The organism is Neisseria viridiae (genome assembly GCF_962747995.1).
Lineage (GTDB): Bacteria > Pseudomonadota > Gammaproteobacteria > Burkholderiales > Neisseriaceae > Neisseria > Neisseria viridiae.
On the sequence record NZ_CAUJAJ010000006.1, the window covers coordinates 1 to 57671 of the forward strand.

50 protein-coding genes, 3 pseudogenes and 1 riboswitch (1 of these 54 running past the window's edge) are annotated in these 57671 nt (G+C 55.1%); of the genes and pseudogenes, 28 read left to right on the plus strand and 25 right to left on the minus strand.

Annotated features, from left to right (window positions below):
- The first annotated feature begins 273 nt into the window (after positions 1-273).
- Positions 274-396, plus strand: a complete 123-nt coding sequence (locus tag Q9J79_RS05070; RefSeq protein ID WP_301911242.1) for a hypothetical protein — start codon at positions 274-276, stop codon at positions 394-396.
- On the opposite strand, the gene murI is transcribed toward Q9J79_RS05070, so the two are convergent.
- Positions 393-1205, minus strand: coding sequence for a glutamate racemase (murI, locus tag Q9J79_RS05075; protein ID WP_301911243.1), 813 nt, complete (start codon positions 1203-1205; stop codon positions 393-395). The two genes, Q9J79_RS05070 and murI, sit on opposite strands and share 4 nt — an antisense overlap.
- Before the next feature lie 190 nt (positions 1206-1395).
- Here murI and tsaE point away from each other — a divergent pair, with 190 nt between their 5' ends.
- Both tsaE and Q9J79_RS05085 read left to right on the plus strand, forming a co-directional pair.
- A complete protein-coding gene (tsaE, locus tag Q9J79_RS05080; protein ID WP_096100618.1) occupies positions 1396-1857 on the plus strand; it encodes a tRNA (adenosine(37)-N6)-threonylcarbamoyltransferase complex ATPase subunit type 1 TsaE in 462 nt (153 codons plus the stop codon).
- Positions 1854-3104, plus strand: coding sequence for an N-acetylmuramoyl-L-alanine amidase (locus tag Q9J79_RS05085; protein WP_301911244.1), 1251 nt, complete (start codon positions 1854-1856; stop codon positions 3102-3104). Before tsaE ends, Q9J79_RS05085 begins: the two co-directional genes overlap by 4 nt.
- Positions 3105-3161: 57 nt before the next feature.
- Here Q9J79_RS05085 and Q9J79_RS05090 read toward each other — a convergent pair whose 3' ends face one another.
- The 8 genes from Q9J79_RS05090 to Q9J79_RS05125 form a co-directional block, all read right to left on the minus strand.
- Entirely contained in the window at positions 3162-4304 is a 1143-nt protein-coding gene (locus Q9J79_RS05090) for a THUMP domain-containing class I SAM-dependent RNA methyltransferase (RefSeq protein ID WP_301911245.1), read from the minus strand.
- A gap of 48 nt (positions 4305-4352) precedes the next feature.
- Positions 4353-4775, minus strand: coding sequence for a hypothetical protein (locus Q9J79_RS05095; RefSeq protein WP_301911246.1), 423 nt, complete (start codon positions 4773-4775; stop codon positions 4353-4355).
- Positions 4768-5577: an NUDIX domain-containing protein gene (locus tag Q9J79_RS05100; RefSeq protein ID WP_301911247.1), complete on the minus strand. Its 810-nt coding sequence runs from the start codon at positions 5575-5577 to the stop codon at positions 4768-4770. The genes Q9J79_RS05095 and Q9J79_RS05100 overlap by 8 nt, the downstream gene beginning before the upstream one ends.
- Before the next feature lie 68 nt (positions 5578-5645).
- Complete coding sequence (acpS, locus tag Q9J79_RS05105) at positions 5646-6023, minus strand: holo-ACP synthase (protein ID WP_301911248.1); 378 nt, start codon at positions 6021-6023, stop codon at positions 5646-5648.
- Positions 6024-6072: 49 nt separating this feature from the next.
- On the minus strand, positions 6073-6801 hold the full coding sequence (gene pdxJ, locus Q9J79_RS05110; protein ID WP_301911249.1) for a pyridoxine 5'-phosphate synthase: 729 nt from the start codon (positions 6799-6801) through the stop codon (positions 6073-6075).
- Positions 6802-6861: 60 nt separating this feature from the next.
- Positions 6862-7602 carry a DNA repair protein RecO gene (gene recO / locus Q9J79_RS05115; protein WP_301911252.1) on the minus strand — a complete coding sequence of 247 codons (741 nt, stop codon included), beginning with the start codon at positions 7600-7602 and terminating at the stop codon, positions 6862-6864.
- A 33-nt stretch (positions 7603-7635) separates the two neighbouring features.
- Complete coding sequence (gene pheA, locus Q9J79_RS05120) at positions 7636-8763, minus strand: prephenate dehydratase (protein ID WP_301911250.1); 1128 nt, start codon at positions 8761-8763, stop codon at positions 7636-7638.
- Positions 8764-8801: 38 nt separating this feature from the next.
- Entirely contained in the window at positions 8802-10034 is a 1233-nt protein-coding gene (locus Q9J79_RS05125; protein WP_301911251.1) for a multidrug effflux MFS transporter, read from the minus strand.
- Positions 10035-10500: 466 nt separating this feature from the next.
- Between Q9J79_RS05125 and Q9J79_RS05130 the strand changes: the two genes are divergently transcribed.
- Positions 10501-11019 carry an opacity family porin gene (locus Q9J79_RS05130; protein WP_036470459.1) on the plus strand — a complete coding sequence of 173 codons (519 nt, stop codon included), beginning with the start codon at positions 10501-10503 and terminating at the stop codon, positions 11017-11019.
- A gap of 381 nt (positions 11020-11400) precedes the next feature.
- On the opposite strand, the gene Q9J79_RS05135 is transcribed toward Q9J79_RS05130, so the two are convergent.
- The gene (locus Q9J79_RS05135; RefSeq protein WP_301911683.1) at positions 11401-12255 is read right to left on the minus strand and encodes a DMT family transporter; all 855 of its coding nucleotides are present in this window, start codon (positions 12253-12255) and stop codon (positions 11401-11403) included.
- A gap of 98 nt (positions 12256-12353) precedes the next feature.
- On the minus strand, positions 12354-13166 hold the full coding sequence (locus tag Q9J79_RS05140; protein ID WP_301911685.1) for a carbon-nitrogen hydrolase family protein: 813 nt from the start codon (positions 13164-13166) through the stop codon (positions 12354-12356).
- A gap of 83 nt (positions 13167-13249) precedes the next feature.
- Here Q9J79_RS05140 and Q9J79_RS05145 point away from each other — a divergent pair, with 83 nt between their 5' ends.
- Positions 13250-14122, plus strand: coding sequence for a prephenate dehydrogenase (locus Q9J79_RS05145; RefSeq protein WP_301911687.1), 873 nt, complete (start codon positions 13250-13252; stop codon positions 14120-14122).
- A 63-nt stretch (positions 14123-14185) separates the two neighbouring features.
- Here Q9J79_RS05145 and Q9J79_RS05150 read toward each other — a convergent pair whose 3' ends face one another.
- Both Q9J79_RS05150 and Q9J79_RS05155 read right to left on the minus strand, forming a co-directional pair.
- Positions 14186-15343: an NnrS family protein gene (locus Q9J79_RS05150; protein ID WP_301911688.1), complete on the minus strand. Its 1158-nt coding sequence runs from the start codon at positions 15341-15343 to the stop codon at positions 14186-14188.
- A 28-nt stretch (positions 15344-15371) separates the two neighbouring features.
- Positions 15372-15761: a hemerythrin domain-containing protein gene (locus Q9J79_RS05155; protein ID WP_301911689.1), complete on the minus strand. Its 390-nt coding sequence runs from the start codon at positions 15759-15761 to the stop codon at positions 15372-15374.
- A gap of 173 nt (positions 15762-15934) precedes the next feature.
- On the opposite strand from Q9J79_RS05155, the gene Q9J79_RS05160 reads away from it, so the two are divergent.
- A complete protein-coding gene (locus Q9J79_RS05160; RefSeq protein WP_118996999.1) occupies positions 15935-16381 on the plus strand; it encodes an Rrf2 family transcriptional regulator in 447 nt (148 codons plus the stop codon).
- Between the two features lie 91 nt (positions 16382-16472).
- Here the strand turns inward: Q9J79_RS05160 and metK are convergent, their stop codons facing one another.
- Positions 16473-17642, minus strand: coding sequence for a methionine adenosyltransferase (gene metK, locus Q9J79_RS05165; RefSeq protein ID WP_301911691.1), 1170 nt, complete (start codon positions 17640-17642; stop codon positions 16473-16475).
- A 174-nt stretch (positions 17643-17816) separates the two neighbouring features.
- Positions 17817-17925, minus strand: a riboswitch (SAM-I-IV-variant riboswitch).
- Positions 17926-18022: 97 nt separating this feature from the next.
- Between metK and Q9J79_RS05170 the strand changes: the two genes are divergently transcribed.
- Positions 18023-18874, plus strand: a complete 852-nt coding sequence (locus Q9J79_RS05170; protein WP_439652297.1) for a lysophospholipid acyltransferase family protein — start codon at positions 18023-18025, stop codon at positions 18872-18874.
- Positions 18875-18917: 43 nt separating this feature from the next.
- On the opposite strand, the gene tsaD is transcribed toward Q9J79_RS05170, so the two are convergent.
- The 4 genes from tsaD to Q9J79_RS05190 all read right to left on the minus strand — a co-directional run bounded on the left by tsaD (position 18918) and on the right by Q9J79_RS05190 (position 24132).
- Positions 18918-19982, minus strand: a complete 1065-nt coding sequence (gene tsaD, locus Q9J79_RS05175; RefSeq protein WP_301911695.1) for a tRNA (adenosine(37)-N6)-threonylcarbamoyltransferase complex transferase subunit TsaD — start codon at positions 19980-19982, stop codon at positions 18918-18920.
- A 117-nt stretch (positions 19983-20099) separates the two neighbouring features.
- On the minus strand, positions 20100-21287 hold the full coding sequence (gene ccsB / locus Q9J79_RS05180) for a c-type cytochrome biogenesis protein CcsB (protein WP_301911696.1): 1188 nt from the start codon (positions 21285-21287) through the stop codon (positions 20100-20102).
- Positions 21280-23232 carry a cytochrome c biogenesis protein ResB gene (locus Q9J79_RS05185; RefSeq protein ID WP_301911751.1) on the minus strand — a complete coding sequence of 651 codons (1953 nt, stop codon included), beginning with the start codon at positions 23230-23232 and terminating at the stop codon, positions 21280-21282. The genes ccsB and Q9J79_RS05185 overlap by 8 nt, the downstream gene beginning before the upstream one ends.
- A gap of 276 nt (positions 23233-23508) precedes the next feature.
- Positions 23509-24132 (minus strand): c-type cytochrome, encoded by a 624-nt coding sequence (locus Q9J79_RS05190; RefSeq protein ID WP_107819770.1) that lies wholly within the window; start codon positions 24130-24132, stop codon positions 23509-23511.
- A 205-nt stretch (positions 24133-24337) separates the two neighbouring features.
- Here Q9J79_RS05190 and yihA point away from each other — a divergent pair, with 205 nt between their 5' ends.
- Positions 24338-24967, plus strand: a complete 630-nt coding sequence (gene yihA, locus Q9J79_RS05195) for a ribosome biogenesis GTP-binding protein YihA/YsxC (protein WP_301667542.1) — start codon at positions 24338-24340, stop codon at positions 24965-24967.
- Between the two features lie 119 nt (positions 24968-25086).
- Here the strand turns inward: yihA and Q9J79_RS05200 are convergent, their stop codons facing one another.
- Positions 25087-27483, minus strand: a complete 2397-nt coding sequence (locus tag Q9J79_RS05200; protein WP_301911697.1) for a penicillin-binding protein 1A — start codon at positions 27481-27483, stop codon at positions 25087-25089.
- Positions 27484-27633: 150 nt separating this feature from the next.
- Between Q9J79_RS05200 and pilM the strand changes: the two genes are divergently transcribed.
- The 16 genes from pilM to Q9J79_RS05280 all read left to right on the plus strand — a co-directional run bounded on the left by pilM (position 27634) and on the right by Q9J79_RS05280 (position 45264).
- Complete coding sequence (gene pilM / locus Q9J79_RS05205) at positions 27634-28749, plus strand: type IV pilus biogenesis protein PilM (protein ID WP_301911698.1); 1116 nt, start codon at positions 27634-27636, stop codon at positions 28747-28749.
- A 2-nt stretch (positions 28750-28751) separates the two neighbouring features.
- Positions 28752-29351 carry a PilN domain-containing protein gene (locus Q9J79_RS05210; protein WP_301911699.1) on the plus strand — a complete coding sequence of 200 codons (600 nt, stop codon included), beginning with the start codon at positions 28752-28754 and terminating at the stop codon, positions 29349-29351.
- Positions 29352-30014, plus strand: a complete 663-nt coding sequence (locus tag Q9J79_RS05215) for a type IV pilus inner membrane component PilO (protein WP_301911700.1) — start codon at positions 29352-29354, stop codon at positions 30012-30014.
- A 17-nt stretch (positions 30015-30031) separates the two neighbouring features.
- Positions 30032-30577: a pilus assembly protein PilP gene (locus tag Q9J79_RS05220; protein ID WP_107819764.1), complete on the plus strand. Its 546-nt coding sequence runs from the start codon at positions 30032-30034 to the stop codon at positions 30575-30577.
- Positions 30578-30594: 17 nt separating this feature from the next.
- Positions 30595-32772, plus strand: coding sequence for a type IV pilus secretin PilQ (locus tag Q9J79_RS05225; RefSeq protein ID WP_301911702.1), 2178 nt, complete (start codon positions 30595-30597; stop codon positions 32770-32772).
- 147 nt (positions 32773-32919) lie between these two features.
- A complete protein-coding gene (locus Q9J79_RS05230) occupies positions 32920-33432 on the plus strand; it encodes a shikimate kinase (RefSeq protein ID WP_301911703.1) in 513 nt (170 codons plus the stop codon).
- A 10-nt stretch (positions 33433-33442) separates the two neighbouring features.
- Entirely contained in the window at positions 33443-34522 is a 1080-nt protein-coding gene (aroB, locus tag Q9J79_RS05235) for a 3-dehydroquinate synthase (RefSeq protein ID WP_301911705.1), read from the plus strand.
- A 626-nt stretch (positions 34523-35148) separates the two neighbouring features.
- Positions 35149-35991: a class II glutamine amidotransferase gene (locus Q9J79_RS05240; RefSeq protein WP_301667534.1), complete on the plus strand. Its 843-nt coding sequence runs from the start codon at positions 35149-35151 to the stop codon at positions 35989-35991.
- Between the two features lie 28 nt (positions 35992-36019).
- Entirely contained in the window at positions 36020-36484 is a 465-nt protein-coding gene (locus Q9J79_RS05245; protein ID WP_301911706.1) for a transcriptional regulator NrdR, read from the plus strand.
- A gap of 32 nt (positions 36485-36516) precedes the next feature.
- Positions 36517-37626: a bifunctional diaminohydroxyphosphoribosylaminopyrimidine deaminase/5-amino-6-(5-phosphoribosylamino)uracil reductase RibD gene (gene ribD / locus Q9J79_RS05250; protein ID WP_301911707.1), complete on the plus strand. Its 1110-nt coding sequence runs from the start codon at positions 36517-36519 to the stop codon at positions 37624-37626.
- A 194-nt stretch (positions 37627-37820) separates the two neighbouring features.
- Positions 37821-39242, plus strand: a complete 1422-nt coding sequence (locus Q9J79_RS05255) for a lipopolysaccharide biosynthesis protein (protein WP_304685301.1) — start codon at positions 37821-37823, stop codon at positions 39240-39242.
- 31 nt (positions 39243-39273) lie between these two features.
- A complete protein-coding gene (locus Q9J79_RS05260; protein ID WP_275068931.1) occupies positions 39274-39417 on the plus strand; it encodes a hypothetical protein in 144 nt (47 codons plus the stop codon).
- Positions 39410-40651 (plus strand): NeuD/PglB/VioB family sugar acetyltransferase, encoded by a 1242-nt coding sequence (locus Q9J79_RS05265; protein WP_301911709.1) that lies wholly within the window; start codon positions 39410-39412, stop codon positions 40649-40651. The genes Q9J79_RS05260 and Q9J79_RS05265 overlap by 8 nt, the downstream gene beginning before the upstream one ends.
- Positions 40652-40782: 131 nt before the next feature.
- A complete protein-coding gene (locus Q9J79_RS05270; RefSeq protein ID WP_301911710.1) occupies positions 40783-41958 on the plus strand; it encodes a DegT/DnrJ/EryC1/StrS family aminotransferase in 1176 nt (391 codons plus the stop codon).
- A gap of 47 nt (positions 41959-42005) precedes the next feature.
- Positions 42006-43916, plus strand: a complete 1911-nt coding sequence (locus tag Q9J79_RS05275) for a polysaccharide biosynthesis protein (protein ID WP_301911711.1) — start codon at positions 42006-42008, stop codon at positions 43914-43916.
- Between the two features lie 55 nt (positions 43917-43971).
- Entirely contained in the window at positions 43972-45264 is a 1293-nt protein-coding gene (locus Q9J79_RS05280; protein WP_301673798.1) for a valine--pyruvate transaminase, read from the plus strand.
- Between the two features lie 51 nt (positions 45265-45315).
- On the opposite strand, the gene Q9J79_RS05285 is transcribed toward Q9J79_RS05280, so the two are convergent.
- From Q9J79_RS05285 to Q9J79_RS05295, 3 genes and pseudogenes are all read right to left on the minus strand, one after another.
- Positions 45316-46152 (minus strand): PHP domain-containing protein, encoded by an 837-nt coding sequence (locus Q9J79_RS05285; RefSeq protein ID WP_301673791.1) that lies wholly within the window; start codon positions 46150-46152, stop codon positions 45316-45318.
- A gap of 444 nt (positions 46153-46596) precedes the next feature.
- Entirely contained in the window at positions 46597-46800 is a 204-nt protein-coding gene (locus tag Q9J79_RS05290) for an oxidoreductase-like domain-containing protein (RefSeq protein ID WP_301673790.1), read from the minus strand.
- Positions 46778-47092 (minus strand): annotated as a pseudogene (locus tag Q9J79_RS05295) (RNA-binding S4 domain-containing protein). The gene Q9J79_RS05290 and the pseudogene Q9J79_RS05295 overlap by 23 nt, the downstream one beginning before the upstream one ends.
- 8 nt (positions 47093-47100) lie before the next feature.
- Here Q9J79_RS05295 and Q9J79_RS05300 point away from each other — a divergent pair.
- From Q9J79_RS05300 to dnaE, 3 genes and pseudogenes are all read left to right on the plus strand, one after another.
- Positions 47101-47370 (plus strand): annotated as a pseudogene (locus Q9J79_RS05300) (TonB-dependent receptor domain-containing protein); the annotation flags it as partial.
- Between the two features lie 98 nt (positions 47371-47468).
- Positions 47469-49172, plus strand: a pseudogene (locus Q9J79_RS05305) (ABC transporter ATP-binding protein/permease).
- Positions 49173-49389: 217 nt separating this feature from the next.
- Entirely contained in the window at positions 49390-52824 is a 3435-nt protein-coding gene (dnaE, locus tag Q9J79_RS05310) for a DNA polymerase III subunit alpha (protein WP_301911712.1), read from the plus strand.
- A 206-nt stretch (positions 52825-53030) separates the two neighbouring features.
- Here dnaE and Q9J79_RS05315 read toward each other — a convergent pair whose 3' ends face one another.
- Entirely contained in the window at positions 53031-53963 is a 933-nt protein-coding gene (locus Q9J79_RS05315; protein ID WP_301911713.1) for an alpha/beta hydrolase, read from the minus strand.
- 69 nt (positions 53964-54032) lie between these two features.
- Positions 54033-56189, minus strand: a complete 2157-nt coding sequence (locus Q9J79_RS05320; RefSeq protein ID WP_301911714.1) for a TonB-dependent siderophore receptor — start codon at positions 56187-56189, stop codon at positions 54033-54035.
- Positions 56190-56348: 159 nt separating this feature from the next.
- Here Q9J79_RS05320 and Q9J79_RS05325 point away from each other — a divergent pair, with 159 nt between their 5' ends.
- Complete coding sequence (locus Q9J79_RS05325) at positions 56349-57008, plus strand: HAD-IA family hydrolase (protein ID WP_301911715.1); 660 nt, start codon at positions 56349-56351, stop codon at positions 57006-57008.
- An 86-nt stretch (positions 57009-57094) separates the two neighbouring features.
- On the opposite strand, the gene ispH is transcribed toward Q9J79_RS05325, so the two are convergent.
- Positions 57095-57671 carry the 3' portion of a 4-hydroxy-3-methylbut-2-enyl diphosphate reductase gene (gene ispH, locus Q9J79_RS05330; RefSeq protein ID WP_301911716.1) on the minus strand. The gene runs 392 nt beyond the window's last position, so only the last 577 of its 969 coding nucleotides appear in the window; its start codon lies off the right edge, out of view; it ends in the stop codon at positions 57095-57097.

Sequence of the window (57671 nt, forward strand, 5' to 3'; positions counted from 1 at the left end):
TTGAAACGAAAACAGCCGAAAACCTGTGTTGGGGTTTCGGCTGTCGGGAGGGAAAGGAATTTTGTAAAGGTCCCAGTACAAATAGTACGGCAAGGCGAGGCAACGCCGTACTGGTTTAAATTTAATCCACTATAGAACGCAGGGTTGGAGCAAGCGTTTTATCCGATAAGTTTCCGCACCGACAGGTCTGGATTCCCGCCTGCGCGGGAATGACGGGTTTCAGGATTACGGTATTGTCGGGAATGATGGGAAACGGTGGGAATTGTGTAAAAAATGCCGTCTGAAGCCTTTCAGACGGCATTTGCGGCATTCGGACATTTAAAAATCCCATCATTCCCGCGCAGGAGGGAATCCGAATACATCCGCACAGAAACCTGCATCCCGTCATCATTTTAACCCAAAGACACCATTTCAATCTGCTCCATCGTCCTACCCAGAAAATGCTCGCCGATGGTTCTGAATTTCAAAGGAATATCGCTGACGTAAAAACGGTAGTCGGGATTGTTGTTGTCGGTATTGAGCAACCCTTCCTGTGCAAGGACGCGTGCGGTTTCTTCGGCAGTCGTAATCGCGGAATCGACCAGCGCGACATTGTGCGCCTCCCTGCCGATTAAGGGCTTGAGCAAGGGAAAGTGCGTGCAGCCCAACACCAGCGTATCGATGCCGTCTGCAAGCAATGGTTTGAGGTATTCGCATACGGTCAGGCGGGTAACTTCGTGTTCCAACCAGCCTTCCTCCACCAAGGGGACAAGCAGCGGCGCGGCCTGCGTGCGGACGAGCGTGTCGGGGTTGTCCCTGTGGATGGCGCGCGCATAGGCGTTGCTGTTGACTGTGGTGTTGGTGGCGATGATGCCGATTTTGTTGTTGCGCGTGGTTGCCAGCGCGGCTTTCGCGCCGGCGGAAATCACGTCCAAAACGGGCATATTGCCGGTTTTTTGACGGATTTTCTGTCCCGCAACCGCCGCAATCGTGTTGCACGCGATAACCATCGCCTTAACATCGTGTTCCAATAAAAAATCGACAATCTGCATCGAGAAATTTTCGATGGTCGCCTTAGATTTCGTCCCGTAAGGCACGCGCGCCGTATCGCCGAAATAAATGATGTTCTCCATCGGCAGCCGCTCCATCAGTGCGCGCACATTGGTCAAACCGCCGATTCCCGAGTCAAAAACGCCGATAGGTCGCTGCCTGCCGATATTTTCCATCCTTTTTCCAATCCGTCCTAAACATACAATCCGCGTATTGTACACGCGCCGCTTTTTCTTGACAGCCGTTTCCGTCTGAAAGCAGGATGCGGATTTGGCTGTTATAATGTACGGCAATGCCGCCGCCGGGCGCACGGTTTGCCGACCGCCTGCCCCTCCGATCCGCCACATAAAAAGTTGTAAAGCCCCTATGTCTGACTTTCCCCCCGTTTCCCGATTCCTTGCCGACGAAGCCGCCACACTCGATTTAGGCGCGGCGTGGTCTTCCCGTTTAAACGCACCGCTGGTCATTTATCTCGAAGGGGATTTGGGTGCGGGCAAAACCACGCTGACACGCGGCATCCTGCGCGGATTGGGTCATCAGGGCGCAGTCAAAAGCCCGACCTACGCCATCGTCGAATCTTATCCGCTGGAACGCTTCACTTTGCACCATTTCGACCTCTACCGCTTCTCGTTCCCCGAAGAATGGGAAGACGCGGGGCTTGACGAACTGTTTGCCGCAAACAGCGTCTGCCTGATCGAATGGCCGCAACAGGGCGGGGAATTTACGCCGCCTGCCGACATCACCGCAACATTGACACACGACGGCGGCGGCAGAAAATGCCTGTTGACCGCCCATACCGAACGAGGAAGCGAAAGCCTGCCGCTATGACCAAACTGACACGAAGACAAATCATCCGCCGTACCGCCGGCACACTGTTCGCCCTGACCCCTATCGCATCTGCCGTTGCCAAAACCGTGCGCGCCCCGCAGTTTACCGCCGCACGGATATGGCCGTCCCACACCTACACCCGCCTGACGCTGGAAAGCACCGCCGCGCTCAAATACCAGCACTTCGCGCTCGACAACCCGGGCAGGCTGGTAGTCGACATACAAAACGCGAACATCAATACCGTATTGCACGGACTTTCCCAAAAAGTGGCGGCGGACGACCCCTTTATCCGCAGCATACGCGCGGGTCAGAACACGCCGACCACCGTCCGCCTCGTCATCGATTTGAAACAGCCCACCCACGCACAAGTCTTTTCCCTCTCTCCTGTCAGCGGCTTTAAGAACCGCCTCGTTATCGACCTCTATCCGCACGGAATGGATCCCGACGATCCGATGATGGCACTGCTTAACGGCAGCCTGAACAAAACCCTGCGCGGCTCTCCCGAAGCCGACCTCGCCCAAAACACCACGCCCCAACCCGGGCGCGGCAGAAACGGGCGCAGGCCCGTCATTATGATCGACCCCGGACACGGCGGCGAAGACCCCGGTGCCGTCAGCTCGGGCGGTTTGCAGGAAAAACACGTCGTCCTCTCCATCGCCCGCGAAACCAAAAAACAATTGGAAGCCTTGGGTTACAACGTCTTTATGACGCGCAACGAAGATGTGTTCATCCCCTTGGGCGTGCGTGTCGCCAAAGGACGAGCACGGCGGGCGGACGTATTCGTCTCCATCCACGCCGACGCTTTCACCAGCCCCTCCGCGCGCGGAACGGGGGTTTATATGCTGAACACCAAAGGCGCGACCAGCTCTGCCGCCAAATTCTTGGAACAAACCCAAAATAATGCCGACGCGGTCGGCGGCGTACCGACCAGCGGCAACCGCAACGTCGATACCGCCCTGCTCGATATGACCCAAACTGCCACGCTACGCGACAGCCGCAAACTCGGCAAACTGGTGCTTGAAGAATTGGGCAGGCTCAACCACTTGCACAAAGGCAGGGTGGACGAAGCCAATTTCGCCGTATTGCGCGCACCCGATATGCCGTCTATCTTGGTCGAAACCGCCTTCCTGTCCAACCCTGCCGAAGAGAAGCTGCTGGGCAGCGAATCCTTCCGCAGGCAGTGCGCCCAATCCATTGCCTCAGGTGTCCAACGCTACATCAACACTTCCGTATTGAAGCGGGGTTGATTCCGAAAAATAAATGCCGTCTGAACATTTTTCAGACGGCATTTTTGTACACTTTCCTCAACGGTTCGATCCCTGCACCATATCAATCAGAAACAGGCGGCAGTCGATGTTGCCGTTATAAAGCGGGATTTTCCGCTTGGGCGACAGGCGCATGAATTTGGGCATTTCCCTGTCGCCGGTAAACATGCCGACCCGCCAGCCTGCGTAATGTTTCTTCAACCACGTCCCCAGTTGCGGATACAGTGCCTGCAAAGCGTGGACTTCCTCAAGGCGCACGCCGTAGGGCGGATTGGACACCATAATGCCGTTTTCGCCGTTCGGACGGACGGATTGCGCGTCGGCAACGCTGAAGGAAACGATGTCGTCCGCTCCGGCACTGCGTGCGTTGTCCAATGCCGTCTGAACGATGCGGCGGTCGCTGTCGCTGCCTGCAATCGGGGCGCGGACGGGGCGGGTTTGCGCTTCAGCGCGGCGGCGCAAATCCGACCACAGCGTTTTATCGAAATTTTGCAGTTTCTCAAAACCGAAACGGCGCATCATGCCCGCTGCGCGGCGGGCGGCAATCCAAGCTGCCTCGACGGCAATCGTGCCGCTGCCGCAAAACGGATCCTGAAACGGCTGCGTGCCGTCGTAACCTGCCAAGAGCAGCAGTCCGGCGGCAAGGTTTTCGCGCAGCGGCGCTTCGCCCGTATCGAGACGGTAGCCGCGTTTGAACAGGGCTTCGCCCGAAGTGTCGATGAAGATTTCGACATTGCGTTCGTCCAAAAAGGTGTGGATGCGGACATCGGGCGCGGCTTTGTCCACGCTCGGACGTGCGTCGTAAATGTCGCGGAAAGCGTCGCAGACGGCATCTTTGACGGTCAAACCGACAAATTGGAGGCTTTTGACGTTGGCACGCTTTGCCTCGACTTTGACTTTGAACGTCTGCTGCAAGGTAAACCAGTTGAACCAGTTGATGTTTTTGGCAAGTTTGTAGATGTCGCGCTCGGTTCGGTATGTGCCTTTGGTCAGACGCAGCAGGATACGGCTGGCGGTGCGCGAGTGCAGGTTGGCGGCGTAAACCTGTTCCAAACCGCCCCGGCAGGAAACGCCGCCGTCAAACGCTTGGACATCGGTACAGCCGAGGCTTCCGAGTTCTTGAGATAAAACGGTTTCCAAGCCGCGCGGGCAGGTGGCGAAAAGTGTATATAAAGTATTCATAGCGTGTCCTTTCCGGACGGATGTTCCGGCAATGGCGGATTGAAAGGTTTATTCGGCGGTAAATGCCGTCTGAAATGTCCGGCTGCCGATTGTAATGTCCGCCGTAAAATCGCGCCTGCCTTCGACACAGACGGGCAGGCGGATGCGTACTGCCTGCCAAGTCCCCGACGGTTGCCGCTCGAACATATAGCGGTTGAACCCCATATCCATATTTTTCATACTGAAGCTGATGCTGACCTGTTCCGTGCCGATGGGCGCGTGTTCGATATAAATATCAAACGGTTTTTTGGTTGAAACGGCGGCGGCGCGGACGCGGCTTCCGTCCGGCAGCGTGCAACCTTCGGTCAAATCGCATTGCGCCGCCACAGCTTGAGGCTGCTGCGCCTGCCACCATTGCAACAAAACGAGCTTGAAGGCGGCAAAGACAATCAGCAGCAGTGCGGCAAGCAGCAATTTGCGGTTTTTAGCCATTTCCGTCCCCCATTTTTTCATCGGCCAACACGGCGTGTGCGCCCGCCGCCAGCCATTGCCCGCCGCAATGCGATGCCGTCTGAACGTCGGCGGCAACGACCAGCGGCACGGATACGCCGTGCTTCAACACTTCGTCCACCGCTGCGGCTTGTGCGGCATTACCGACCCACCACACGACCACATCCGCGCCCTTTTCCTGCGCCTGCCGCCATTGTTCGCGGGTCTGCACCATTATCCACACGCTGCCGGCGTGTTCGGGCCTGTCCTGCCATTGCGCCGCCTCCATCAAAACGTTCGCACCGCTTCCCTCTGCCGAACCCAAAGGCAGGACGCGGTACGCGCCCATACTGTTTTCACCGTGCAAACCCGTTTTCAGGCTGCCGTACAAACGGCGCGGGACGGACAGCGAACGCAAAAGCGCGCCGTTGGCAGGCAGCATGGGGGCAACGGTAAAATCGCCCGCCTTCTGCCAAGACCATTCCTGCCCTTCGCGCGATTGCGGTCTGCCCGTCCATTGATCGGGGTTTACCCATAGGAATTTCAGGCAGACGCGGGCGTGTTCGTAGGAATGGATTTTAGTCAGCCAAGGCGTGGCGGCGAGGATGCGGATGCCGAGTTCTTCTTCAAACTCGCGTTGCAGGGCTTGGAAGTCGGTTTCGCCCGCCTCGACCTTGCCGCCGGCAAATTCCCAATATCCGGCATAGGGCTTGCCTTCGGGGCGCGAGCTGAGCAGGTAGTTGCCGTCTGAATCGAGCAGGATGCCGGCAACGACGCGGATAAGGGGGCGGGTGTCTTGGATCATGGCGGGTGTCGGAGTGCAAATGAGGGGCGGGCAATGCCGTCAACGGGTTTGCCGCATTTCAGACGGCATTATTTTTCGGCAACGGCAAACGCCAACACGGTATCGCCTTCGTCCGCCATACTCAGGCTGACGCGGCTGATGCCTTGTTCCTCCAGCCATTCGGACAGGGCGGGGGCATAGAAAAATTCGGGTTTGCCCAATGCGTCGTGCCCGATGCCGATGTTGCGGAAGGAAACCGCACCGCGTATGCCCGTACCGACGGCTTTGGCAAAGGCTTCTTTGGCGGCAAAGCGTTTGGCAAGGTAGTTGACGGGTTTGCCCGCCTGAGGGAATTCAAGCAGCTCTTCCGGAGTAAGGATGCGCTCGGCAAACGCCTGTCCGAACTTTTTGCTCAGGCGGACGATGCGTTTGAGGGAAACAATATCTGTGCCTATGCCGTAAATCATATTTGCGCTCCTTTGTCGTGAAATGCCGTCTGAAACGGTTTGCCTACCCTTACGGCAGCATTCTTGCACGGAACATGGTTTCTTTCATCTGGCGCACGGCCTCGGGCAATCCGAGGAAAAGTGCCTGCGAAATCAGCGAATGTCCGATGTTCAGCTCGCGGATGGCGAGGATTTGGGCGATGGGGGTAACGTTGTGTATGGTCAGTCCGTGTCCGGCGTTAACGACCAAGCCCAAATCGCCGGCGAAATGCGCGCCGTTTTGGATGCGCTCGAACTGCCTGATTTGTTCGGCGTGGCTGCGCGCGTCGGCATACGCGCCTGTGTGCAGCTCGATAACGGGCGCGCCGACATCACGGGCGGCTTGGATTTGCTCGTTGTCGGCATCGATAAAGAGCGAGACTCGGATGCCTGCGTCGGTCAGGATTTTGGTGAACTCGGCAATTTTTTCCTGTTGCGCCAATACGTCCAAACCGCCTTCGGTCGTGATTTCCTGCCGTTTTTCCGGCACGATGCACACGTCTTCCGGCATCACTTTAAGCGCGTTTTCGAGCATTTCTTCGGTCAACGCCATTTCAAGGTTCAGGCGCGTGCGGATAGCGTTTTTGACGGCGAACACATCCGCGTCTTTGATGTGGCGGCGGTCTTCGCGCAGGTGCATGGTAATCAAATCCGCACCGTGCGTTTCGGCAACCAGTGCCGCTTCCACGGGGCTGGGATAAGTCGTGCCGCGCGCGTTGCGGACGGTGGCGATGTGATCGATGTTGACACCTAAAAGCATGATGTTTCCTTTCCTCTTCGATTTTTTATTTTGCAGCATACCGGTACGCTGCGTCGGCACCTATGTTGCACGACGGTCAAACTGCCGTATCTGTTCCAAAACCTGCCTCGACTTCACCCCTTCAGGAAGCAGGCTGCCTGTCAGCAGCCGTGTGATTTTCAGGGCATCCTGAAGGCTTTGCGCACTGCCGAAACTGCCCGTCTGCAAATCAATCAGGCTCTGCCCGTCGGCAATAATGACGGTTTCAGACGGCAAAACACATTCCCTGCCTACAGGCATGACTGCTTCTTCCGGTCTGATACAGTATCTGGCGGATGACTGGATTTCCCTGCCCTCTCCGTCCGTATGCAAATCTGGGGCAACACCCAAGGCATTGAGCAGCTTCCACTCGAAGCGGCGCAAATCGGCAATGTGGTTGGCTTCACGGCACACCGCCTCCATCACTTTTGCCAACGCGTCGTACAGTTCGGGCATCGGGTCTTCGCGCGCGGTCAGTTTCAACACCAGCTCGTTCACATACAGACCGCTGAACAACGCCCTGCCCTGCGGCTGCCGCCATCCGCCCATCCATTCGGCGCGGTGCAGGGTTTTGAGTTCCTGACTGCCGTACCACGACGCGCTGACGGGCACGAAGGGAACCATTACGCCGCGCAATTCGCTCTGACGCTTGCGCGCGCTCCGCGCCAGCAAAGCCACACGCCCGTAACGGCGGCTGAATGCTTCAACCCGCAGGCTGCTTTCGCGCCAGGGCGAGGAAGCCAACAGGAAGACGGGTTCGTGGTTGACCCGGTATTCGGACATCATGCTTGAAATGCCGTCTGAACGCTGCCGCAACTACAAAACGGCGGTCGGGTACGAACCGATGACTTTGACAAACGAAGCGCGTTCGCCCAAGCGTTCCAATGCCGTCTGAATCTGCGCGTCTTGGCGGTGTCCTTCGATGTCGATGAAGAACAGGTATTCCCACAAAACGGATTTGCTCGGACGGCTTTCAAATTTGGTCATAGAAATGCCCGACTCGGTCAAAGGTTGCAGCAATGCCGCCACTGCGCCGGCGCGGTTGGGCGCGGAAACGGCCAGCGAGGTTTTGTCGCTGCCGCTTGCACCGGTTTCGTGATGTCCCATCACCAGAAAGCGCGTGGTGTTGTTCGGCTCGTCTTCGATGCACTCGGCAACTATATCGAGTCCGTAAATTTCCGCCGCCGTGCGTCCGGCGATGGCGGCAACCGTACCGTCGTCCGATTCGGCAACCAGCCTTGCGGCTTCGGCATTGCTGGACACGGCAATCCGTTCGGCGTTGGGCAGATGCCTGCCCAACCAGTCGTTGCATTGCGCCAATGCCTGCGCGTGGGAAAAGACTTTGGCGATGCCCTCGGTGCTGCCGTTGTTTTTACGCAAAAGGTTGTGGTGGATGCGTAAAACGACTTCGCCGCACGCCTGCAACGCGGTAACGGCAAGCAAATCCAACGTGCGCCCGACCGAGCCTTCGGTCGAGTTTTCCACGGGGGCGACCAAATAGTCTGCCTGACGGGTTTCGACCTGCTTGAAGCAGTTGTCTATGGTCGGACACGCCATTGTATGCGCGGCGTGTCCGAAATGTTTGATTGCCGCCTGTTGGGTAAACGTGCCCTGCGGCCCCAAATAGGCGATGGTCAGCGGACGTTCGACGGCGAGGCACTCGCTCATCACTTCCCGAAACAGGCGTGCTACCGATTCGTCGGGCAGCGGGCCTTTGTTCAAATCCTGAATGCGGCGCAACACGGCGACTTCGCGTTCGGGACGGTATACCGCGCCCGTGCCTTTCAGTTCGCCGATGGCGTGGGCGTGTTGCGCGCGTTCGTTGAGCAGGCGCAGGATTTCCGCATCGATGCTGTCGATGGCGTTGCGGTGAGGTATGAGGAGTTCGTCGATAGTTTGGGACATAATTTCGCCTGAACAGTAATTTATCGTGCATTCTAACATCAAATGCCGTCTGAAACGGTTTCAGACGGCATTTTCCGTTAAAGGTATTCGCTTTGCCCGTTTTCTTTCCACGCTCGGTGCGAGCAGAGCCACAAAAGCGCAATGCCACAAGAGGTGGACGCGGTCATCGTTGCCGCCATCACGGTTGCCGAACCGTTGTGCAAGAAGGTCGCCGCCATGCCCACGCCCGCGCCGATTAAGGACTGGAACACGCCCAACACGGCGTTTGCGCTGCCGCCCTCTTCTTTGAAATAGGACATGAAACACGCCTGCGTGTTCGCACCGACCAAGCCCTGTGTGCCGACGGAAAACATGACGCACGCCACCAAGAGCCAGAACGGCGGCAACCCGAAAAACAGCACGGCGGCGAGTTGGGACAGGTTGGCGGCAAACTGGATGACAATCCCCCACAGCAGGATGCTTTGCGGATGCGCGCCGGTTTTGAGCCGCCACGCGGTAACGCGGTTGAAAAACATCATCGTGATGATGTTGAGTGCAAACGCCCAAGCGTATTGATGCGGCGTAACGCGGTAAAGCTGCTGGTACACGAAGGACGATTCGGTCAGAAAGGCAAACATCGAACCGAAGCTGAATGCCTGAAAAAACAGATAACCCATCGCGGCACGGGTTTTCAAAACACGTTTGAACCGCCCCGCCACCAGCCCGAACACGTCCCGTCCGATTTTGCCGCCGACGGCAGGTTTGGGCAGGAAATGTTGCACCAAACCGAGCAGCACCAGTGAATATGCCGCCAGAAAAACAAAAATCGCCTGCCAGCCGCCCAAGCCCTGCAACAGTGCGCCGACCATGGGTGCGACCAGCGGCACAACCATCAGAATGATGCCGATAAGGGCAAACATCTGCGCGGCTTTCCGCCCTGAATAATAATCGCGCACCATTGCGCCGACGATGACCACAGTCATGCCTGCGCCGAACGCCTGTACCGCACGCAGGTTAAGGAGCTGTTCGGCACTTGAGGCAAATACGATGGCGGCAACGGCAAGGCAATATACAATCAAACCGGTCAGGGCGACGGGTTTGCGCCCTTTGATGTCGGACACCGCGCCGCCGACCACCTGCCCGAACGCCGTGCCAAACATAAACAAACTCAGGCTCTGTTCGATACGGTGGACATCCGCACCCAGCGACTGCGCCATTTCGGGAATCGCGGGCAGGTAGGCATCGATGGAAAACGGCATCAGCGCGACCAGCATCGCCATCAAAACCGCCATCAGTTTTTCGTTCATCTCAGGATAATGGGCAGAAGGCATAAATTCTCGTCCGATTCGCAAACAAACCGCCCGGCGGCGGAAAACACAATACGCGGAAACGGAAAATTTTAACACACCGGCACAAACAGGCGGCAACAAAAGCCACGGGCAAAACCGGACAGGCAGGAACGATATAGTGGATTAACAAAAACCGGTACTGCGTTGCCTCGCCTTAGCTCAAAGAGAACGATTCTCTAAGGTGCTGAAGCACCAAGTGAATCGGTTCCGTACTATTTGTACTGTCTGCGGCTTCGTCGCCTTGTCCTGATTTTTGTTAATCTACTATAAAAAAGCCGGAGGCGGACAAAGATTTGAAAAATATTGTATAATGGAATGGGATTCCCTAACGGATTCCCTAACGGATTCCCTAACGGATTCCCTAACGGATTCCCTAACGGATTCCCTAACGGATTCCCTAACGGATTCCGATATTCAAAAAATTTTGAACATTTTTAGGAATCAAGAAATGAAAAAACTCCTTACTGCATTAACCGTGCTTGCCCTTCCCGCTGCCGCATTTGCCGCCGACAACCAACCGGGCGTTTATGTACAGGGCGATGCGGGTCTTGCCTCCATCCACGCCGATGGCGAAACATTCAACAATTTCCTCCCGCGCGTTTCCGTCGGCTTCGATGCCGGCGATATGCGTATTGCCGCAGACTACTACCGCGTCCGCGACAAAATTGACGACGCTACCGCCACACTCCAAGGCGCAGGCGTTGCCGTCATCAAAGACTTCAACACCAATTCCATCGTCAAACCTTATGTCGGCGCGCGTTTGGGACTGAACCGATTGACCGTAAAAGATGAAGACGGAAAATACAGTAAAACAAAAGCAAGCATCGGCGCATTGGGCGGTGTCGGCTTTGAAGTCGCTCCCAACGTTACTTTGGATTTGGGCTACCGCTTCAATTATTTGGGCAAACTTGACGATACAAGGGTATTTGCCAACGAATATACCGCCGGTGTCCGTGTGAAATTCTAACCCCCGAAACCGGCATCCGCCGGCAAGCCGACCGCCGCCATTGCGGCGGTTTTCCGTTTCCGCAAAAATCAAAAACAAATGCCTAAAATCCCGTCATTCCCGCAAAAAATGGGAATCCGTTTTTTAAGCTTCGTTTTTTTGAATTTCAGGCAACTTCTAAATCGTCATTCCCGCGAAAACAGAAACCTAAAATCCCATCATTCCCAAAAAACAGAAACCCAAAACCTCGTCATTCCCGCGCAAGCGGGAATCCGGGCATCTGACGCTGCGGCAATTTGTCGGAAATAACCGAAACTCAAAAAACCGGATTCCCGCCTGCGCGGGAATGACGGCGCAAAGATTTCCGCCTATCCGGCAACCATCAAACACCGCCTCCCAACTTTATTTTTGATGCGACAGCCGGCCGGCAACCAAAGTGGTGGCGATGACGACAAACACGCCCAAGGCGGACACGGGCGACAAATGTTCGCCCAAAATCAAAACCGCCAACAGCACGCCGACGACGGGTTCGAGCGAAATCAACAGTCCCGACACGTTGGCAGGAACACGGCTCATCCCCTTGTTCCACAACCAATAGGCGTACCAGCTGCACCCCACGCCCAAATACAGCAGCGACACCACGCCCTGCCAGCTCCAATGCACGGTATAACTCTGCGCCAGGGCAAGCGAAAACGGTAGGCACATCAGCGATGCGGCGGCAATGGAAACAGATGTGAATGCCGGTGCGCCGATGCGGGCAATCAGCCTTTGCGTCGGGCGGACTGCCGTGCAGAAACCGATTCCTGCAAGCAGCACCAGAAAACAGCCGAACCAGCCGACTTCGCCACCCTCTTCCGCACCGCCCGCCATCAGCAGCGCGACACCGGCAAATGCCGCCGCGCCGCATATCCAGTGGTAGGCACGCGCTTTGTCGTTGAAGAAAAAGTGTCCGACAAACACCATCAGTAGCGGCTCGAGTCCGACAATGACCGATGCGCTGGCGGCGGAAGTGTATTTCAACCCGACAAACTGAAGCAGCAGGGTCAGCACATAGTTGACGAACGACACAATCAGCAACGGCTTCCATTCCTCACGCGGAATCTTGCCGATATGCCGGCGGCAGGCGGGCAGCACCAAAAGCGCGGCAATCAGCAGGCGCGCGCCGACCATCAGTGCGGGATCGATGCCGCCATAGGCATATTTGGCGGCAATAAACGAGCTGCTCCAGATAATCAGGGCAAGGATTTGGTAAAACATATGAGTGATAAAGTCGGATGGTTATACAAAAAGTAAAAAGGCTGTTGCCCCGCCTGATAAAACAGATATTTCATCGTCGGCAATGCCGTCTGAACGCTTCAGACGGCATCCAAAACCCGGTGTTTCAGAGCGGGCAGGCGGCTGCGGACGCTGTTCAGGCGGTTGGCATCGATGTCTGCCGTAACGATGCCTTCGCCTTCGGGCAATACGTCCAATACGTCGCCCCACGGATCGACAATCATACTGTGTCCGAATGTGCGCCTGCCGTTTTCGTGCAATCCGCCCTGCGCCGCCGCGACAACATAACATTGGTTCTCCACCGCACGCGCGCGCAGCAGCAACTCCCAATGCGCCTTGCCCGTCGTGTGGGTAAATGCCGCCGGAAGCATCAATACGTCAAACGGCAGTTGGCGGCGGAAAAATTCGGGAAAGCGGACATCGTAACAAATACCTGCCGCCACAGACACGCCGTCCGCCGACAGATGCGGCACATCCCCGCCCGCGCGGATGGTATCGGCTTCGGCATAGCGTTCGCCCAAACCGGAAAAGCCGAAGAGGTGCATTTTGTGGTACAGACCCGTCCTTACGCCGTCCTGTCCGTACACCAACAGCGTATTCATCACTTTGCCCGCCTCGCGGCTTTGCAGCGGCACGGTTCCGCCGAACAGCACCACGCCGCATTCTTTCGCCGTTTCACTCAATGCCGTCTGAAAACGCCCGCCGCCCAAAGGCTCGGCAAGCGCAAGTTTGTCGGTATCGTTTGCGCCCATCAGCACCCAATATTCGGGCAACAGCACCCAATCCGCACCGCACTGCGCCGCTTGTTTGACCAAACGCCCCATCGTTTCGATATTTTTTTGCGGCGACAATCCTGAAACCATCTGTACGGCGGCAACTCTGATTTTGTCCATTTCTTCTCCTTTTTCCTGCCGACCTTGCGGCATATTCCGCCGATACGCTACCATAACGGCAGTTGACGAAAATCTTTACACAAATGCCCATTTTGAACCATATTGCCCTCATCGGTGTAGGGCTGATCGGCGGTTCGTTCGTTCTCGACCTCAAAAGGCAGGGACTCGTCCGCACCGTTACCGGTATCGACACCGACCGCGACAACCTGCAACGCGCGCTGGAACGCGGCGTGATTGACCGCGCTTCCGTTGCCATCGATAAAAACAGCATCGGCGGTGCGGATTTGGTGCTGATTGCCACGCCCGTCGCCACCGTTCCCGCCATTTTGACCGCGCTGCGCCCCGTTTTGCCGGAACACACTTGGATTTCCGATGTCGGCAGCACCAAAATCTCCGTTATCGAGGCTTTCCGACGCTGCCTGCCCGACAGCATTCACCGCTGCATCGCCGCGCACCCGATTGCCGGCTCCGACAAAAGCGGGGCAGATGCGGCGCAGTACGGGCTGTTCCAAAATAGAAAACTCATCATCACGCCCCACGGCGGCGAAGATTCAGACGGCATCGCATTGATAGAAAACCTGTGGCGCGCCGTCGGAGCCGAAATTTATACGATGGACGCGCAAAAACACGATGCGGTTTTTGCCGCCGTCTCCCATATGCCCCACCTTGCCGCCTTCGCCTATGTCCACCAGCTTTTCGACCACCCCGACGGAAAGGCGTATCTGAAATTTGCCGCCACGGGCTTTGAGGACTTTACCCGCATCGCTTCCGGCCACCCTGCCGTGTGGGCGGACATCTGCCTTGCCAACAGGGACAACCTGTTGGAGCTAATTCGGGGCTTGGGCAGGCAGTTGGACACTTTGGAAACCATCCTGCTTAACCGGGACCGCCCCTCCCTGTACCGCTATTTTGAAGAAGCCAAAGCCACGCGCGACAGCTGGTCTGATGAGAATTGATGTTCAGACGGCATCGCGCCCAAACCGAAACCGCCGCAGACCGAGAATCTGCGGCGGTTTTACTCAACCGGGCCTGCCGTCGGAACGCGGACGGATCAGCCAAGGAATATACTTCCACGCATACACCAAAAGCGCGAGGGCAAACAAAACCGACGACGTGCGTATACTGTGCGTATAGGCGGTACCGGAAGAAAATACGGCAACCATGCGGACGGCAGTTGCCGCCATCATCAGCCAAAATGCGACCGGAACGGATTTAGGCGGCGGATAAATGGGATTGCCCGTATGACCGAGCGCGGTACGCGCCATCATGCCCAAAGTCAACACACCGATACCGCCCACGCCGATCAGGTGCACGCCCAAATTGAGGAAAGCGGGTTTGAAATAAGACGCGCCGACCGCAATCAGCCCCAATCCGGTAAACAGATAACCGGCAAACAGAATCCACAGCATCGGCTCTTTCAATACGGGTTTATACCACCAGCGGTACACCTGTACGGTAAAAATCACACCTGCCGCAAACGCGAAAACGGCAGACAGCCAAGGTAGCGCGCCGTGCGCCATCAGCATGGCGGTCAACATAGGCAGCCACAGCGAAGCCTGCGCCACCCATTTCGGACTGGGAATCTGCGGCACGTTCAAACGTTTGGACGTAAAAAACGAAATAATCCGCATCCCGATCAGACCGATAAAGCCCGACACCATAATCAGCCCCGACTGCAAACCGCCCAACAGCCCCTCGAAATTGCCGTTGTGCAACTGGACGTGGAACGCCGCGTGCGTACCGCCCAAGACGAACAGCGCGAACACGGCAACATAATTGCGTTGATTCTGCGAACGGATAACGGGCAAAGCCATGCACACCGCGCCGTACCAGAAAAACAGCGTACCGAGTATGCCGCTTGCCGCCGCACCCCAACCCGGGATAAAGACGGCAATCCGCGCAGCCAACCAAAAGGCGGTCAACCCGACCAGAACGCCGCCCCTCGTAGGCGGCTGCCCCGTCCAAGTGGCGACGGCGGTCAGCAGGAAGGCGATGATGACGAGACCGGCATAACCCCAAATCATCTCATGCGCGTGCCAATAGAAACCGGACAGCTCGTGCGTTCCCGTGTAGCCGAAACCCCACAGCAATACGGACAATGCGCCGTACAGTGCCGCCAGCGAATAAAACGGGCGGAACGCCATTGCCCAGACGGGGTGCTTGGTAAATGCGCTCATTCGTGTTCCTTATTTGTCGTTAATATATTCAGCCCTCCGAACCGACGGGCTCGGACGGCAAAAACGGTTCGGCGGCAGGAAACAGTTCGCGTTCTTCAAAGCGCGCGTGATCGCGGAGCGTAACGGCAAAATCCGTGTTCCATATTTTGCTCCCGTATTCGGGTTGCGCCATCATCTGCCGCAGTTTGGCGTGGTCTTTCTCGAAACGTTGTTTCAATTCGGGGGCGACATTCTGCCAAATCGGGGCAAACTTGGCTTCTTCTTCGCGAAAATGGATTTCCAGTTCGGCAAAATGCGGTTCGAGTTCGTCCCGATGCCCTTCTTCCGGCGTACGCAGCAGCCGCACGCACAGGGAAAGCGAATGGTGGTGGTCGCGCGAAAGCCCGATAAGGGCGGGATGTCGTTTCAACGGTTTCATGATTTTGAGTTACAATAACAAATTATCAAACGGTAGCGCGGATGTTTCAGACGGCATACCGCCGCAGACAGGCTGCATTCTACCGCCCCGACGGACAGGGTTTCAACCATTAAGGTATTTTCCGTGAAACTTAAACCGTACCGATAAGAATAACGATCCATACCGAGAAAATCATGTATCTGACCCAACATACCGACTACGGGCTGCGCGTCCTCATCTACACCGCCGTCAACGACGACGCGCTGGTCAACATCGCTACCATCGCCTCGACCTACGGCATTTCCAAAAGCCATCTGATGAAGGTCGTTACCGCGCTGGTCAAAGGCGGGTTCTTGCACAGCGTACGCGGGAAAGGCGGCGGGCTGAGGCTGGCCGCGCCGCCCGAACGCATCAATATCGGCGCGGTCGTCCGCCACCTCGAACCGATGCAGCTGGTCGAGTGCATGGGCGAGAACAACGAATGCCTGATTACACCATCCTGTCGTCTGACAGGCATACTCGGCGGTGCAATGAAGTCGTTTTTCACGTATCTGGACGGTTTTACGCTGCAAGACCTGCTCAACAAACCGACTTATGACCTGCTTTACGAACCGAGAATTCCGATTGTAACGCAACATTAAGGCTGCAAAAGGCTGCAAAAATGCCGTCTGAAACACAAACCGCCTCCGGAGGCAGTTCGGTTTCAGACGGCATTTCTTTATTCAGACCAAATTACAGCCCCGCGGCTGCTTTCAATGCGGCTGCTTTGTCGGTGCTTTCCCAAGTGAACTCAGGTTCTTCGCGGCCGAAATGTCCGTAAGCGGCGGATTTTCCGTAAATCGGGCGCAAGAGGTCGAGCATTTGGACGATGCCTTTGGGGCGCAGGTCGAAATGTTCGCGAACTAAGGCAATCAGTTTTTCTTCGCTGATTTTGCCTGTGCCGAAAGTGTCGATGGAAATCGAAGTCGGTTCGGCAACGCCGATGGCGTAGGAAACCTGAATCTGACATTGGGTCGCCAAACCGGCGGCTACGATGTTTTTCGCCACATAACGGCAGGCGTAGGCGGCGGAACGGTCCACTTTGGACGGGTCTTTGCCGGAGAATGCGCCGCCGCCGTGCGGAGCCGCGCCGCCGTAGGTATCGACGATGATTTTACGGCCGGTCAAACCGCAGTCGCCTTGCGGGCCGCCGATGACGAAGCGACCGGTCGGGTTGATCAGGTATTTGGTTTCGGCGGTCAGTAGTTCAGACGGCAGGACGGGCTTGATAATCTGCTCGATGACGGCGTTCTTCAACTCTTCATAACCGATTTCCGGGTCGTGTTGCGTAGAGAGGACGACGGTATCAATGCGTTTTACCTTACCGGTTTCGCTGTCGTAAACCACGGTCAGTTGGGCTTTGGCGTCAGGGCGCAGCCAAGGCAGGCGGCCGTCTTTGCGCAATTCGCTTTGACGTTGCATCAGGCGGTGGCTGTAATAGATGGCAAACGGCATCAGGGTAGGGGTTTCGTCGCAGGCATAGCCGAACATCAAGCCTTGGTCGCCCGCACCTTGGTTCAAGTCGATGCCTTCGCCTTCGTTCACGCCTTGGGCGATGTCGGGGGATTGTTGGTCGTAGTACACGCCGACTGCGCAGCCGTTGGCGTCAAAGCCCAGCTCGGAGGAGTTGTAACCGATGCGTTTGATGGTTTCGCGTGCGACTTTGATGTAGTCCACTTGGGCGGTGGTGGTGATTTCGCCCGCCAATACGCACAAGCCTGTGTTGACCAAAGTTTCCGCCGCGACACGCGCTTTGGGGTCTTGCGCCAAGATGGCATCCAAAATCGCATCGGATACTTGGTCGGCAACTTTATCCGGATGGCCTTCGGATACCGATTCGGAAGTAAACAGATATTCGCTCATTGCTATTCTTTCATTAAAAACAGGCTGCTGTGTTTTCAGACGGCCTTTTATTTCGGACAGCGGAAATCATAACAAAAACTCCGCTTTTTCTCCATACAAGTGAGAAACATTCGCACTTGTCTGCTGTTTCGGAATCCTGTTGCACGTTTCGTACAGGCAAAAAAATTCCCGCATCAAGCGGGTTTGGATTGCCTTTGCGGCCACATCGGCTTTTCAACCGTCCACCTTACTTTTCCTTTTGAAAAGCAGGTTGGCATGGAATTCCCAACTCTTAATGCAGCGCGGATGGTAGCAGAAAAGCCTTTCCGCCGCAATACTTCCCTTTTTCAGACGGCATGTTTCGTTTACAATTCGGGATGTTTCCCCCTTTGCGAACCGCCATGCACATCCTGTTGACCGCCCTGCTCAAATCCTTTTCCCTGCTGCCCCTGCCCTTTCTGCACAAATTAGGTGTTTTCCTCGGACATCTGGCGTTTTACCTGCGCAAAGAAGACCGGGAACGCATTATTGCCAATATGCGTCAGGCAGGCATGAATCCCGACCCAAAAACGGTCAAAGCCGTTTGTGCGGAAACGGCAAAAGGCGGTTTGGAACTTGCCCCCGCATTTTTCAAAAAACCGGAAGACATAGAAACAATGTTCAAAGCGGTACACGGCTGGGAACACGTGCAGCAGGCTTTGGACAAGGGCGAAGGGCTACTGTTCATCACGCCGCACATCGGCAGCTACGACTTAGGGGGGCGATATATCAGCCAACGGCTGCCATTCCCCTTAACCGCCATGTACAAACCGCCGAAAATCAAAGCGATAGACAAAATCATGCAAGCAGGCAGGGTTCGCGGCAAAGGAAAAACCGCGCCTACCAGCATACAAGGGGTCAAACAAATCATCAAAGCCCTGCGTTCGGGCGAAGCAACCATCGTCCTGCCCGACCATGTCCCCTCCCCTCAAGAAGGCGGGGAAGGCGTATGGGTGGATTTCTTCGGCAAACCTGCCTATACCATGACGCTGGCGGCAAAACTGGCAAACGTCAAAGGCGTAAGTACGCTGTTTTTTTGCAGTGAACGCCTGCCTGACGGGCAGGGTTTTGCCTTACACATCAGCCCCCTTCAAGGAGAATTGACTGGCAACAAAACCCATGATGCCGCCGTATTCAACCGCAATACCGAATATTGGATACGCCGCTTTCCTACCCAGTATCTGTTTATGTACAACCGCTATAAAGCACCGTAACAAAAATAAAAATGCCGTCTGAACAATTTCAGACGGCATTTTGTCATTTGACGATTTCGGACAACGGCCAGCGCGGGCGTACATTGAATGCGCCGGCCTCCCTACCCGTTTTCAAATGCATTGCACCTGCAAAGGCAATCATGGCACCGTTGTCCGTGCAGTATGGCATCGGCGGGAAAAACACGCTGACTTTTTCGGACGGATGTTTCGGCTTGCCTTTGGGGGTCGGGATTTGCACCGTCATGTTGCCGAAAGTTTCGCGGAGTTTGCGGTTTGCACCGACCCCGCCGGCGACCACTACGGTTCTGAACCCTGTCTGCAACAGGGCTTTTTTCACTTTTGCCTCCAACACATCTACCACCGCATCTTGAAACGCACGGCAGATGTCGTTGCGTGTCTGCTCAGGAATGTCATCCGCTCCGTTTTCCGCGCGCACTTTCTCGACGGCGGTCAATACGGCGGTTTTCAAACCTGAAAAACTCATCTGCAAATCGTCGGAATGAATCATCGGGCGTGGAAAAACAAACGCTTCGGGTCTACCCGATTCCGCAAGTTCCGACAGTTTCGCACCGCCCGGATACGGCAAGCCCAGCAGTTTCGCCGTTTTGTCGAATGCCTCGCCTGCCGCATCATCGACGCTCTCGCCCAAAAGCTCGTAGTCACCTATGCCCCTGACCGCCATAATCTGCGTATGCCCGCCCGAAACCAGCAGCGCAACAAAGGGAAATTCGGGCTTTTCATCCGCCAGCAGCGGCGACAGCAGATGCCCTTCCAAATGATGGACAGGGATGACGGGCTTGTCCAATGCCAAAGCCAGCGCGTTGGCGTAACTCGAACCCGCCAGCAGCGCGCCGCCCAAACCGGGCCCCTGCGTAAAGGCAACCGCGTCAATGTCGCCATACGATGCGCCCGCCTGCGCCAAACAGCCTTCAGTCAACGGAACAAGGCGGCGGATATGGTCGCGGCTTGCCAGCTCCGGCACAACCCCGCCGTATTCCGCGTGCATTGCCATTTGAGTGTGCAGGCAGTGCGCCCGCAATCCGCGTTCGGTGTCGTACAGCGCAACGCCTGTTTCGTCGCAAGAAGATTCGATTCCTAATACCAACATGGTCTGATGCCGTTAAAAACTGAAAAACGTATTCTAGCGGATTTCGGCACGACTACCGTATCCCCACAAAACGGAACATGCCGTCTGAAGCCCTTCAGACGGCATCGTCGCACCGTATCAAAGCGTTCCGTAAGAATGCAGCCCGCTCAAAAACATATTCACGCCGATAAAGGCAAATGCGGTTACGAACAAACCGATAATCGCCCACCACGCCAGCACTTTGCCGCGCCAGCCTGCCACCAGCCGCAAGTGCAGCCAAACGGCGTAATTGAGCCAGACGATGAACGCCCACGTCTCTTTCGGGTCCCAGCTCCAATAGCGTCCCCAAGCGTCCGCCGCCCACAACGCGCCCAAAATGGTCGCAATGGTAAAGAACAGAAAGCCGACGGCAATCGCCTTATACATCACCTCGTCGATCAATGCCGACGGCGGCAGCCACGATTTCCCACCCTTCTCTTCCGCACGCAGGGAAAACAGCTCGGCAATGCCCAGCATCGCGGAAATGCAAAACGCGCCGTAACCGATAAAGTTTGCCGGAACGTGGATTTTCATCCACCAGGACTGGAGCGCGGGAATCAGCGGCTGGATGGTATGCGCCTCACGCGACACGCTGTACCACAAGACAAATCCAACCACGACCGCCATAAAGCCGAACACGAAGCCGCCCAATTTCTGCACGGCAAATTTACCCTCGTAATACAGATACATCAGCGCGGTAATGACCAAAAACAGAATGAACACTTCATAAAGGTTGGAAACCGGAATATGCCCCGCATCGGGACGGAGCAGATAGCTTTCGTGCCAACGTACCAGCAGACCGGTAAAGCCTGCTACGGCAGACACCCATGCAAACACGGTTCCCATACCCAACAGCGTGTTGGTCGGCACATTTTTTACGCTTGCCAAAACCGCTCCCGCAATATAGGCAAACAGGGCGAAAAAGACAAAGGCGCACTGCCACATAATCGCCGATTGGCTGCTGAGGAAATACCGCAACAGGAAAATCTCTGCCGATTTGATGTTGCCGCCATACAGATCGACGGCGGCATAGGCAAGCAATACGCTTAAAGGAACAAACCAGCGCATCGGTTTGAAAAACCAACCCAAAAACACGGCAATACCGGCACTCGCCCACAACATGACCGTTTCGTAAATATCCATATGCATACCGGAACGGGTCTGTACGAAAACCGTACCCGAAAAAACCAGCGCGGCAAACACCCAATCCCAAAGATTCAGATTGCGGATCAAAGACTTCTGAATCAGCAGCTCGTGTTCTGGAAGGGTTTTATAGTGTTCAGTCATGATTCAAGTCCTTGCCGAGCCGTTGCAGACTCTCGACGTGTTTTGGAAATTCCTTCTGCAAATCCCGTTCGCTGCGGGCCGAAGACATGGCAAAACGGATTTTGCCGTCTGAAAACAATACCCACGCCCGTTTTTCGCGCACATAAAACATAAATACCGTACCCAAAACCAACAATACCGAGCCGAGATAGACCAAAAGCGCACCTGGGGAACGGGTCATCTGCAAACCTGAGGAACGAACTTCCGAAAACCCGTCAAGCTGGAGCAGCATAGGCGCGGGATATTCCGTCAGCCCCGTATAGGCATCCATACTGTGCAGCAGGAAACGGTTCCGCGCTTCATCCTGCTGCCATTCGGGCAAGCCGTATCGGCGGATGGTTTCATCCAAAGCGGCGTTCATCACGCCGTAAAGCATTTCGTAGAAATAGCCCTGCATCTTATCCTGCTGCTCTTTCGGGATATTGGACGTAATAAATTCGTCCAATCCCAAATAGCCTTTTTGTGCAAAGATGTTCAGCGTGTTTTCCGCCGCCAGCATGAATTGTTCGCGGATTTCGGCAGGTGCGTCTTTGGTTGCGTCGGCAACCAGACGTTTGCGCCCCTTCCCGTCTTTCAGAAACTCGCGCAACGCCATAAAGGTGTCCGCTTTCAACTGCTTGTCCAAAGGAATACGCAGCCAGCGGTATTGCTGCTGCAAGCCGCTGCGCGTGCCGGTCAGCCAAAAATAATCTTTGTCCTGCAAAATCGGCAGCATATAGTTTTTATATTCGACCGCCTGCCCTGCCGCATCACGGATGCGGTACACGATGGAAGGGCCGATATTGGTGTATTTCTTACCTTCCTGAGTAACGGCGCGGACATCGTTCAGCGTGGATTTCAGGCTTTTTTCCCGTTCCGCACCCTCGCTCATGTCCTCCACATTCATAGAAGTGAACTGATCGAACTCAAGGCGGTATTTATGCCTGCCGATTTCCAACGGGAACTGCCGCATGGAGGTTGCCTTCAACACGACAGGCTCGCGCGAAGCATCACCCAAATTCCACGCCTTGAATGTCAAATCCGAACCGCCGTCGGCAAAACTCGCCTGATAAATCGTGATGCCGTGCAAGGTCAAAGGATGGTTCACGCGGATGGTCCGCTCGAGTTTCTCACCGGTTGCCTTGTCCGTTACTTCAATATCACTGGCAAAATCGCGCGGCATACCCGTATTGTAAAAATCGATATGGAATTTTTTCAGTTTGACTTCAAAAGGCAAGTCCTGAACCAACATCCCGTTGTCGGCATTCAGGAAAACCACATCCGCACTTTGCCCCTCGGAAATATTGACGTTGCCCCTAAATGAGAGATTGGACGCACCCAAAATACTTTCGGGCTTGAAATCCTTGGCATAAACCGCCTGATTGTCCGGAACAATCCGACCGGTCAGCATACCCAGCTTCAACAGCAGGTTACTGTCTATCAGCCCGCCCAGGCAAATGACAATCAAAGCAACATGGGCAAAGATATAGCCCCATTTGTTCATCGTGCCTTTTTTAGCGGCAATCAAAACCGAACCGTCTTCACGGTTAATGGTTTTTCCCTGAAAACCCTGCACCTCCAAATAACGTTGGGCAACTTCGGGGGCAATTTTTACATCCAACAGCGAAGAGTAGCGCATCGCCGCCAGAGATTTTTCTTTAACCTTTTCCCGAAAGGACTTCATTTCGCGCCAGAACGGCGGCACATTGCGAATCAGGCACAAACTGGTCGAGATGACCAAAAAGAGCATAATGACAACGAACCATGCCGAAGCATAGACATCATACAGTCCCAGAAAACCAAAAATCTGCACCCAAAACGGTCCGAATTTGACCAAATAATCCGTCTGCGGCTGGTTCTGCTGCAACACCGTACCGATAACCGATGCAATACCCAGCAGACTGAGCAAGGCGACCGCAAAGCGCATGGAGCTGAAAAAAGCGAACCACGGACGGGAAAGAAGTGGGGGAGATATACGGGATTTACTCATTGTGTGTTTATTCCGCCATCAGGAATATGGGAAAGCAGAATTGGGCAAACAGAAAACAACGCCCCGATTCTACTGTCTTGATGCTTTTTATTTCAAGACAATGAAGACAGCCTGCATCGATTCCAACGGTTGCGATTGAAAAAACTTATCTCAGAATTGTCTGAAGCCGTCTGAAAACTTTTCAGACGGCCTCTAAAACAGACTATTGCGGAATTAACGCAAACCTTGGATAAAGTTGGCAACCGCTTTCAAATCTTCTTCAGACATACGGTTTGCAATATCCGCCATAATGGCATTTTTGCGCTGACCGGACTTGTAGGCATTCATCTGTTCGACAATATATGCCTGATGCTGGCCGCCCAAACGCGGATAAGCCTGAATCTCGCTTCCGCCGCCCGGCATACCCGCACCGCTCGGACCGTGGCAGGACATACACGCCGGCAATTTTTTATCGCTCAAACCGCCGCGATAGATTTTCGCACCCAATTCGGGATTTTCTTTCGGATTCGTCTCACCCGATTTCGGCTGTTGTTTGGCATAGAACGCGGATACGTTCAAAATATCCTGATCGCTCAAATTCATTACCATCGGCTTCATCACGGCTGCCGAACCGTGGGTGCGTTTGCCGTCACGGATGCCGATGGTTTGATGATAGATGTAAGCAGTATGCTGTGCCGCCAAACGCGGATACATCGCAATGCCGCTGTTACCGTCTGCTGCATGGCAAGCCGCACAAACCGTTGCGGCAACCTGTTTGCCTTTTTCCACGTCCGCTTTGGGAGATGCGGAAACCGCACCGGCAGCCAAAACAAAGGCCAATAAAGTCAATCGTTTCATGGAGTGCTCCTGATTACAGCATTGGATAACGCAACAATGCTCTTTTTATATTCAAATACGGGATTTTTGACCCGATTAAAACCGATGATTCTGCAAACGTGATATTCTATACTAAATTTACATTAAATTACTACTGTGTTTCACATAAAACCAACCGCATATTTTTGCTGTCGGTCAAACGGCGGCAGAAAACAAGGATATGCCCATGAACCTTTTTCAAAACGCCAAATTCTTCACGACGGTAAACCATCTCAAAGACCTGCCGGACACATCGCTCGAAATTGCCTTTGTCGGCAGGAGCAATGCCGGAAAATCCAGTGCCATCAATACCCTGACCAACCATGTCCGTCTTGCCTACGTTTCAAAAACACCGGGACGGACGCAGCATATCAACTTTTTCGAGCTGCAAAACGGCAATTTTATGGTCGATTTGCCCGGCTACGGTTATGCCCAAGTCCCCGAAGCGGTACGCGCACATTGGGTCAATCTGCTCGGCGACTACCTCCGCCATCGGAAACAGCTTATCGGTCTGATTCTGATTATGGATGCCCGCCATCCTTTAAAAGAACTCGACATCCGTATGCTGGACTTTTTCCACACCACAGGCCGGCCGGTTCACATCCTGCTGTCAAAAGCCGACAAATTATCCAAAAGCGAACAGATAAAAACCCTGTCCCAAGTCAAAAAACTGCTCAAACCTTATTCCGACAGGCAAAACATCAGCGTACAGCTGTTTTCCAGCCTGAAAAAACAAGGTATTGACGAAGTCAACCGAACTGTCGGAAGCTGGTTTGACGCAGCAGATGCCACCGCTTCCTCTCCAGAGGAAGACTGAACCCATTATACGGAAACCGTATTTCCCCCACTTGACCGACCGCAAACATTTAAAAAATTGCCACTGCCAAATCTAAAATGCCGTCTGAAAGACTTTTCAGACGGCATTTCGCGGAGTCTTTAAAACAGAGAATCCAACTGCTGCTGTTTGGAATCCGTATTGCTCGGAAGCGCCGGCGTTTCCTGTACATCCTGACGCGTTTCGTCAGACCTTCCCTGCTGTTCTTTTTCTACTACCGCTTCATCATCTTCTCTTGCCCGTCGGGAAGGTTGCGGCGCAATACCGCTGTTGTCCAGCATCAAGCCTGGATCGGTTACCATACGTTCTTTCATATAGTATTCGCCATTGCTGCTGACCACACCCTCAGGCATTTTCATCCCTTTGCCCTGCTTTCCTTTCAACGCAAAACGCATATAGTCCACCCAAACCGGCACCGCAATCGTACCGCCGTAGCCGGCACGCCCCATACTCTTAGGTTTGTCGAAGCCGATATATACGGCAGTAACCACATCAGGGTTAAACCCGACAAACCACGCATCCTTATTGTCATTGGTCGTACCCGTTTTACCGGCAATATCCGTTCTTCCCAACGCAGCTGCCCCCCTTGCCGTACCGACACGGACCACATCCTGCATAATCTTATACATAATATAGGCATTGCGCGGATCGATTGCCTGAGGCGCATTTTGCCCGGCCACCAAAGGTTGCATTTGGGCACGCAACCTGCCGTCTCTGTCATAAATCTTATCGATCACGTGCGAAGAAACCCTATATCCGCCGTTCGCAAATACGCTATATGCCTCCGCTATCCTCAACGGTGTCGTCTCGCCCGTACCTAAAGCCATAGACAGGCTGACAGGCAGCTCGGACGGTTTGAAGCCGAAACGCCGGATATACTGTTGCGCGTAACCGACACCGATAGACATCAAAATACGGATGGAAACCATATTTTTGGAAGCCGTCAGAGCCTGCCTTAAAGTGATATATCCCGAATATCTGCCGTCTGAATTTTTAGGTGTCCAAACCGAACCGTTCGGCCCTTTCCCCGGCAGGGAAATTGGCGCATCGTTAACCATTGTGGACGCGGTCATACCCTTAGATAATGCCGCCGAATAGACAAACGGCTTAAAGGTCGAACCCGGCTGCCGCATTGCCTGAACGGCACGGTTGAATGTTTTGCTGTGAAAATCATAACCGCCGACCAGCGCACGCACAGCTCCGGTTTTTGCATCCAGCGAAACCAAAGCCCCCTGCAGCAACGGCTCTTGAACCACCGCCCAACGCCCGCCATTGTTTTTGACACGGATGACCGCGCCCCTGCGGATACGGTCCTCCCCCATTTTCTCATTATCGACCGCGCGGGCCGCAAAACCCAAGGCACGCCTGTCAAGCGTAACCCGCCTGCCGCCGGGCAGCTGTATGACGACATTTTTCTTTTTGGTAACATCCAACACAACGGCGGGAACCATTTTATCGACGGTATAGAGTCCCGACAGATACTGGCTGACAGTCTCCTCGACATCCTCACTCTTACTCAAATCGATATAGTTTTCCGCACCGCGGTAGCTGCTGCCGCGATCGAAATTCCGCAGAGCCTTGCGCAATGCTTCGGTTGCCACCTTCTGATGATCGGTGCGGACCGTGGTATAAACCTTAAAACCCTGCATATAAGCATCTTCACCGTATTTCTCATACAGTTCCTGACGCACCATCTCCGCCACATATAAAGCACTCTGATCGATTTTCTGAACAAACCGCTCGTAATGCAGCTCCTCATTCAACGCCTGATCGCGCTGTTGCACGGTAATCATCTTCTCCTCGAGCATATTGTTCAAAATATACTTCTGGCGCAACTTGGCACGTTCCGGATTAACAATCGGATTATAGGCAGACGGAGCCTTGGGCAGTCCCGCAAGCATGGCGGCTTCCGCCAAAGTCAAATCTTGGACATTCTTATTGAAATAGATTTGCGCGGCAGATGCAAAACCATAGGCGCGCTGACCGAGGTAAATCTGATTGAAATACAACTCGAGAATTTTGTCTTTGCTTAAAGACTGCTCGATTTTATAGGCAAGCAACGCCTCATTGAATTTACGTGTGAACGTTTTTTCACTGCTCAAATAAAAATTTTTCGCCACCTGCTGTGTAATCGTACTCGCACCCGACTGCACGCTGCCGGACACGACATTGCCGACGGCAGCGCGGGCAACACCCCAAACATCCACCCCCCAATGCCGGTAAAAGCGTTTGTCCTCGGCGGCGATAACCGCATTCCGCAACACCCCGGGGAAATCGCCGATTTTTGTAAATTCGCGCCGCTGCTCCCCATACATACCGATGACTTCTCCATCCGCCGAATAAATAGTCAACGGCATTTTAGGCTGGTAATGCTGCAAAGAATCCAAAGACGGCAGTTTCGGATACGTTACCAAAATAGCAATGGCAACCAGCCCCACTCCAAATACACATAATCCCAAAACCAAACCAAAACAGGTAGTTATAATCTTTTTAATCATAGCTGAATGATAATTTACCATTATCGGTATTAAATAAAGTAAAATAGCAGCCGATTTCTACAAAGCACAGTTTCAACGTGTAAAAAACAAGAAATCCATTACGGATACCGAAACGGTTACTCACTGTACAAATAAAGTAGGAACTTCATCATGCGCTTGTTTAACAGCTTGAAAAACCCTAAAAAAACAGATGCCAAGCCCCAAAAGAAATCCTCAGGGCTCAATAACCGCACGGCAATCGGCGTCGACATCGACCAACATTCCATCAAAATGGTCCAATTGTCAGGACATAGTTTAAACCAAATCCAATTGGAAAAATACATTATTGTCAAACTGCCGAAAAATATTGTCCAAGGCAACAAAGTTCAAAATTACGATCAACTTGTTACATATTTGCAACAAGCCTATGCCGAACTGGGTGCTTCGTGCAAAAACATCATCGCATCCGTCCCACAAAATCTGACAACCATCGAACAATTGACCTACACGGCCAAAGATGCGGAATTGGATCTGCAGGAGTTCGTGGAGTCCTCCATCTCCGAAGTCAGCTCGATATCGCTCGAAGAAGCCAATTACGACTATCAGGTTTTGTCCCAATCGGCCGCCGGCGAAGCTGTTTTGGCCGTCGCATCGAGAAAGGATGAAATCGAACCCCTAATTGACGCATTCAACGCCGCCGGTATGAAATTATCCGCGCTTGATGTGGACATTTTCGGACAATACAACGCCTACGCGCTGTGGATAAACCGTTTCGCCCCCGAGCTTGCGGCCGAAAAAGTCGCCATTTTCGGCGTATATGCCGCACAAACCTACGCCTTGGTCATCCAAGACGGAAAAATCCTATACAAACAGGAAACATCCGTCAGCGAAGAACAGCTCAACCAACTCATCCAGCGCACCTATCAGGTAACAGAAGAAAAAGCGGAAGAAATCATCAACTCCCCGCAAAAACCTTCCGATTACCAAGAAAGCGTGGCAGACCATTTCAACCAGCAGATTACCCAAGAAATACAAAGGGTCTTGCAGTTTTATTACACCACGCAAACCGCAGACGATATGACCGACATCAAGCATATCCTGCTGACGGGGGAGGCGGTGCGCCAGGAAGGCATCGCCCAAACCGTCGCCTCTCAAACCAATGCGGATGTACAATGCGTCCATCCCGCGCGTTATTTTGCGGACAACCTCAAAACAGACGAACAACAATTCGAACTTGATGCGCCGACACTGACCAGGGCGTTCGGTTTGGCGGTACGGGGATTATAATTATGAACAATTTGATCAAAATCAACCTCCTCCCCTACAGGGAAGAGATGAACAAGCGCAAACAGCAGCAGTTTAAAACGCTGATGTACGGTGCCGTGCTGACGGGCGTTGCCGCCGTTGCGGCAACCTACCTGTTTATCGACAATATGATCAATAACCAGTCGGAAAGAAACACGCTGCTGGAAACCTCCATCGCACACTTGGATACCGAGCTGTCGGAAATACAAAAGCTCAAACAGGAAAAAGATGCCTTCCTGATTAAGAAAAACAAAATCGAGGAGCTCCAGCTCAAACGCCTCCAAGCCGCAAAAATCCTCGACAGCCTGAATGAGGCCGTCCCCGAAAGCACCTACCTGACCTCGCTGGATGCCGTTACCGCCGACTCTTACCGGCTCAACGGCAGGACATCCAGCGACAACCGCGTTGCCGCCATGATGAGGGCGATGCCCAATACCGGCATATTCAAGCAACCCGAATTGTTAAGCATCAAGAAAAACAATTCGTATCAAGAATTTACCCTTCAGGCAACATTACAACCTATCGTAAAGGCAGCCGAATCCAAAGAGAATCCGGTTTCGGGAAACGCACAGGAGGCAAACTGAATGGCTTCTAAATCATCTAAAACCAACTTGGATCTCAACAACCTTCACCTGCTCAACCTTCCTGCCAGGCTTTTTATCGCCCTGCTGGTCGTTGCCGCCATACTGGGCGGCGGTTATGCCGGATTGTTCAAAAGCCAGATGGAATCCCTTGAGGAATATGAAGCAAAAGAAACCGAACTGAAAAACACCTACAAACAGAAAAGTATCGACGCGGCCAGTTTGGACAACCTGAAAGAAGAGCTTGCCGCCATCCGATCCGCCTTCAACATTATGCTGAAACAGCTTCCGACCGATTCCGAAATTCCCAATCTGGTTCAAGAGCTTCATCAGGCAGGCTCAAGCAACGGTCTGCGCTTGGACAGCGTCATACCGCAGCCGCCTGTTGACGACGGCCCGATACAAAGGCTGCCCTATTCCATTTCCATTACCGGAAACTACAATCAAATCAGCCAGTTCACGCGCGATGTTGGTAGCCTTTCGCGGATTATTACCCTTGAATCGCTCAAAATCACCCAATCCGCCGAAAACGGAGGGGGGGCGGACGGCAAAAGCAACATCCTGAACCTCAGTGCCATTGCCACTACCTATAAGGCAAAATCCATAGAAGAACTTGCCGCACAACAGCAGGCTGCAGAAGCGGCACAAAATGCCGAACAAAAATAACTTATGTTAGGGAAACCATGAAATATTACGCCTTATTCATCAGCCTTGCCGCCCTATCCGCCTGTTCCCAAGATGCTGAAGACCTGAACGGGTGGATGGCTCAGACACAGCAGGAAGCCAAAGCAGGAATCATACCTTTCCAAGCACCGACCCTGCCGGTCGCACCGGTATACAGCCCCCCTCAGACGACAGGACCCAACGCTTTCGATTTCCACCGAATGGAAGCCGCCAAAAAAGGGGGTAACGCCCCCGACACCAAGCGTATTAAAGAAACGCTGGAAAAATTCAGCCTGGAAAACATACGCTATGTCGGCATTGTGAAGTCCGGTCAGAAAGTATCCGGCTTCGTTGAAGCCGACGGTTATGTCTACACAGTCGGCATCGGCAACTATTTGGGGCAAAATTACGGTAAAATCCAAAGCATTACCGACGACAGCATCGTTTTGAACGAATTAATCGAAGACGGTACGGGCAACTGGGTTTCCCGCAGGGCGGAACTGCCTCTGAACGCTTCCGACAAAAACACCGAACAAGCGGCAGCACCCGCCGCAGAACAAAATTAAGAAGGGGATTAATCCATATGAATACCAAACTGACAAAAATCATTTCCGGCCTGTTTGTCGCAACCGCCGCCTTTCAGACGGCATCGGCAGGAAACATTACAGACATCAAAGTTTCCTCCCTGCCCAACAAACAGAAAATCGTCAAAGTCAGCTTTGACAAAGAGGTTGTCAACCCGACCGGCTTCATCACTTCGTCGCCCGCGCGCATCGCCTTGGACTTTGAACAAACCGGCATTTCCATGGATCAACAGGTACTCGAGTATGCCGACCCTCTGTTGAGCAAAATCAGTGCCGCACAAAACAGCAGCCGTGCGCGTCTGGTTCTGAATCTGAACAAACCGGGCCAATACAATACCGAAGTACGCGGAAATGAAGTTTGGATTCTCATCAACGAATCGGACGATACCGTGTCCGCCCCCACCCGCCCCGCCGTAAAAGCCGCGCCTGCCGCGCCGGCAAAACAACAGGCTGCCGCACCGTTTACCGAGTCCGTAGTATCCGTATCCGCACCGTTCAGCCCCGCAACACAACAAACGACGGCTGTACAGGCAAAACAAACCAATATCGATTTCCGCAAAGACGGCAAAAATGCCGGCATTATCGAATTGGCGGCATTGGGCTTTGCCGGGCAGCCCGACATCAGCCAACAGCGCGACCACATCATCGTTACACTGAAAAACCATACCCTGCCGACCGCGCTCCAACGCAGTTTGGATGTGTCAGACTTCAAAACACCGGTTCAAAAGGTTACGCTGAAACGCTTCAATAACGACACCCAACTGATTATCACAACAGCCGGCAACTGGGAACTCGTCAACAAATCCGCCGCGCCCGGATACTTTACCTTCCAAGTCCTGCCGAAAAAACAAAACCTCGAGTCGGGCGGCGTGAACAATGCGCCCAAAACCTTCAAAGGCCGGAAAATCTCCCTTGACTTCCAAGATGTCGAAGTCCGCACCATCCTGCAGATTTTGGCAAAAGAATCCGGGATGAACATTGTTGCCAGCGATTCCGTCAACGGCAAAATGACCCTCTCCCTCAAAGACGTACCTTGGGATCAGGCTTTGGATTTGGTTATGCAGGCGCGCAACCTCGATATGCGCCAGCAAGGGAATATCGTCAACATCGCGCCCCGCGACGAGCTGCTTGCCAAAGACAAAGCCCTCTTACAGGCAGAAAAAGACATTGCCGATTTGGGTGCGCTGTATTCCCAAAACTTCCAGTTGAAATACAAAAATGTGGAAGAATTCCGCAGCATCCTGCGTTTGGACAATGCCGACACGACCGGAAACCGCAACACGCTTATCAGCGGCAGGGGCAGCGTGCTGATCGATCCCGCCACCAACACCCTGATTGTTACCGATACCCGCAGCGTCATCGAAAAATTCCGCAAACTGATTGACGAATTAGACGTACCCGCGCAACAAGTGATGATTGAGGCGCGCATCGTCGAAGCGGCAGACGGCTTCTCGCGCGATTTGGGCGTTAAGTTCGGCGCGACAGGCAAGAAAAAACTGAAAGATGCAGACCGCGCATTCGGCTGGGGTGTAAACTCGGGTTTTGAAGGCGACAACGGCAAATGGTCTGCCCAAACCAGCATCAACCTGCCGGTTGCCGCTGCCGCAAACAGCATTTCACTGGTGCGCGCGATTTCCTCCGGCGCGTTGAATTTGGAATTGTCCGCATCCGAGTCGCTTTCAAAAACCAAAACGCTTGCCAATCCGCGCGTACTGACCCAAAACCGGAAAGAAGCCAAAATCGAATCCGGTACGGAAATCCCCTTCCAAGACACTTCAAGTTCGGGCGGCAGCAGCAGCACGACCACAACCTTCAAAAAAGCCGTCTTGGGGCTGACCGTTACGCCGAACATCACGCCCGACGGGCAAATCATTATGACCGTCAAAATCAACAAGGACACGCCTGTCGACTGTACCGTGAAAGATGAGACGACCAAGTGTATCCAAACCAAAAACCTGAATACGCAGGCTATGGTTGAAAACGGCGGCACCTTGATTGTCGGCGGTATTTATGAAGAAGAGAACGGCAATACGCTGACCAAAGTCCCCCTGTTGGGCGACATCCCCGTTATCGGCAACCTCTTTAAAACACGAGGGAAAAGCACCAACCGCCGCGAACTGCTGATTTTCATTACCCCGAGGATTATGGATACGGCCGGCAACAGCCTGCGTTATTAATCCGTAAAAAAGGGCATATGTTTTACAGCATATGCCCTTTTTTTATCTAAAATCCAACATCCGTCAAAATACCGCCTGAAACTGAATTCCCATCCCGATACACCTTAAGCCCCTACCAGTCCTGCCAATATCGTTTAAAATTACGCCATGAAAAATTTTACCGACAAACTTATCCTCATCGGGCTGATGGGCGCGGGCAAAACCACTCTGGGCAGACAGGTTGCCCGCTCCCTAAATTACCGCTTTTACGACTGCGACCATGAAGTTTCGGCAGCCGCCGGCGTTTCCATCCCTACCATATTTGAAATGGAAGGCGAACAGGGATTCCGTTCGCGCGAAACCGCCATGCTCAAAAAGCTGGTTATCCTGCCCCATATCGTCCTGTCCACCGGCGGCGGCGCGGTGTTAAAAGAAGAAAACCGCGCCCTTATCCGCAAAAGCGGCACGGTCGTCTATCTGCACGCGCCACCCGAAACCCTGCTCGAACGGACGCGCTGCGACAGTAACCGCCCCCTTTTGCAAGTTGCCGATCCCTTGGGCAGATTGCGCGAACTCTACACCGCACGCGACCCGCTTTACAGGCAAACCGCCGACTTCACTATCGAATCGGGAAACTGCCGGCAAACCGTACAAATCCTACTCAACCTTTTATCCGAATAAAAACCGACGCATGAAAACACTGACCGTACACGCACCTTCGCACAGCTACCCCATCTTTATCGGCAACGGGCTACTGCCGCAGGCGGGAAGCCTGCTCAAACCGCATTTGGGAAAACGCGCCGCCATCATCACCAACGAAACCGTCGCCCCGCTCTACCTCGGCACGCTTCAGACGGCATTAGACGAGGCAGGCATTCCCCATTTCAGCATCATCCTGCCCGACGGCGAGGCGTACAAAAACTGGCAGACGCTCAACCTCATCTTCGACGGTCTGATGCAAAACCGCGCCGAACGCAAAACCACGCTCATCGCACTGGGCGGCGGCGTTATCGGCGACATGGTCGGCTTTGCCGCCGCCACCTACCAGCGCGGCGCACCGTTCGTTCAAATACCGACCACACTGTTGAGTCAGGTCGACTCATCGGTGGGCGGCAAAACCGCCATCAACCACCCGCTCGGCAAAAATATGATCGGCGCGTTTTACCAGCCGCAGGCGGTGCTTGCCGACTTGGACACACTGCACACCCTGCCCGTCCGCGAATTGTCCGCCGGTATGGCGGAAGTCATCAAATACGGTGCGCTCGGCGACATCGGTTTTTTCGAATGGCTCGAACAAAACATATTCGGACTGATGACGCTCGATAAAGGAAAACTCGCCGAAGCCGTGTACCGCTGCTGTCAGATGAAGGCAGACATCGTCGCCCAAGACGAAACCGAACAGGGCATACGCGCATGGCTCAACCTCGGACACACCTTCGGACACGCCATTGAAACCGAGATGGGTTACGGCGTATGGCTGCACGGCGAGGCCGTTGCCGCCGGATGCGTGTTGGCGGCGCGTTTGTCCGAACAACTGGGCAAAACCTCCGCCTCAGATACCGCGCGGCTCGCCGCCCTGCTCGAAGCCGCCGGACTGCCGTCCGCACCGCCCGTGTTTGCCTTTGAAAAATGGCTGGAACACATGAGCCACGATAAAAAAGTCAGCGGCGGCATCATGCGCTTTATCGGTCTGAACCGGCTGGGCGAAGCCAACATCACCGAAATTACCGACACGGACATCCTCCGCCGCACCCTGCAACCGTATCTCTGATCAGCCATACCGATGCCGTCTGAAGCGTTCAGACGGCATCGGCTTTGCCGGTGTGCTGCCGCGCGGGTTTGACGCACGATGATGACTTTCCATTATCATTCTCCACGAAAGCGGGCATCCGGTTATCCCATATCGCAGGGATTTATCCGGAATAACGACAATCTGTCCGCCGTCATTTCCGCGCAGATGAAAATTTGGAAATTCAAAATCACAGGAATTTATCCGGAATAACAGCAACCCTGTCGCCGTCATTCCCGCAAAAGCGGGAATCCAGTCCGTTCAGTTTCGGTCATTTCCGATAAATTCCTGTTGCTTTTCATTTCCAGATTCCCACTTTCGTGGGAATGACGGCGGAAGGGTTTTGGTTTTTCCGATAAATTATTGAGGCATTGAAATTCTAGATTCCCGCCTGCGCGGGAATGACGGCTCAAAAGTTACGGAACGAAAAACAACCGAAACCGGACAAGTCGGATTCCCGCCTGCGCGGGAATGACGGAATCTTAAGTTTCCGTCTTTGTTTTCCGTTTTCGCGTGAACAATGGGGGAACAAGCCGTATTTCAGACGGCATTTTCGGTTCGGGGTATAATCCGAATACTTGCGACCATCTGAATCATTTGGACAAACTATGTGTCAACTGCTGGGCATGAACTGCAATACGCCGACCGATATTATGTTTTCCTTTGAAGGTTTCCGCCGGCGCGGCGGCATTACCGACCATCACGCCGACGGTTTCGGCATCGGCTTTTTTGAAGGCAAAGGCGTGCGCCTGTTCCACGACGACAAGCCGAGTGCAAATTCCCCCGTCGCCGACCTCGTGCGCGCCTACCAGATTAAATCGGAAAACGTCGTCGCCCACATCCGCAAAGCCTCGCAAGGTCAAACCTCGCTTGCGAACACCCATCCCTTTATGCGCGAAATGTGGGGCGGCTACTGGCTGTTTGCCCACAACGGGCATTTGGTCGATTTTTTCCCCGAACAGGGCGAATTTTTCCACCCCGTCGGCACAACCGATTCCGAACGCGCGTTCTGCCACATCCTCAACCGCCTGCGCACCCGCTTTGCCGTCCGTCCCGACGACGACACGCTGTTTGACGCGATTGCGGGGCTGACGCACGAAATCCGCAAGTTCGGGCTGTTTAACTTTATGCTTTCAGACGGCATTTCCCTGTTTGCCCACGCCAGCACGCTGCTGCACTACATCGTCCGCCAAGCCCCGTTCGGCAAGGCGCGCCTGCTCGACGACGATGTAATGGTCGATTTTGCCGAAGTAACCACGCCGGACGACCGCGTCGCCGTTATCGCCACCCTGCCGCTGACCCGCGACGAATCATGGTCCCAACTTGCCGTGAACGAACTGGTCATGTTCCGCGAAGGCAAAATTATTTTAAACGACCGACCCCGTAACCCCGTCTATATGAGTGCCGAAGAAGGTCTGGAAATCGCCCGCGCCGCCGGCGTATCGGTTTGACGTTCAGACGGCATCAGGAAGAAACGCCATGAAATGCCCGTTTTGCTCCCACCCCGACACCCGAGTTGCCGATTCCCGCCTGATGGAAGAGCGCAATACCGTCCGCCGCCGCCGACACTGCCCCAGCTGCGGCAAACGCTTCGGCACACTCGAAACCGTCGAACTCAAAATGCCCGCCGTCATCGGCCCGGACAAAAAACGTTCGCCCTTCAATGCACAACGCCTCCGCAACGACCTGACCGCCGCCGCCCGAAAATCCGCCCTGACACACGAACAGATTGACGAAACCGTCCGCCTGACGGAACACAGGCTCTACACTTCGGGTCTTCGCGACATCCCCTCTGCCGAACTTGCCGACATGGTGCTAAAAGAGCTGCTTGAGCACAACACGGAAGCCGCCGTCCGCTTCGCCGCGCTGCACAAACGCTTCGACAATCCAGCAGACTTTGCCTTGTGGCTGGCGCAAGCCGTCAAAACAGGCGGCAAAGCCTGATTCTCCCCAACCCATACTGATACGGTATCCCTATGTTTTCGGACACAGATATATCCATGATGGAAAACGCCCTCCGACTTGCCGCTTTGGGGCGTTTTTCCACTTCGCCCAATCCGCGCGTCGGCTGCGTTATCGCACACGGCAGCCAAATTGTCGGACAGGGCTTCCACGTCAAAGCGGGCGAACCCCATGCCGAAGTCCACGCCCTGCGTCAGGCGGGCGAAATGGCACAAGGCGCGACCGCCTTCGTTACCCTCGAACCATGCAGCCATTACGGACGCACGCCGCCCTGCGCCGAAGCCCTGCTCCGTTCCGGCGTAACACGCGTCGTCGCCGCCATGCGCGACCCCAACCCGCTGGTTGCAGGCAAAGGGCTTGTCCTGCTCGAATCGGCAGGCATCAAGACGGAATGCGGGCTGCTCGAAAGCGAAGCAAGGGAACTCAACCGAGGCTTCCTGTCGCGCATCGAACGCCGCCGCCCCTTTGTCCGCCTCAAATGCGCCGTTTCGCTGGACGGCAAAACCGCACTTTCAGACAGCAGCAGCTTTTGGATTACCGGCGAAGAAGCGCGTGCCGACGTACAGGTTTTGCGCGCCGAAAGCTGCGCGGTGCTGACCGGCATCGGCACGGTGTTGGCGGACAATCCCCAACTCAACGTCCGCACCTTCGTCACGCTGCGCCAACCCACACGCATCGTGTTAGACAGCCACCTGCGCCTGCCCCCGAACAGCCATTTGGTTACCGACGGACAATCCCCGACCTTCATCGCCACACTCGAACGCAACGAAGACAGACTGCACCCCTATCGCAAACACGCACACGTCCGCATCCTGATGCCGTCTGAAACGGCAGGCGGCAAAATCGATTTGAACAGCCTGCTGCACCTGCTTGCCGACGAAGGCATAGGAGAACTCATGGTCGAAGCCGGTTCCCGACTCGCCTCCGCCTTTTTGGCGGAAGATTTGGCGGACGAAATCGTGCTGTACCGTTCGCCCAAAATCCTCGGCGGCGGCAGCGGTTTATTTTGCCTGCCCGAAAACCGCGCCGCCCTTTCCGCAACGCCCTTGTGGACACCCGTTTCAAGCGAAATCCTCGGACACGACATCAAAACCGTGTTCCGGAAAAACGATAACGCCTTTTAAAGGGTTTGCGCCGTTTCACTATATAATAACGCCGATAAAAAACGGCTCCGTTCAGACCGCCGCCCGCCCGGAAAAGCGCAACCCGGACTGCCGCATCCCGCCGGCAGCCGCGACGGTCTGAAAGCCGTCAAATTCCGATAAAGAAAGGCTTCAGACGGCATGGGCAGAATCCCGCCGCCGTCCGGACATCAAAAATGGACACAAAAGAAATCCTCGGCTACGCGGCAGGCTCGATCGGCAGCGCGGTTTTAGCCGTCATCATCCTGCCGCTGCTGTCGTGGTATTTCCCCACCGACGACATCGGGCGCATCGTGCTGATGCAGACGGCGGCGGGACTGGCGGTGTCGGTATTGTGCCTCGGGCTGGATCAGGCATACGTCCGCGAATACTATGCCGCCGACGACAAAGACACTTTGTTCAAAACCCTGTTCCTGCCGCCGCTGCTGTTTTCCGCCGCGATAGCCGCCCTGCTGCTTTCCCGTCCGGCCATGCCGTCTGAAATCCTGTTTTCGCTCGACGATACCGCCGCCGGCATCGGGCTGGTGCTGTTCGGACTGAGCTTCCTGCCCATCCGCTTTTTCTTACTGGTTTTGCGTATGGAAGGGCGCGCCCTTGCCTTTTCGTCCGCGCAACTCATGTCCAAGCTCGCCCTGCTGCTGCTGTTGCCGCTGACGGTCGGGCTGCTGCACTTCCCTGCGCACACAGCAACCCTGACCGCCGTTTACGCGCTGGCAAACCTTGCCGCCGCCGCCTTTTTGCTGTTTCAAAACCGATGCCGTCTGAAGGCCGTCCGGCACGCGCCGTTTTCGCCCGCCGTCCTGCACCGGGGGCTGCGCTACGGCATACCGATCGCACTGGGCAGCATCGCCTATTGGGGGCTGGCATCCGCCGACCGCCTGTTCCTGAAAAAATATGCCGGCCTGGAACAGCTCGGCGTTTATTCGATGGGTATTTCGTTCGGCGGGGCGGCATTATTGTTCCAAAGCATCTTTTCAACGGTCTGGACACCGTATATTTTCCGCGCAATCGAAGCAAACGCCCCGCCCGCCCGCCTCTCGGCAACGGCAGAGTCCGCCGCCGCCCTGCTTGCCGCCACCGTCTGCCTGACCGGCATTTTCTCGCCCCTTGCCTCCCTCCTGCTGCCGGAAAACTACGCCGCCGTCCGGTTTATCGTCGTATCGTGCATGCTGCCGCCGCTGTTTTGCACGCTGGCGGAAATCAGCGGCATCGGTTTGAACGTCGTCCGAAAAACGCGCCCGATCGCACTTGCCACCTTGGGCGCGCTGGCGGCAAACCTGCTGCTGCTGGGGCTTGCCGTACCGTCCGGCGGTGCGCGCGGCGCGGCGGTTGCCTGTGCCGCCTCATTCTGGCTGTTTTTTGTTTTCAAGACAGAAAGCTCCTGCCGCCTGTGGCAGCCGCTCAAACGCCTGCCGCTTTATACGCACACATTGTTCTGCCTGGCCTCCTCGGCGGCCTACACCTGCTTCGGCACGCCGGCAAACTACCCCCTGTTTGCCGGCGTATGGGCGGCATATCTGGCAGGCTGCATCCTGCGCCACCGGAAAGATTTGCACAAACTGTTTCATTATTTGAAAAAACAAGGTTTCCCATTATGAAAATCATCCTGACCACTTCTATGTCGGATCCGTGCGACACGGGCACGACATCATCGATTGCCAAATGGCGTGCAAAAACGACCCCGTTCAGTCCGACGAAATCGTCCGCCGCTTCAAGCGCGACGTGGCATATCAAAAAATCGTCAACCTGATTGAAAGATTAGCTGATGAATAAATTTTTCAAACGCCTGTTCGACATTGCCGCCTCCGCATCAGGGCTGATTGTCCTCTCACCCGTTTTCCTGATTCTGGCGTACCTCATCCGCAAAAACTTAGGCTCGCCCGTGTTCTTCATCCAAGAGCGGCCGGGCAAGGACGGCAAGCCGTTTAAAATGATTAAATTCCGCTCCATGCGCGATGCAATCGATAAAGACGGCAACCCGCTGCCGGACAGCGAACGCCTGACTGATTTCGGCAAAAAATTACGCGCCACCAGTTTGGACGAACTTCCTGAATTATGGAATGTCTTAAAAGGCGAGATGAGTCTAGTTGGCCCTCGTCCGCTTTTGATGGGCTACCTGCCGCTTTACAACGAATTTCAAAACCGCCGCCACGAAATGAAACCGGGCGTGACCGGTTGGGCTCAAGTCAACGGGCGCAACGCGCTTTCGTGGGACGAAAAATTCTCCTGCGATGTTTGGTACATCGACCATTACAGTTTTTGGTTGGATATGAAAATTTTGTTTCTGACAGTCAAAAAAGTCTTTATCAAAGAAGGCATTTCGGCGGAAGGGGAAGCCACTATGCCCCCTTTCACGGGGAATCGCAAACTTGCCGTTATCGGCGCGGGCGGACACGGCAAAGTCGTTGCCGAGCTTGCCGCCGCACTCGGCACATACGGCGAAATCGTTTTTTTGGACGACCGCGCCCAAGGCAGCGTCAACGGCTTCCCCGTCATCGGCACGACTCTGCTGCTCGAAAACAGTTTATCGCCCGAACAATTCGACATCGCCGTCGCCGTCGGCAGCAACCGCATCCGCCGCCAAATCGCCGAAAAAGCCGCCGCGCTCGGCTTCGCCCTGCCCGTTCTGATTCATCCCGACGCAACCGTCTCACCTTCTTCAACAGTCGGACAAGGCAGCGTCGTTATGGCGAAAGCTGTCGTACAGGCCGGCAGCGTATTGAAAGACGGCGTGATTGTGAACACTGCCGCCACCGTCGATCACGACTGCCTGCTTGATGCTTTCGTCCACATCAGCCCGGGCGCGCACCTGTCGGGCAACACGCATATCGGCGAAGAAAGCTGGATAGGCACGGGCGCGTGCAGCCGCCAGCAGATCCGTATCGGCAGCCGCGCAACCATTGGAGCGGGCGCAGTCGTCGTGCGCGACGTTTCAGACGGCATGACCGTCGCGGGCAATCCGGCAAAGCCATTGGCAGGCAAAAATACCGAGACCGCGACGGCATAAGCGATTAAAATACGCCACCGTACAGACCGATTTTGACAACACCTGCGGCGCGCGCCCGATTCTTCGGAACACGCCCCCTTCAGACGGCATAGGGTCGGAAATGCCGTCTGAAAACCGACGGACAAACCATCATGTTGAACACTTCCCTTTCCCCGTGGCCCTGCTTCACCCAAGAAGAAGCCGATGCCGTTTCCAAAGTCCTCTTGTCCAACAAAGTCAATTACTGGACGGGTACCGAATGCCGCGAATTTGAAAAAGAATTTGCCGCCTTCGCCGGTACGCAATACGCCGTCGCCCTTGCCAACGGCACGCTGGCACTCGATGCCGCGCTCAAAGCAATCGGCATAGGCGCGGGCGACGATGTGATTGTCACTTCGCGCACTTTCTTGGCTTCCGCGTCCTGCATTGTGAACGCGGGCGCAAACCCCGTGTTTGCCGACGTGGATTTGAACAGCCAAAACATCAGCGCGGAAACCGTCAAGGCTGTGCTGACCCCGAATACCAAAGCGATTATCGTGGTTCACCTTGCCGGTATGCCTGCCGAAATGGACGGCATCATGGACTTGGCAAAAGAACATGATTTGTGGGTTATCGAAGACTGCGCCCAAGCTCATGGCGCGAAATACAAAGGCAAATCCGTCGGCTCCATTGGACACGTCGGCGCATGGTCGTTCTGCCAAGACAAAATCATGACCACCGGCGGCGAAGGCGGCATGGTTACGACCAACGACAAAACCCTGTGGGAAAAAATGTGGTCGTACAAAGACCACGGCAAAAGCTACGATGCCGTGTACTGCCGCGAACACGCACCCGGTTTCCGCTGGCTGCACGAAAGTTTCGGCACCAACTGGCGTATGATGGAAATGCAGGCGGTCATCGGACGCATCCAGCTTAAACGCCTGCCCGAATGGACGGCGCGCCGCCGAGAAAACGCCGCCAAGCTGGCTGAAAGCCTGGGCAAATTCAGCAGCATCCGTTTGATTGAAGTCGCCGGCTACATCGAACACGCGCAATACAAGTTCTACGCCTTCGTCAAACCCGAACACCTGAAAGACGGCTGGACGCGCGACCGCATCGTCAGCGAACTGAACGCGCGCAAAGTCCCCTGTTATCAAGGCAGCTGCTCCGAAGTGTATTTGGAAAAAGCCTTCGACAACACGCCGTGGCGGCCGAAAGAGCGGCTGAAAAACGCCGTCGAACTGGGCGACACCGGCCTGATGTTCTTGGTGCACCCGACGCTGACCGACGGCGAAATCGCATTTTGCAAAAAACACATCGAAGCCGTCTTGACCGAAGCCGCACGATAACCCTTCAGGCGGCATATGCCGTCTGAAAACACATACCGCCCCACGATATGAATCTGGAAACCCTGATCGCCCTGCCGCGCAACATCAAGAAAACCTGTTTCCTCATACACGATTTTCTGATGATTTTCATTGCATTCTGGTTCACCCAAAGCCTGAAGGCCGACTATTCCGAAGAATGGTTCGACCCCGCCAACTGGCAGTCTTTCCTATTGACCGCGCTTTTGACCGCCTGCCTGTTCTTCAGAATGGGGCTTTACCGTGCCGTCACACGCTTCATCAGCTTCCGCATCCTCTCCACCGCGCTGGCAGGCAGCCTCGCCTCCGCCGTATTGTTTTTCCTCAATACGCTGATATTTGAAGAACGGCTGCGGCTCGCCCTGCCCGTCGTCTATTTCCTGCTGCTGTTTGTTTCCGTGACCGGCTCGCGTATGGTTTTGCGCGGGCTGTTGTCCGAACACCCCAAAAAACAGATGACCCCCGTCATTATTTACGGCGCGGGGCAGGCGGGCAGGCAGCTTCTCGAGGCCGTCAAACAAATGCGCGAATATTCCGCCGCCGCCTTTGTGGACGACGACCCCAAGCTTTGGCACACCGTCATCTACGACCTTGCCGTTTACCGCCCCGACGACATCGCCGCCCTCATCGAACGCTGCGGCGTGGAAAAAATCCTGCTCGCCATCCCCGGCGCGACTCAGGAACAACGCCGCCGAATCATCAGCAAACTGGAAGCCTATCCGTGCGAAGTGTTGACCATTCCCGGAATGAAAGACCTGATGGACGGCAAAATCAGCATCGGCACGCTCAAAAAAATCTCCGTCTCCGACCTGCTCGGGCGCGACCCCGTCACACCCGACGACCGCCTGATGAGTGCCGACATCGAAGGCAAAACCGTCATGGTAACCGGCGCGGGCGGCTCCATCGGTTCGGAACTCTGCCGCCAGATTATCCGCCGCCGCCCCGAAAAGCTGCTGCTGTTCGAGTTATCCGAATTCGCCCTGTACACCGTCGAAAAAGAATTGCGCGAATACTGCACCCAAAACAATACCGATACCGAAATCCTGCCCTTCCTCGGCTCGGTGCAGAACCGCACGCTGCTCACGCGCATCATGACCGCCTGCCAAGTCTCCACCGTTTACCATGCCGCCGCCTACAAACACGTCCCCATGGTCGAATTCAACACCGTCGAAGGCATACGCAACAACATCTTCGGCACACTCGAGTGCGCGCTTGCCGCCACGGCATCGGGCGTAAAAACATTCGTCCTCATCTCCACCGACAAAGCCGTCCGCCCCACCAACACGATGGGCGCGGGCAAACGTATGGCGGAACTCTGCCTTCAGGCGCTCGCCGCCGAACCCGGACAGCAAACCCGCTTCAGTATGGTACGTTTCGGCAATGTTTTAGGTTCGTCCGGCTCCGTCGTCCCGCTGTTTGAAAAACAGATTGCCCAAGGCGGCCCGCTCACCCTGACCCACCCGGAAATCACGCGCTATTTCATGACCATACCCGAAGCGGCGCAACTGGTTATCCAAGCCGGCGCGATGGGCAAAGGCGGCGACGTGTTCGTCCTCGATATGGGCGAATCCGTCAAAATCATCGACCTTGCCCGCCAAATGATTACCTTAAGCGGACTCAAACCCAAAACGCCCGAACAACCCGACGGCGACATCGAAATCCTCATTACCGGGCTGCGTCCCGGCGAAAAACTCTACGAAGAGCTGCTCATCGGCGACAATGTCCGCCAAACCGCCCATCCGCGCATTATGACGGCTGACGAAGTGATGCTGCCGTGGCACGAGCTTTTGCCCATCCTCAACCGCCTGCGTACCGCCTGCGACCGTTACGACCAGCAGGCAATCCGCGACCTGCTCATCAACGCCCCGACCGGCTTTGCCCCGGCCGGCGGCATCTGCGACCTGCTTTGGGTACGAGAAACACACAGAAAAAATGCCGTCTGAACCTTCAGACGGCATACCGTACAAACCAACCTGCCTTACACACACGGAGTTTGATATGCAGTTTTCGGCATTCGGCGAAAAATTCACGCAACACAGCGGCATCCTGCAACTGATGGACGACCTCGGCGACGCGCTCAAAAGCGACAAGCCCGTCAATATGCTCGGCGGCGGCAACCCGGCACGAATCGCCGAAGTCAATGCCGTGTTCGCCAACGTATTTTCCAAACTGGCGGCAGAACACGCCGTCGAGAACATCGGCAATTACTCCAATCCCCAAGGCGATGCCGCGCTGATTGACGCGCTGGCCGCCTTCCTCAACCGCGAATACGGCTGGAATCTGACCGCCGGCAATATCGCGCTGACCAATGGTTCGCAAAACGCGTTTTTCTATTTGTTCAACCTCTTCGGCGGCAAATTCAAGCTTTCAGACGGCACATCCGCAGAAAAAGCCATTTTGTTGCCGCTCGCGCCCGAATACATCGGCTATGCCGACGTACATATCGAAGGGAAGCACTTCGTTTCCGTCAAGCCCAAAATCGAAAACGTCGAACACGAAGGCGAAGCAGGCTTCTTCAAATACCGCGTGGACTTTGACGCACTGGAAAACCTGCCCGAACTCAAAGCAGGCAAAATCGGCGCGATTTGCTGTTCGCGCCCGACCAACCCGACCGGCAATGTGCTGACCGACGGCGAAATGGCGCGTTTGGACGCTTTGGCGCGTGAACACGGGATTCCGCTGATTATCGACAACGCCTACGGAATGCCGTTCCCCAACATCATTTACAGCGACGTAACGCTGAATTGGCACGAAAACATCATCCTCTGCTTCAGCCTGTCCAAAGTCGGCCTGCCGGGCGTTCGCACCGGCATCATCGTCGCCGCGCCCGAAGTCGTCAAAGCCGTCAGCAGCCTGAACGCGATTGTGAACCTTGCCCCCACGCGCTTCGGCGCGGCCATCGCAACGCCGCTGCTGGAAAGCGGCGAGATGAAACGGCTTGCCGACCAAGTCATCCGGCCGTTTTACCGCAATCAGGCGCAAACCGCCGTCTCGCTGCTCAAGCGGGAGCTGGGCGCGTACCCGATGAAAATCCACAAACCCGAAGGCGCGATTTTCCTGTGGCTCTGGTTTGAAAACCTGCCCGTTTCGTCGCAAACCCTGTACGAAATGCTCAAAGCCGAAGGCACGCTGATTATTCCGGGCGAGCATTTCTTCGTCGGCATCGACACGCAGGATTACCCGCACGCAGGCGAGTGCATCCGCATGAGCATCGCGCAGGACGCTCAAACGCTGGAAAAAGGCATTGCCGCCATCGGCAAAACCGTCCGAAAACTGTACGACAACGTTTAAACCGCAAAAAATGCCGTCTGAAAGGTTTTCAGACGGCATTTTTATCCGCATTCAATGTCGGGAAAAATGCGCCCACACCGGCCTGCAGTTTTCCGGCAGCTCAGGACACGCGCCGAGGATGCCGCCGCTAAAGTCGTTTAAACGGTGGAAGTCGCTGCCCGCGCTGGCGAGCATACCGAAGCGTTCTGCCAAAAGCGCGTAGTTGAGGCGGTCGTTTTTGCAGCAGTTGCCGCTGTGGACTTCGATGCCTGCGCCGCCGAGGTTTTTAAATTCTTCAAACAGATTGCGCTTGGCGGTGGCGGACAAATCGTAGCGCATGGGGTGGGCGATGACTGCCATGCCGCCCGCGCCGTTGACGGCGGAGACGCAGTCTGCCAGCGTCGCCCATTCGTGGCGGACGGCGCAGGATTTGCCGTCACCCAAGTATTTGGTGAACGCCTGCTGCTTGTTTTTGACGTGTCCCGCTTGGATGAGGAACTCGGCGACGTGGGTGCGGCTGACCATTTCTTTGTTTGCCGCCAGTGCCAGCGCGCCGTCGTATGCGCCGCCGATGCCTTTCTTTTCGAGCTTGGCGGCGATGGCTTCGAGGCGTTTCAGACGGCCTTGCCGCACTTGCGCCAACAGGTTTTGCAGATTTTCGTCTGTTTCGTCAAAATCCAAACCGACAACATGTATGGTGCGCCCGCGCCACGTTACGGAGATTTCCACGCCGTTAATCAGGCGCAAACCGAGTTTGTCGGCTTCGGCACGCGCTTCGGCGATGCCGCCCGTGTGGTCGTGGTCGGTCAACGCCAGCAGCGTGCAGCCGTTTTGATGTGCGAGGCGGACGACTTCGGCGGGGGAAAGCATACCGTCGGAAACGGTGGAATGGCAGTGCAGGTCTATCATAAGGCGTTATGTGTGTGGTAAATGGTGGGCAGGGTGTTTCAATATTGTCGGGCGGTGTGGCGGCGGTAATGTTGAAGACGGGCGTATGGCAAATGCAAAGGAAAAGCCGCTATGCCGTCATTCCCGCGCAGGCGGGAATCCAGACTTTGATTTATTGGAAATGTTTAAGGTTAACCGCTATTTCAAACTTCCGGATTCCTGCTTTCGAGGGAATGGCGATATGAACGTTTTCAATTTTAATCTACTATAAAAGACTGTCTGAAAACGTGGTTTTATAGTGAATTAAATTTAAACCGGTACAGCGTTGGCTCGCCTTGGCTCAAAGAGAACGATTCTCTAAGGTGCTGAAGCACCAAGTGAATCGGTTCCGTACTATTTGTACTGTCTGCGGCTCGCCGCCTTGTCCTGATTTTTGTTAATTCACTATATCAAGCCGAATCGGTTTCAGACGGCATCGTCCGACCAACCCGCTTCTTTCAATTTCTGCCGTTGCGCGTCGTAGCGGGCCTTATCTGCCCAATAAATCGTCTGAATACACACCTCGCCGCAGTCGCTGCCGCAACATTCCCACGACTCGGGGCGGACGGGTTCGTCTAAAAGCGGCTCGCCCAAAAGGGCTTCGGCTTTATGCTTCAGGGTCGTATCCATCTGCGATTTCCAAGCGCGCGCCGTCAAACTCGATGACTTCGCCGCCGCGTATTTTGGCGGTTTTGCGGGTTTCGGTTTCGCCGTTGCGCAACACCAGCCCTTCGGCGATAAACGCTTTTGCCTGCCCGCCGCTTTCGGCAAGTCCGGCTAATTTCAAGAGGTCGCACAAGGCGATGTATTCGTTGTCTTCGAGATAGACGGTGGCTTCCATGATGTTCCCTTGCAGAAAGAGACCGTTATTGTAGCACCTGCCGCCGCCTCACCCAAAATTACCGCAAAACCGGCAGCACATCCCGCACACCGGTGGATGACGGCAAATGGACGGTCGGGCTGGGCTTAAAGAGCAGCAGCAAAACCGCCAACTCCTACGGCTTCATCAAGCAAGGCGGCTACACGGTTTGGAATACCAACGTCCAATACCGCCCAAGCAAAAACCTGCAACTGGGGCTGGCGGTCAATAACCTGACCGACAAACGCTACTATGAAAACAACAGCAACCGTACAAAAAACTACGGCAACTTCTACGGCGAACCGCGCAATGCCGTGTTCAGCCTGAAGTGGAAGATGTAAGGCGTGCCTTCGCTGCAAAAGTATCATTTTTAATCAAAGAGGCCGTCTGAAAGCCTGACCCTGCTTTCGGACGGCTTGCCGTATGCATTAAAAACATCATGAAACCCCTAAAAAACTTCCTTAATCTTGCCCGTCCGTTTTGGACAGGCAGACACAGCAAAACCCAATGGCTGATACTCGCCCCACTCATCGGCCTTACGCTTTTTTCAACCACCGTCAGCGTTTGGATAGCCGCTTGGGACAAACGCTTCTATGATGCGCTGGCCGCATTCGACGGCGCGTCCATGCCCTCCCTGATCAGTGAATTTTTAGGATATATGGCAATGATTGTTGCCTGCATCGGATTTGGGGACTGGCTGCAAAAACGCCTCATTTTCCGCTGGCGTTCCCATCTGACCGAGCAGTTCCAACACCACTGGCTTGACGAACACAAACACTACCGCCTGCGCCTGACCGGCGAACCAGACAACCCCGACCAGCGTATCGCCGAAGACATCTACCTGCTTGCCGACCAAAGTATCGGCCTGTTTCGCTCCTTTATCAGCAACATCACCAAACTCGGTGCCTTTGTTACCGTATTATGGACGCTCTCCGGCGTACAAACCTTCAATATCGGCGGACAAAACATCACCCTGCACGGCTACCTCGTCTGGGTTGCCCTGATTTATTCCGTCATCAGCACACTCTTCGCACACCTCGTCGGCCGCAAACTGAAAATCCTCAATATCGACCGACAACACCGCGAAGCCGATTACCGCGCCGCCCTCCTGCGTGTGCGCGATAATGCCGAACAAATCGCCTTTTACAATGGCAACGATGCCAAAGCAGACCGCCTGAAACAGCGTTTCAAGCGTATCCGCGACAACTGGCGGCAGCTGACCAACTGCGAATTCCGCCAAGAAACCTTCTTTGCAACCTACGTCCGCATCAGCATCTTTATCCCCATCCTCGCCACATTACCCATGTATCTGGCGAAAACCCTGACCTTCGGCGATATGATGCAGACCCGCACATCGTTTGCCCGGGTTCAAGACAGCTTCGGCTGGTTTACCGATTACTACCGCAGCCTTATCGAATGGGCGGCGGTCGTCGAACGCCTTTCCGGTTTTCAGACGGCATAGGAACAAATAAGTGAAAAAAGGACAACGGCAGCCGCAATACAAAAGCCCGACCCAGCACCGTCCGGCAACAAAGCAGGCGGCATCCTCGTCCTGCAAGACCTGACCGTCCACACCCAAGGCGGCGGCAAACTGCTCTCCGGTATCGCCTTCAAAGCCCGCGCCCCCGAATGGGTATTGCTCGAAGGCAAGAGCGGCATCGGAAAATCCACCCTTCTGCGCGTATTGGCAGGATTGTGGCCTTATTATCTCGGCAATTTCACATTAAAAGGCAGAACATTGTTCCTACCGCAACGCCCCTATCTTCCCGCCGGAACTCTGCGTCAAACCGCCAACTACCCGAATGCCGCACATACAGACAACCACGCCCTTCAGACGGCATTGGAACAGGTAGGGTTAGGCCGTCTGACCGACGACTTGGATACCGAAAAGGAATGGCACTCCCTCCTGTCAGGCGGCGAACAACAGCGGCTCAGCCTTGTCCGAGCCTTGCTGCACAAACCGCAAATCCTGTTCCTCGACGAAGCCACCAACCAGCTCGACGACGAATCCGCATTGACGCTGATGCACATCCTCAAACGCGAACTGCCCGATACACTGGTCATCGGCATCAGCCATCAAAACGAAATCAAAAACCTGTTTGAACGTAAAATTAATTTAACTGCTTGCCATCCGTCCGAATAAGGTATATAGTTCTTTATAACTAGTTTGATAGTTCTTTATATCTATCAATACTCCTTGGGAAGCCTCCGCCATACGGCAGGAGGCATTTTTTTGACGTCGTAAAAGCTCAAAAACATTTGCAGGCAATGCCGTCTGAATCCGAAACGGCATGACCTACACCGCCATCTAAAGACAACCCTGCTACAATACGCCTTTTATTGTCCACGCCGATTTTGCCATGACCGAACCGACCTACATCCCGCTGCGCCTGCATACCGAGTTTTCGATTACCGACGGTATGGTGCGGATTAAAAAACTGATTGCCAAAGCGCAGGAATACGGTTTGCCTGCTTTGGGCATCAGCGATTTGATGAACGAATTCGGTTTGGTGAAATTCTATAAAGCCTGCCGCAGCGCGGGGATTAAGCCCGTCGGCGCGGCGGACGTATGGATAGGCAATCCGAATGCGCCCGACAAGCCGTTCCGCGCCATGCTGATTATCCGCAACGATGCGGGCTATCTGCGCTTGAGCGAGCTTTTGACGGAGGCTTATGTCGGCAAAGACCGCAATATCCATCATGCGGAACTCAATCCCGAATGGCTGGAAAACGGCGACAACAGCGGCTTGATTTGTTTGAGCGGCGCGCATTACGGCGAAGTGGGCGTAAATCTGTTGAACGGCAATGAAGATGCGGCGCGTGCGGCGGCGTTGAAATATGCGGCGTGGTTTCCCGATGCGTTTTATCTGGAACTGCAACGCCTGCCCGAACGCCCAGAATGGGAGGCTTGCGTTTCGGGCAGCGTGAAGCTGGCGGAAGAATTGGGTTTGCCGGTGGTGGCGACGCATCCGACGCAGTTTATGAGCCGCGACGATTTCAACGCGCACGAGGCGCGGGTGTGCATCGCGGGCGGCTGGGTATTGACGGACAAGAAACGTCCGCGCGATTTTACGCCGAGCCAGTTTTTCATTCCGCCGGAAACGATGCTGGAACGTTTCGCCGATTTGCCCGAAGCCTTGGAAAATACGGTGGAAATCGCCAAACGCTGTAATTTGCACATCACATTGGGCAAAAACTTCCTGCCGCTCTTCCCTACTCCGGACGGCTTGTCGCTGGATGATTATTTGGTGAAACTGTCCAACGAGGGTTTGCAGGAACGCATGGTTCAGCTTTATCCCGACGAGGCGGAGCGGGCGGCAAAAATGCCGGAATATCAGGAACGGCTGGATTTTGAGCTGAACATCATCATCCAGATGAAATTCCCCGGCTATTTCCTTATCGTACAAGACTTTATCAACTGGGCGAAAACGCACGGCTGTCCGGTCGGGCCGGGACGCGGTTCGGGCGCGGGTTCGCTGGTGGCGTATTCGCTGAAGATTACCGACCTCGACCCGCTGAAATACGCGCTGCTGTTCGAGCGTTTCCTAAACCCCGAACGCGTTTCCATGCCCGACTTCGACGTGGACTTTTGCCAATCCAACCGGGGGCGCGTGATTGAATATGTGCGCGAAAAATACGGCGCGGAGGCGGTGAGCCAGATTGTTACCTTCGGCACGATGTCGTCCAAAGCGGTCATCCGCGACGTGGGGCGCGTGCTGGAACTGCCGTTTATGCTGTGCGACAAACTGTCCAAGCTGATTCCGTTGGAAGCCAACAAACCCCTGAGTTTGGAAAAAGCCATGGAGGCCGAGCCGCAGATTCAGGAATTAATCGAAGCGGAAGAAGCGGACGAACTCATTACGCTGGCGAAAAAGCTGGAAGACCTGACGCGCGGTTTGGGTATGCACGCAGGCGGCGTGTTGATTGCGCCGGGCAAGATTTCCGATTACAGCCCCGTGTATCAGGCGGACGAATCCGCCTCGCCCGTATCCATGTACGACAAGGGCGACGTGGAAGACGTGGGTTTGGTGAAGTTCGACTTTTTGGGCCTGCGCAACCTGACCATTATCGAAATGGCGCAGAACAACATCAAAAACACCACCGGCGATATTGTCGATGTCGGCAAGATTCCGCTTGACGACCAGGTTGCCTACCAAATCTTCCGCGATGCGAACACCACCGCCGTATTCCAGTTCGAGTCGACCGGCATGAAAAAAATGCTGAAAACGGCGCATACGACCAAGTTTGAAGAACTCATCGCCTTCGTATCGCTCTACCGACCCGGCCCGATGGACAACATTCCCGACTTCGTCGCGCGTATGAAGGGACAGGAGTTCCAATACATCCACCCGCTGTTGGAAGGCATCCTCGCGCCGACCTACGGGATTATGGTGTATCAGGAACAAGTGATGCAGGCGGCTCAGATTATCGGCGGCTACTCGCTCGGCGGCGCGGACCTGCTGCGTCGCGCTATGGGTAAGAAAAAACCCGAAGAAATGGTGAAACACCGCGAAATCTTCGCCGAAGGTGCGGCGAAACAAGGCATTTCGCGCGAAAAATCCGACGAAATCTTCAACTACATGGAAAAATTCGCCGGCTACGGTTTCAACAAATCCCACGCCGCCGCCTACGCCCTGATTTCCTACCAGACCGCATGGCTCAAAGCGCATTACCCCGCCGAATTTATGGCGGCGACCATGTCGTCCGAATTGGACAACACCGACCAGCTCAAGCATTTCTACGACGACTGCCGCGCCAACGGCATCGAGTTCCTGCCGCCCGACATCAACGAATCCGACTACTGCTTCACGCCGTATCCGAACATGAAAATCCGCTACGCACTCGGCGCGATTAAAGGCACGGGCGAAGCCGCCGTCGAATCCATCATCGCCGCGCGGCAAAGCGGCGGCAAGTTTACCGGCCTCTTGGACTTCTGTGAGCGCGTCGGAAAAGAACACATGAACCGCCGCACCCTCGAAGCCCTGATACGCGGCGGCGCGTTCGACAGCATCGAACCCAACCGCGCCATGCTCTTGGCAAACATCGACCTTGCCATGAACAACGCCGACCAAAAAGCCGCCAACGCCAATCAGGGCGGGCTTTTCGACATGATGGAAGACGCCATCGAACCGGTGCGGCTCATTGACGCGCCGATGTGGAGCGAATCGGAAAAACTCGCCGAAGAAAAAACCGTCATCGGCTTTTACCTGTCCGGCCACCCGTTCGGCCCGTATGCCCAAGAAGTCCGCCAAATCGCCCCGCAGAAACTGTCGAAACTCAAACCGCAAGACAGCGTGCGCCTCGCCGGGTTCGTAACCACCGTGCGCACCATGATGGGCAAGCGCGGCAAAATCGCCTTCGTCAGCCTTGAAGATTTGAGCGGGCAGGTTGAAATCATAATCGGCGGCCAGACGCTGGAAAACTGCGCCGACTGCCTCAAAGCCGACCAAGTGCTGATTATCGAATCCAAAATCAGCCGCGACGACTACGGCGGCGGCGACGGACTGCGCATCATGGCAAACCAAGTCATGACCCTACAAATGGCACGCGAACGCTACGCCCGCAGCCTCAGCCTCGCCCTCGCCCCGCATCACGACATCGGCGGACTGGTACAACTGCTTGCCGCCCACCAACTGCCCGACACGCCGCGCATCCCGCTGCAACTGTCGTATGCCAACGAAAAAGCGTCGGGCAGGTTTCAAGTGCCGCCGAAATGGACGGTTACACCGAGTTCCACCTTATTCGGCGAACTGGAAAAACTGCTCGGCAGCCGGTCGGTGCGCGTGAATTGGTAAGCCGGAACATATAGTGGATTAACAAAAATCAGGACAAGGCGGCGAAGCCGCAGACAGTACAGATAGTACGGAACCGATTCACTTGGTGCTTCAGCACCTTAGAGAATCGTTCTCTTTGAGCTAAGGCGAGGCAACGCCGTACTGGTTTTTGTTAATCCACTATATTTTCCGATGCAAAACAAAGCAGTCATATATTGAATTTCCCCCTACCGTTGCCACGCTTCCCTCAAGTATTCGACGCAGTCGGTCAGCGAGTGAAACGGGACATTGCCGTGGTCGGCATTCGGATATTCCCGGAAAAAGACGGCGGCCCCGCGCCTGTCCAACTCTGCCGCCATGTGTTCGGCCTGCCCTGCCATATCGCGTTCTTCCCTGCGTTTACAATCGCTGCCCCGTTCGAGCGCGCCGATGTTGAGGCAGACATCGATGCCGTTTAGCCGGTTTTCAGACGGCATAAAGTCGAGTATCCGCCTGTTGTGCCACCAAATCGAGGGGGATACGAGCCAATGCCGTCTGAAGCGGCGGTGGGAAAGCAGGGAATACAGTCCGAACAGTGCGCCGAACGAATGCCCGAATACGGCGGTTTCATTTTTGTCCAGCCGGTATTTGCTTTCTAAAAAGGCGGTCAGTTCGCTGTCGATAAACTCGGCAAAACGGTCTGCCTGTCCGAACTGCCGCTGTTCGTCTGCTGTGGCGTTGTCTCCAAGCGGCGGCGTGTAGTCGGCGGCACGCTGCGTCAGGTCGCGCACACTGCCTGTCGTGTAGCCGATGCCGACAATCAGGCAGGGGGCGTTGCTTCGGGTAACGGGGTTGGGCATCAGCGACTGCATGATGTTGTACAGCGCGGGGAAAAAGGCTTCGCCGTCCAAAACGAAGAGGATGGGATAGCCTTCAGACGGCATTTCGCCGAGTGTTGCCGTCTGAATCCGATAGATTCGCCCCGTGCAGGTGGATTTGATTTCGGTTTCAAAGGCTTGGGGCAGTATGGCAGGTTGGAATGTGTCGGTCGGTATGGGTTTCATGATGTTCGGCTTGTGGATCAGACTGGCGGCAAGCGGTAAAACCGAACCGGCAAAGCGGTCTGCCTGCCGGTTCGGTCTGTTTTCCTTCGCAATGCCATACTCCAGTTGTGAGAGCATAGGGTATGCCGCGCAGCTTGTTGTGGTTTGATGATGCTGCGGCTGCCGTTTCAGACGGCATATTGGTCTTTAAAAACTGTAACGCAGGTTTGCCGTCAGGCTGCGCTCCGAACCGGGAATGTTAAAGGTGTTTGCGCCGCCGACGCGGGCGTAGTAATGGCGGTTGAAGATGTTGTCGGCATTGATTTGCAGCTTCAGCTTGGGCGTGAAGCGGTATGCCGCCATCGCATCGAAGGTGGCATAACCGCCTGCATGCATCCCTGCAGATGAAGTAATGCCGCTCATCGCGTTCACGCCGCCGCCGATGGTCAGCCCGGACGTAACTTGGTAAGTCGTCCACAGATTCGCGCTGTGTTTGGGCATCAGCAGGAAGATGCCGTCGTCGCGCGAATTGGAGGCGGCTTTGATTTGGCTGTGCAGATAGCTGTAACCTGCATGGATTTGCCATTTCGGTGTAACCGCGCCGCTGATTTCGGTCTCAACGCCTTCCATCACGCGTTTGCCCAATGCGGCGTAACGGGTTTTTTTGTTGTTCGGGTTCAACGGTGCGGCGGCGTTTTTGTCTTTCAGGCGGTAGAGGGAGACGCGGGTATTGAGGCGGTCGTCCATATAGCTGCCTTTGTAGCCGACTTCAAACTGGTTGCCTTGGCGCGGTTTGAGCAGCTTGCCGTCGGCATCGAGGTTGGTTTGCGGTGTGTAGAGCTGGGACAGGCTCAGGTAGAGGCTGTTGTTGTCGTTCAAGTCGTAAACCGCGCCTGCGTAGCCGGTGAACTTGGTTTTGCTGGCTTTGTGCAACTCGTCGCCTTCGCCCGCTTCGATTTTGTAGTGTCCCAAACGTCCGCCGCCGATGAGCGACAGCCCGTCGACCGGATGGAAGACGGATTTGCCGTAAATGCCGAATTCGTCGAGGTTTTCGGTAGCGACGGTATGGCTGTAACCGCGCACGCCTTTGCGCGCGTTGGCAATCAAATCAACCTGCGGTATGCTGCGGAACTCGTTTAAAGCCAGGCCGCCGCGTGCATATAAAGTAGTACGACCTTGTTCGTTGGTGCTGCGGAAACGGTTGTAATCGGCGCCGATGACAAATTCGTTGGCCGTATTGCCCAAGCGGAAAGGCTGGCTGTAGCTGGCGTCAAACGCGAGGGCTTTTTGTTTGATTTCTGTACCCAAACCCACCGCGCAGGCTTTGTCGTCAGCCGTATTGCAGCCCGGGCGGCCTGCCGGGGTTTTCATGCCCAGCTTGCTGCCGGCAAAGGCATAGTTGGAATCGGCTTTCCGGTCGGAATAGCGCATACCGACTTTGCCGTAGCCGCCGTTGCCGAAGTAATGTTTCAAATCGGCAAACACGTCGTGGCTGTTCATTTTAAATTTGTTCCAATCCGCGCCGACAAATACGTGTTGCGGCAGTGACGGCAATTTGTCATTGGCATCGGCTGGCAAGCCGTTGTACGGCGCGAGGCGGCGTTGCTGGTAAAGATAGCCCGCGCCCAAAACCGTATCGGGGTTGATGTCCCAATCCGTCGCCGCGTAGAAGGTTTCGTGCCGGTTGTTTTTCTCGGCAGGACGCGGAGACGCGCCGACGGTCTGCGCCATCACGCGGCCGCGCACGCTGCCGTCTGAATTGAGACTGCCCGATACGTCCGCCTCGGCTTTATATTGTTTGTGCGTACCGAATCCTGCCGCCATATGTCCTTGGAACGCTTTGGTCGGGCGTTTGCGCACCAGATTTACGATGCCGCCCATCTCGCCGCTGCTGTCGAACAAGCCGCTCGGCCCGCGCATCACTTCCACGCGGTCGAAGGCGAACAGGTTGGGCAGCGTGCCGTTGATACTCTGCATCTGCGCGGGCAGGCCGTCGATGTTGTATTCGCTGTATTCGTAACCGCGCGCGTAAACCGAAGAGCGTCCGTCGTCGTTGCTCAACACGCGCAGGCCGGGCGTTTTGCGTGCCAACTGGTCAAACGTATCGACATTGCGGTCTTTGACCTGCTGGTTGGTGATGATACTGACGGATTGCGGAATTTCGCGCAAAGAAGCGGGGATTTTTGTGCCGACGGTGGCGGCAAACGAGCTGTAATCGCCGTTTTTCTCGGTGGCAATCGCGTTGTACGAACGCTGCCCTTTGATGTGGACGGTTTCCAAATCCGCCGTTTGTGCGGCAAAAACCGAAGACGAAAGTGCTGCCAAAACCGTGGCGGCGGTCATATTGATGCGGAAAACTGACATAAACTGTCCCATTCACATAAATGATAATGGTTCTATTTTAATAAAGCGCAACGCGGCTTGTTCGGAAAAACATATCGCTCAGCCGACAAATTTTGTTGAAAATGCGACACGTCTGCGTTTTCCGCATAAAATCTGCCTTTTCACCGCAAACAACCTGCCATGACCCCGCCCAAACTCATCATTTTCGACTGGGACGGCACGCTTGCCGATACAACCCAACCCATCATCGACACCATGCGCCGCAGCTTCGCCGAATGCGGATTCCCCATGCCGGAAACAGACCGTGTCCGCAGTCTGATCGGATACAGCCTGCCCAAAATCATCCGCGACCTGCTCGAAATGCCGTCTGAAACCGCAGTTGCCGACATCGCACGCACCTATTCCGCACATTACCTCAATCCCAACAACCGCAATATGACGCTCTTTCCCGATGCCCTGCCCTGTCTGGACAAGCTCAAAGCGCAAGGATACTGGCTTGCCGTCGCCACAGGCAAAGGGCGGGCGGGCTTGGACGGCGCCATCAGCCAAACCGCCACCGGCAGCTATTGGCTCGCCACCGCCTGCGCGGGGGAATATCCCTCCAAACCCTCGCCCGAAATGGTATTCGGACTCTGCGGCGAACTGGGGCTCGACCCGAAAGAAGCATTGGTCGTCGGCGATACGGCGCATGACCTGCATATGGCGGCAAACGCGGGGGCGGCGGCAGTCGGCGTTACCACCGGCGCACATTCGCGCGAACAGCTCCTTAGCGCACCTCATCTCGCCGTATTGAACGACTTGTCCGAACTGCCCGGTTTTCTTGTACAACATTACGCCTGATTGGTTTCCGCATCAGACACCCGAAACAAATGCCGTCTGAAGGTTGTTCAGACGGCATTTGTTTTGCCCAAGCATTCAACGCTTGCTCAACGTTTGCACAAATCGGGTTTGGTTTCGCCCTCGCGGCGCAACTCTTTGGGCAGGACGAACACGATGCTTTCTTCCGCACCCTCCCCTTCGCGTACGGTTTCATGCCCCCACCCGCGTATGGTTGCCAGCACTTCCTGCACCAACACTTCGGGCGCGGACGCGCCTGCCGTTACGCCGACTTTTTGTTTTCCCTCAAACCATGCGCGTTGCAAGTAGCCCGCATTATCCACCATATACGCATCGATTCCGCGCAATGCCGCCACTTCGCGCAGGCGGTTGCTGTTGGACGAATTGGGGGAACCGACCACGATGACGATGTCGCACTGTTCCGCCAACTCTTTGACGGCGGTTTGCCGGTTGGTTGTCGCATAGCAGATATCTTCTTTGCGCGGATTGCGGATATTGGGGAAACGCGCGTTCAGCGCGGCAATGATGTCTTTGGTTTCATCGACCGAGAGCGTGGTCTGGCTGACATAGGCAAGTTTGTCGGGGTTTTTGACTTCAAGTTTGGCAACATCTCCGACCGTTTCCACCAGAAGCATTTTCCCGGGTTCGAGCTGTCCCATCGTTCCT

What these genes read in the sequence shown, in the direction of transcription:
- metK (WP_301911691.1), bottom strand. Translation starts at nt 17,642, where the DNA reads ATGAGCGAATATCTGTTTACTTCCGAATCGGTATCCGAAGGCCATCCG.
- Q9J79_RS05130 (WP_036470459.1), top strand. Translation starts at nt 10,501, where the DNA reads ATGAAAAAACTCCTTACTGCATTAACCGTGCTTGCCCTTCCCGCTGCC.
- Q9J79_RS05135 (WP_301911683.1), bottom strand. Translation starts at nt 12,255, where the DNA reads ATGTTTTACCAAATCCTTGCCCTGATTATCTGGAGCAGCTCGTTTATT.
- Q9J79_RS05240 (WP_301667534.1), top strand. Translation starts at nt 35,149, where the DNA reads ATGTGTCAACTGCTGGGCATGAACTGCAATACGCCGACCGATATTATG.
- Q9J79_RS05315 (WP_301911713.1), bottom strand. Translation starts at nt 53,963, where the DNA reads ATGCTCTCACAACTGGAGTATGGCATTGCGAAGGAAAACAGACCGAAC.
- Q9J79_RS05320 (WP_301911714.1), bottom strand. Translation starts at nt 56,189, where the DNA reads ATGTCAGTTTTCCGCATCAATATGACCGCCGCCACGGTTTTGGCAGCA.
- Q9J79_RS05255 (WP_304685301.1), top strand. Translation starts at nt 37,821, where the DNA reads ATGGACACAAAAGAAATCCTCGGCTACGCGGCAGGCTCGATCGGCAGC.
- Q9J79_RS05210 (WP_301911699.1), top strand. Translation starts at nt 28,752, where the DNA reads ATGAACAATTTGATCAAAATCAACCTCCTCCCCTACAGGGAAGAGATG.
- Q9J79_RS05200 (WP_301911697.1), bottom strand. Translation starts at nt 27,483, where the DNA reads ATGATTAAAAAGATTATAACTACCTGTTTTGGTTTGGTTTTGGGATTA.
- pdxJ (WP_301911249.1), bottom strand. Translation starts at nt 6,801, where the DNA reads ATGCTTTTAGGTGTCAACATCGATCACATCGCCACCGTCCGCAACGCG.
- Q9J79_RS05215 (WP_301911700.1), top strand. Translation starts at nt 29,352, where the DNA reads ATGGCTTCTAAATCATCTAAAACCAACTTGGATCTCAACAACCTTCAC.
- Q9J79_RS05150 (WP_301911688.1), bottom strand. Translation starts at nt 15,343, where the DNA reads ATGAGCGCATTTACCAAGCACCCCGTCTGGGCAATGGCGTTCCGCCCG.
- Q9J79_RS05230 (WP_301911703.1), top strand. Translation starts at nt 32,920, where the DNA reads ATGAAAAATTTTACCGACAAACTTATCCTCATCGGGCTGATGGGCGCG.
- tsaD (WP_301911695.1), bottom strand. Translation starts at nt 19,982, where the DNA reads ATGTTGGTATTAGGAATCGAATCTTCTTGCGACGAAACAGGCGTTGCG.
- Q9J79_RS05100 (WP_301911247.1), bottom strand. Translation starts at nt 5,577, where the DNA reads ATGATCCAAGACACCCGCCCCCTTATCCGCGTCGTTGCCGGCATCCTG.
- Q9J79_RS05095 (WP_301911246.1), bottom strand. Translation starts at nt 4,775, where the DNA reads ATGGCTAAAAACCGCAAATTGCTGCTTGCCGCACTGCTGCTGATTGTC.
- murI (WP_301911243.1), bottom strand. Translation starts at nt 1,205, where the DNA reads ATGGAAAATATCGGCAGGCAGCGACCTATCGGCGTTTTTGACTCGGGA.
- Q9J79_RS05145 (WP_301911687.1), top strand. Translation starts at nt 13,250, where the DNA reads ATGCCCATTTTGAACCATATTGCCCTCATCGGTGTAGGGCTGATCGGC.
- Q9J79_RS05275 (WP_301911711.1), top strand. Translation starts at nt 42,006, where the DNA reads ATGAATCTGGAAACCCTGATCGCCCTGCCGCGCAACATCAAGAAAACC.
- Q9J79_RS05325 (WP_301911715.1), top strand. Translation starts at nt 56,349, where the DNA reads ATGACCCCGCCCAAACTCATCATTTTCGACTGGGACGGCACGCTTGCC.
- Q9J79_RS05290 (WP_301673790.1), bottom strand. Translation starts at nt 46,800, where the DNA reads ATGGATACGACCCTGAAGCATAAAGCCGAAGCCCTTTTGGGCGAGCCG.
- Q9J79_RS05285 (WP_301673791.1), bottom strand. Translation starts at nt 46,152, where the DNA reads ATGATAGACCTGCACTGCCATTCCACCGTTTCCGACGGTATGCTTTCC.
- Q9J79_RS05270 (WP_301911710.1), top strand. Translation starts at nt 40,783, where the DNA reads ATGTTGAACACTTCCCTTTCCCCGTGGCCCTGCTTCACCCAAGAAGAA.
- Q9J79_RS05185 (WP_301911751.1), bottom strand. Translation starts at nt 23,232, where the DNA reads ATGCGCTTTGCGGTCGCCTTGCTCAGTCTGCTGGGTATTGCATCGGTT.
- Q9J79_RS05245 (WP_301911706.1), top strand. Translation starts at nt 36,020, where the DNA reads ATGAAATGCCCGTTTTGCTCCCACCCCGACACCCGAGTTGCCGATTCC.
- Q9J79_RS05170 (WP_439652297.1), top strand. Translation starts at nt 18,023, where the DNA reads ATGCACATCCTGTTGACCGCCCTGCTCAAATCCTTTTCCCTGCTGCCC.
- pheA (WP_301911250.1), bottom strand. Translation starts at nt 8,763, where the DNA reads ATGTTAGAATGCACGATAAATTACTGTTCAGGCGAAATTATGTCCCAA.
- ccsB (WP_301911696.1), bottom strand. Translation starts at nt 21,287, where the DNA reads ATGACTGAACACTATAAAACCCTTCCAGAACACGAGCTGCTGATTCAG.
- ribD (WP_301911707.1), top strand. Translation starts at nt 36,517, where the DNA reads ATGTTTTCGGACACAGATATATCCATGATGGAAAACGCCCTCCGACTT.
- Q9J79_RS05160 (WP_118996999.1), top strand. Translation starts at nt 15,935, where the DNA reads ATGTATCTGACCCAACATACCGACTACGGGCTGCGCGTCCTCATCTAC.
- Q9J79_RS05190 (WP_107819770.1), bottom strand. Translation starts at nt 24,132, where the DNA reads ATGAAACGATTGACTTTATTGGCCTTTGTTTTGGCTGCCGGTGCGGTT.
- Q9J79_RS05225 (WP_301911702.1), top strand. Translation starts at nt 30,595, where the DNA reads ATGAATACCAAACTGACAAAAATCATTTCCGGCCTGTTTGTCGCAACC.
- dnaE (WP_301911712.1), top strand. Translation starts at nt 49,390, where the DNA reads ATGACCGAACCGACCTACATCCCGCTGCGCCTGCATACCGAGTTTTCG.
- Q9J79_RS05070 (WP_301911242.1), top strand. Translation starts at nt 274, where the DNA reads ATGCCGTCTGAAGCCTTTCAGACGGCATTTGCGGCATTCGGACATTTA.
- Q9J79_RS05280 (WP_301673798.1), top strand. Translation starts at nt 43,972, where the DNA reads ATGCAGTTTTCGGCATTCGGCGAAAAATTCACGCAACACAGCGGCATC.
- Q9J79_RS05125 (WP_301911251.1), bottom strand. Translation starts at nt 10,034, where the DNA reads ATGCCTTCTGCCCATTATCCTGAGATGAACGAAAAACTGATGGCGGTT.
- tsaE (WP_096100618.1), top strand. Translation starts at nt 1,396, where the DNA reads ATGTCTGACTTTCCCCCCGTTTCCCGATTCCTTGCCGACGAAGCCGCC.
- Q9J79_RS05140 (WP_301911685.1), bottom strand. Translation starts at nt 13,166, where the DNA reads ATGGACAAAATCAGAGTTGCCGCCGTACAGATGGTTTCAGGATTGTCG.
- Q9J79_RS05265 (WP_301911709.1), top strand. Translation starts at nt 39,410, where the DNA reads ATGAATAAATTTTTCAAACGCCTGTTCGACATTGCCGCCTCCGCATCA.
- aroB (WP_301911705.1), top strand. Translation starts at nt 33,443, where the DNA reads ATGAAAACACTGACCGTACACGCACCTTCGCACAGCTACCCCATCTTT.
- Q9J79_RS05155 (WP_301911689.1), bottom strand. Translation starts at nt 15,761, where the DNA reads ATGAAACCGTTGAAACGACATCCCGCCCTTATCGGGCTTTCGCGCGAC.
- Q9J79_RS05090 (WP_301911245.1), bottom strand. Translation starts at nt 4,304, where the DNA reads ATGAATACTTTATATACACTTTTCGCCACCTGCCCGCGCGGCTTGGAA.
- pilM (WP_301911698.1), top strand. Translation starts at nt 27,634, where the DNA reads ATGCGCTTGTTTAACAGCTTGAAAAACCCTAAAAAAACAGATGCCAAG.
- Q9J79_RS05220 (WP_107819764.1), top strand. Translation starts at nt 30,032, where the DNA reads ATGAAATATTACGCCTTATTCATCAGCCTTGCCGCCCTATCCGCCTGT.
- acpS (WP_301911248.1), bottom strand. Translation starts at nt 6,023, where the DNA reads ATGATTTACGGCATAGGCACAGATATTGTTTCCCTCAAACGCATCGTC.
- yihA (WP_301667542.1), top strand. Translation starts at nt 24,338, where the DNA reads ATGAACCTTTTTCAAAACGCCAAATTCTTCACGACGGTAAACCATCTC.
- recO (WP_301911252.1), bottom strand. Translation starts at nt 7,602, where the DNA reads ATGTCCGAATACCGGGTCAACCACGAACCCGTCTTCCTGTTGGCTTCC.
- Q9J79_RS05085 (WP_301911244.1), top strand. Translation starts at nt 1,854, where the DNA reads ATGACCAAACTGACACGAAGACAAATCATCCGCCGTACCGCCGGCACA.